Source organism: Pseudoalteromonas sp. BMB, from assembly GCF_001709235.1.
GTDB lineage: Bacteria > Pseudomonadota > Gammaproteobacteria > Enterobacterales > Alteromonadaceae > Pseudoalteromonas > Pseudoalteromonas maricaloris.
Genome location: NZ_MBQA01000183.1, coordinates 1 through 57,671, shown reverse-complemented (window position 1 = coordinate 57,671; position 57,671 = coordinate 1). Strand labels below are relative to the sequence as shown.

41 protein-coding genes (1 of these 41 running past the window's edge) are annotated in these 57,671 nt (G+C 44.2%); 18 read left to right on the top strand and 23 right to left on the bottom strand.

Annotation, left to right across the window (positions count from 1 at the left end; genetic code table 11):
* Together BB427_RS16705 and BB427_RS16700 are read right to left on the bottom strand one after the other, a co-directional pair.
* A protein-coding gene (locus BB427_RS16705; protein ID WP_069022047.1) for a LacI family DNA-binding transcriptional regulator crosses the window boundary here: on the bottom strand, positions 1–629 show its 5' portion. It extends 379 nt beyond the left edge of the window; only the first 629 of its 1,008 coding nucleotides appear in the window; the start codon lies at positions 627–629; its stop codon lies beyond the left edge, outside the window.
* 69 nt (positions 630–698) lie between these two features.
* On the bottom strand, positions 699–2,042 hold the full coding sequence (locus BB427_RS16700; protein ID WP_069022045.1) for a GH1 family beta-glucosidase: 1,344 nt from the start codon (positions 2,040–2,042) through the stop codon (positions 699–701).
* A gap of 185 nt (positions 2,043–2,227) precedes the next feature.
* Between BB427_RS16700 and BB427_RS16695 the strand changes: the two genes are divergently transcribed.
* The 4 genes from BB427_RS16695 to BB427_RS16680 all read left to right on the top strand — a co-directional run bounded on the left by BB427_RS16695 (position 2,228) and on the right by BB427_RS16680 (position 7,477).
* A complete protein-coding gene (locus BB427_RS16695; RefSeq protein ID WP_069022043.1) occupies positions 2,228–3,478 on the top strand; it encodes a sugar MFS transporter in 1,251 nt (416 codons plus the stop codon).
* Between the two features lie 3 nt (positions 3,479–3,481).
* Positions 3,482–6,022, top strand: coding sequence for a glycoside hydrolase family 3 protein (locus BB427_RS16690; protein WP_069022042.1), 2,541 nt, complete (start codon positions 3,482–3,484; stop codon positions 6,020–6,022).
* Between the two features lie 240 nt (positions 6,023–6,262).
* The gene (locus tag BB427_RS16685) at positions 6,263–6,667 is read left to right on the top strand and encodes a DUF1801 domain-containing protein (protein ID WP_069022041.1); all 405 of its coding nucleotides are present in this window, start codon (positions 6,263–6,265) and stop codon (positions 6,665–6,667) included.
* 270 nt (positions 6,668–6,937) lie between these two features.
* Positions 6,938–7,477, top strand: coding sequence for a YqcI/YcgG family protein (locus BB427_RS16680; RefSeq protein ID WP_069022040.1), 540 nt, complete (start codon positions 6,938–6,940; stop codon positions 7,475–7,477).
* A 271-nt stretch (positions 7,478–7,748) separates the two neighbouring features.
* Here BB427_RS16680 and BB427_RS16675 read toward each other — a convergent pair whose 3' ends face one another.
* From BB427_RS16675 to BB427_RS16665, 3 genes are all read right to left on the bottom strand, one after another.
* Positions 7,749–8,327, bottom strand: a complete 579-nt coding sequence (locus BB427_RS16675) for a LysE family translocator (protein ID WP_254663658.1) — start codon at positions 8,325–8,327, stop codon at positions 7,749–7,751.
* A 487-nt stretch (positions 8,328–8,814) separates the two neighbouring features.
* Positions 8,815–11,766 carry a TonB-dependent receptor gene (locus BB427_RS16670; protein WP_069022037.1) on the bottom strand — a complete coding sequence of 984 codons (2,952 nt, stop codon included), beginning with the start codon at positions 11,764–11,766 and terminating at the stop codon, positions 8,815–8,817.
* A 70-nt stretch (positions 11,767–11,836) separates the two neighbouring features.
* On the bottom strand, positions 11,837–14,491 hold the full coding sequence (locus tag BB427_RS16665) for a glycoside hydrolase family 16 protein (RefSeq protein ID WP_069022033.1): 2,655 nt from the start codon (positions 14,489–14,491) through the stop codon (positions 11,837–11,839).
* Between the two features lie 700 nt (positions 14,492–15,191).
* Here BB427_RS16665 and BB427_RS16660 point away from each other — a divergent pair.
* From BB427_RS16660 to BB427_RS16645, 4 genes are all read left to right on the top strand, one after another.
* Positions 15,192–15,665: a nuclear transport factor 2 family protein gene (locus BB427_RS16660; protein WP_069022031.1), complete on the top strand. Its 474-nt coding sequence runs from the start codon at positions 15,192–15,194 to the stop codon at positions 15,663–15,665.
* A 98-nt stretch (positions 15,666–15,763) separates the two neighbouring features.
* Positions 15,764–16,564, top strand: coding sequence for an AraC family transcriptional regulator (locus BB427_RS16655; RefSeq protein ID WP_069022029.1), 801 nt, complete (start codon positions 15,764–15,766; stop codon positions 16,562–16,564).
* Between the two features lies 1 nt (position 16,565).
* Positions 16,566–17,249 carry an AzlC family ABC transporter permease gene (locus BB427_RS16650; protein WP_069022026.1) on the top strand — a complete coding sequence of 228 codons (684 nt, stop codon included), beginning with the start codon at positions 16,566–16,568 and terminating at the stop codon, positions 17,247–17,249.
* Positions 17,246–17,545, top strand: coding sequence for an AzlD domain-containing protein (locus BB427_RS16645; RefSeq protein ID WP_039491726.1), 300 nt, complete (start codon positions 17,246–17,248; stop codon positions 17,543–17,545). Before BB427_RS16650 ends, BB427_RS16645 begins: the two co-directional genes overlap by 4 nt.
* Here the strand turns inward: BB427_RS16645 and BB427_RS16640 are convergent.
* Together BB427_RS16640 and BB427_RS16635 are read right to left on the bottom strand one after the other, a co-directional pair.
* Positions 17,519–17,968: a DUF4920 domain-containing protein gene (locus tag BB427_RS16640; protein ID WP_069022023.1), complete on the bottom strand. Its 450-nt coding sequence runs from the start codon at positions 17,966–17,968 to the stop codon at positions 17,519–17,521. The genes BB427_RS16645 and BB427_RS16640 overlap by 27 nt on opposite strands.
* Positions 17,969–18,104: 136 nt before the next feature.
* On the bottom strand, positions 18,105–18,779 hold the full coding sequence (locus BB427_RS16635) for a TorF family putative porin (RefSeq protein WP_069022021.1): 675 nt from the start codon (positions 18,777–18,779) through the stop codon (positions 18,105–18,107).
* A gap of 283 nt (positions 18,780–19,062) precedes the next feature.
* On the opposite strand from BB427_RS16635, the gene aroQ reads away from it, so the two are divergent.
* The 4 genes from aroQ to BB427_RS16615 all read left to right on the top strand — a co-directional run bounded on the left by aroQ (position 19,063) and on the right by BB427_RS16615 (position 23,411).
* Positions 19,063–20,268, top strand: a complete 1,206-nt coding sequence (aroQ, locus tag BB427_RS16630) for a gamma subclass chorismate mutase AroQ (protein WP_254663657.1) — start codon at positions 19,063–19,065, stop codon at positions 20,266–20,268.
* Positions 20,269–20,573: 305 nt separating this feature from the next.
* Complete coding sequence (azu, locus tag BB427_RS16625; RefSeq protein WP_069022015.1) at positions 20,574–21,029, top strand: azurin; 456 nt, start codon at positions 20,574–20,576, stop codon at positions 21,027–21,029.
* A 528-nt stretch (positions 21,030–21,557) separates the two neighbouring features.
* Positions 21,558–21,812 carry a hypothetical protein gene (locus tag BB427_RS16620; protein ID WP_039491737.1) on the top strand — a complete coding sequence of 85 codons (255 nt, stop codon included), beginning with the start codon at positions 21,558–21,560 and terminating at the stop codon, positions 21,810–21,812.
* A 3-nt stretch (positions 21,813–21,815) separates the two neighbouring features.
* Positions 21,816–23,411, top strand: a complete 1,596-nt coding sequence (locus BB427_RS16615; protein ID WP_069022012.1) for a PepSY-associated TM helix domain-containing protein — start codon at positions 21,816–21,818, stop codon at positions 23,409–23,411.
* Between the two features lie 80 nt (positions 23,412–23,491).
* Here BB427_RS16615 and BB427_RS16610 read toward each other — a convergent pair whose 3' ends face one another.
* On the bottom strand, positions 23,492–26,317 hold the full coding sequence (locus tag BB427_RS16610; protein WP_069022009.1) for a TonB-dependent receptor plug domain-containing protein: 2,826 nt from the start codon (positions 26,315–26,317) through the stop codon (positions 23,492–23,494).
* Positions 26,318–26,805: 488 nt separating this feature from the next.
* Between BB427_RS16610 and katG the strand changes: the two genes are divergently transcribed.
* Entirely contained in the window at positions 26,806–28,992 is a 2,187-nt protein-coding gene (gene katG, locus BB427_RS16605) for a catalase/peroxidase HPI (RefSeq protein ID WP_069022006.1), read from the top strand.
* Positions 28,993–29,162: 170 nt separating this feature from the next.
* The gene (locus tag BB427_RS16600; protein ID WP_069022003.1) at positions 29,163–31,073 is read left to right on the top strand and encodes a S9 family peptidase; all 1,911 of its coding nucleotides are present in this window, start codon (positions 29,163–29,165) and stop codon (positions 31,071–31,073) included.
* A 118-nt stretch (positions 31,074–31,191) separates the two neighbouring features.
* Here the strand turns inward: BB427_RS16600 and BB427_RS16595 are convergent, their stop codons facing one another.
* Positions 31,192–32,073: a LysR substrate-binding domain-containing protein gene (locus tag BB427_RS16595; RefSeq protein ID WP_069022001.1), complete on the bottom strand. Its 882-nt coding sequence runs from the start codon at positions 32,071–32,073 to the stop codon at positions 31,192–31,194.
* A 112-nt stretch (positions 32,074–32,185) separates the two neighbouring features.
* Between BB427_RS16595 and BB427_RS16590 the strand changes: the two genes are divergently transcribed.
* Positions 32,186–32,491 carry a hypothetical protein gene (locus tag BB427_RS16590; protein WP_010375339.1) on the top strand — a complete coding sequence of 102 codons (306 nt, stop codon included), beginning with the start codon at positions 32,186–32,188 and terminating at the stop codon, positions 32,489–32,491.
* A gap of 67 nt (positions 32,492–32,558) precedes the next feature.
* Here BB427_RS16590 and lodB read toward each other — a convergent pair whose 3' ends face one another.
* Complete coding sequence (lodB, locus tag BB427_RS16585; RefSeq protein WP_254663656.1) at positions 32,559–33,689, bottom strand: lysine-epsilon-oxidase maturase LodB; 1,131 nt, start codon at positions 33,687–33,689, stop codon at positions 32,559–32,561.
* Between the two features lie 5 nt (positions 33,690–33,694).
* Positions 33,695–35,779 carry a CTQ-dependent lysine 6-oxidase LodA gene (gene lodA / locus BB427_RS16580; protein ID WP_069021995.1) on the bottom strand — a complete coding sequence of 695 codons (2,085 nt, stop codon included), beginning with the start codon at positions 35,777–35,779 and terminating at the stop codon, positions 33,695–33,697.
* Between the two features lie 388 nt (positions 35,780–36,167).
* On the opposite strand from lodA, the gene BB427_RS16575 reads away from it, so the two are divergent.
* Positions 36,168–37,859, top strand: coding sequence for a hemolysin D (locus tag BB427_RS16575; protein ID WP_069021992.1), 1,692 nt, complete (start codon positions 36,168–36,170; stop codon positions 37,857–37,859).
* 335 nt (positions 37,860–38,194) lie between these two features.
* On the opposite strand, the gene BB427_RS16570 is transcribed toward BB427_RS16575, so the two are convergent.
* The 4 genes from BB427_RS16570 to BB427_RS16555 all read right to left on the bottom strand — a co-directional run bounded on the left by BB427_RS16570 (position 38,195) and on the right by BB427_RS16555 (position 42,075).
* A complete protein-coding gene (locus BB427_RS16570; RefSeq protein ID WP_069021990.1) occupies positions 38,195–39,436 on the bottom strand; it encodes a UPF0149 family protein in 1,242 nt (413 codons plus the stop codon).
* Between the two features lie 225 nt (positions 39,437–39,661).
* On the bottom strand, positions 39,662–40,801 hold the full coding sequence (locus BB427_RS16565; protein WP_069021987.1) for a DUF1570 domain-containing protein: 1,140 nt from the start codon (positions 40,799–40,801) through the stop codon (positions 39,662–39,664).
* Positions 40,802–40,927: 126 nt separating this feature from the next.
* Positions 40,928–41,281 (bottom strand): hypothetical protein, encoded by a 354-nt coding sequence (locus tag BB427_RS16560; protein WP_069021984.1) that lies wholly within the window; start codon positions 41,279–41,281, stop codon positions 40,928–40,930.
* A gap of 479 nt (positions 41,282–41,760) precedes the next feature.
* Positions 41,761–42,075 carry a hypothetical protein gene (locus BB427_RS16555; protein WP_069021981.1) on the bottom strand — a complete coding sequence of 105 codons (315 nt, stop codon included), beginning with the start codon at positions 42,073–42,075 and terminating at the stop codon, positions 41,761–41,763.
* 195 nt (positions 42,076–42,270) lie between these two features.
* On the opposite strand from BB427_RS16555, the gene BB427_RS24520 reads away from it, so the two are divergent.
* Positions 42,271–42,438 (top strand): hypothetical protein, encoded by a 168-nt coding sequence (locus BB427_RS24520; RefSeq protein ID WP_175401297.1) that lies wholly within the window; start codon positions 42,271–42,273, stop codon positions 42,436–42,438.
* 388 nt (positions 42,439–42,826) lie between these two features.
* On the opposite strand, the gene BB427_RS16550 is transcribed toward BB427_RS24520, so the two are convergent.
* Together BB427_RS16550 and BB427_RS16545 are read right to left on the bottom strand one after the other, a co-directional pair.
* Positions 42,827–45,820, bottom strand: coding sequence for a DEAD/DEAH box helicase family protein (locus tag BB427_RS16550; RefSeq protein WP_069021978.1), 2,994 nt, complete (start codon positions 45,818–45,820; stop codon positions 42,827–42,829).
* A gap of 4 nt (positions 45,821–45,824) precedes the next feature.
* Entirely contained in the window at positions 45,825–46,427 is a 603-nt protein-coding gene (locus tag BB427_RS16545; RefSeq protein WP_069021976.1) for a class I SAM-dependent methyltransferase, read from the bottom strand.
* Positions 46,428–47,034: 607 nt separating this feature from the next.
* On the opposite strand from BB427_RS16545, the gene dgt reads away from it, so the two are divergent.
* Positions 47,035–48,558 carry a dGTPase gene (dgt, locus tag BB427_RS16540; RefSeq protein WP_069021973.1) on the top strand — a complete coding sequence of 508 codons (1,524 nt, stop codon included), beginning with the start codon at positions 47,035–47,037 and terminating at the stop codon, positions 48,556–48,558.
* 361 nt (positions 48,559–48,919) lie between these two features.
* Here the strand turns inward: dgt and BB427_RS16535 are convergent, their stop codons facing one another.
* The 6 genes from BB427_RS16535 to BB427_RS16510 all read right to left on the bottom strand — a co-directional run.
* A complete protein-coding gene (locus tag BB427_RS16535) occupies positions 48,920–51,301 on the bottom strand; it encodes a TonB-dependent receptor domain-containing protein (RefSeq protein ID WP_069021971.1) in 2,382 nt (793 codons plus the stop codon).
* Between the two features lie 466 nt (positions 51,302–51,767).
* Positions 51,768–53,513 carry a methyl-accepting chemotaxis protein gene (locus BB427_RS16530; protein WP_069021969.1) on the bottom strand — a complete coding sequence of 582 codons (1,746 nt, stop codon included), beginning with the start codon at positions 53,511–53,513 and terminating at the stop codon, positions 51,768–51,770.
* 394 nt (positions 53,514–53,907) lie between these two features.
* Entirely contained in the window at positions 53,908–55,284 is a 1,377-nt protein-coding gene (locus BB427_RS16525) for a glycerophosphodiester phosphodiesterase family protein (protein WP_069021967.1), read from the bottom strand.
* Positions 55,285–55,410: 126 nt separating this feature from the next.
* Positions 55,411–55,806 (bottom strand): hypothetical protein, encoded by a 396-nt coding sequence (locus BB427_RS16520; RefSeq protein ID WP_069021965.1) that lies wholly within the window; start codon positions 55,804–55,806, stop codon positions 55,411–55,413.
* Between the two features lie 70 nt (positions 55,807–55,876).
* Positions 55,877–56,383, bottom strand: coding sequence for a hypothetical protein (locus BB427_RS16515; RefSeq protein ID WP_069021963.1), 507 nt, complete (start codon positions 56,381–56,383; stop codon positions 55,877–55,879).
* A gap of 1 nt (position 56,384) precedes the next feature.
* On the bottom strand, positions 56,385–57,671 hold a 1,287-nt coding region (locus BB427_RS16510; protein WP_217492914.1), incomplete at its 5' end, for a hypothetical protein.

Genomic DNA, 57,671 nt, shown 5'->3' with positions numbered 1-57,671 from the left:
TCAAATGACACATTGTATTCAGCTAAGGCTTTTTGATGACCAGCCAAACGCGCTTTGGCATCAAGCTTAAATAACGGTCCACTGATATACGCGATATCTCGGTGTCCGCGCTGCAATAGCGCCTCAGTCGCTAGGTATCCACCCAGTTCGTTGTCAGTATAAAAACAGCGCTCTGCCAACTCTGGAATGTGGCGGTTCACTAGCACCAGTTCTACATCTCGTCCCGCAAGCTCAATGAGATATTCATCACTGACTGCTTCTGCATGCACAATTAAGGCATCGCAGCGCCTATCCAATAAAAACTCAATGGCTTGTTGCTCTTTTTCTTCATCACTGTGGCCCGCAGCAATAATGGCATGTTTACCCGCCGTTCTCAGTGTACTCTCTATGGTACTCATCATGTCACCAAAGAAAGAACCGTGTAGCTCAGATACCATAAGCCCTACACTATTACTGCGGTTAGAAGCCAAAGATTGCGCGATGGCGTTAGGTTTATAACCTAACTCTGACATTGCCGCGAGCACCTTCTCTTTGGTTTTGTCACTCACCTTTGCATTGCCATTCATCACCCGTGACACCGTGGCTAATGATACCCCAGCAGCTTTTGAGACTTCGTAAATCGTTGCCATACCTATTACTTTTATTCCATCAGTTGTATCTGCGCACTATACCAATTCTGGCTCAAAATGCGCATAGTTTTAGACACTTGATTTACGCTCTAGCAGCATCGTTTGGTAGGCTTTTGCACTCGCCTTTAAGGTTCTTTGCTGAGTATGATAATCAACGTGCACAATACCAAAGCGTTGCGTATACCCCTCTGCCCATTCGAAATTATCCATTAAACTCCATGCAAAGTAGCCACGAATATCAACGCCCTGCTCCATTGCTTGATTAACCGCGAGCAGGTGAGATTGGAAGTAAGCCAGCCTTTGCACGTCTAATACTTCGCCATTTTCCATTTTATCGTCAAAGGCCGCACCATTTTCTGTGATATAAAGTGGTGGCAACTGGTATTCAGCATGTAACTCCCGAAGCAATGCACAAAAAGAGTCTGGCACGACTTCCCAGCCCATTGTAGTGAGCGTTTCGGCACTAGGCTCAACTTGTTCATACCATCCATTACCATCAGATTGATAAATGTTTCGGGTGTAATAATTCACGCCAAGATAATCAATGGGGGCAGCAATAATCTCTAAATCTCCAGCTAGCATATCTGGTTGTACGTCCTTGGGGAGCTGGGCAAGTAAATCTGGGTACTGCCCTTCAAGAATAGGCTTGATATACCAGTGATTACAGTAATCATCCGCGATTTTTGCCGCTTCCACGTCACAATGCGCTGTAGACACAGGGTCCGCATTGGCAAAATTCAACACGACTCCATGGAGGCTATTTGGGCAATGGGCTCTTAACACTTGCATCGCCAAACCATGAGCAAGAAGCAGGTAATGAGCTGCTTGTCTTCCCGCCGCTTGGGAGCGCAAGCCCGGTGCATGAATACCTAATTCATACCCCAAATGTGCACTACAAAATGGTTCATTTAACGTGGTGTACGCATACACTTTATCGCCAAGCGCTTTACATACCACCTCGGCATACCGTGCAAACGCCACAGCCGTTTCTCGATTCAGCCACCCGCCCTTATCCTCAAGCGCTTGTGGCAAGTCCCAGTGATATAGCGTGACAAACACTTTTAAGCCTTTAGTAACCAACGCATCGACCAATTGTTGGTAAAATGAAAGTCCAGCATCGTTAACCGTGCCATCATCATTCATAACTCGTGGCCAAGAAATAGAAAGGCGATAGGCGTCAACCCCCAAACTGGTTATGAGTTCAACATCTTGCTGCCACCTGGATATATGCTCACAGGCAATATCACCGTTACTACTATCCTTTATCGCGCTATCATGTTCACAAAACCTATCCCAAATTGACTCACAACGCCCATGCCGCTCACCTTCGATTTGAAATGACGAAGTCGCAACGCCGAAAATATAGTCTGCCTTCAACATGGCCGAGTGTGTTGGCAGGATAATTTTATTCATGGTTAATCGTTCCAAGTTATGTGTTCACGCCAAGGTACGAGCGTGTTGTGTTAGTCACAGTGCAAGGCAAAAACATTTTTTATTTGAATTCGTGTTCGCTTTCTGCAATCATCATTAAAAATGTAAGCGCTTTCATTTTTATAAATGTAAGCGCTTTACCAAAAAAAATCAACTAGGAGTTTGTCGTGAGCGTACCGTCTCAACCACAGGTTTCAGCAGCAATCGCCACAGGCCATACTGGTCAGTACCGATTTGCTTTGGGGGCCCTCACCTCACTATTTTTTATGTGGGGTTTCATCACTTGCTTGAATGATATTTTAATTCCATACCTCAAAAGCGCGTTTGAGCTTAATTACACTCAAGCTATGCTGATCCAATTTTGCTTTTTTAGCGCCTATTTCGTTGTTTCGGTGCCAGCTGGTAAATTGGTTGGAAAAATCGGCTATCAAAAAGGCATTGTAACTGGATTACTTACCGCAGGCATCGGCTGTGTGCTTTTTTACCCCGCGGCTGAAAGTGGTATCTACGGCGTGTTTTTATTCGCGCTATTTGTACTAGCGGCAGGGATCACAGTGCTACAAGTTGCTGCTAACCCTTTTGTTAGTGTACTTGGCTCTCCCGAAACCGCCCCAGCACGACTCACCATGACCCAAGCCTTTAACTCTCTAGGTACGACTGTCGCCCCATTTTTTGGCGCCATGCTCATCTTCAGTGAGGGAAGCACAGTTGAGGTGGGCAATGCCAGCGCAACCCAATTGCCTTACTTGATGTTAGCAGCCATGCTCGCGTCATTGGCTTTGATCTTTGCCTTTATCAAACTTCCCCAGCTAAGTAGTACTACTGAGGAAGTCACCACAGGCGAAATCAAGGCATGGCAGCATAAACATTTGGTGCTTGGTGCAATCGGTATTTTCGTTTATGTTGGAGCTGAAGTGGCAATTGGCTCAACGCTCGTTAGCTTCTTACATCAACCGGACATTGGCAACATGACCGAAGCCCAAGCTGCAAAGCTCATCGCATATTATTGGGGTGGTGCCATGGTCGGACGCTTTATTGGCGCGTTAGTCATGCAGAAAATATCGGGTCGAACCGTGCTTGTCTTTAATGCAGCCTGTGCATTTGCATTAGTGCTTATCGCAGTATTTAGCAGCGGTCAGCTCGCCCTTTGGAGCATTTTGGCGGTCGGGCTTTGTAACTCCGTAATGTTCCCGACTATCTTTAGCTTATCGTTGAATGGGCTTGGAAAACAAACGGCACAGGGCTCAGGCATTCTCTGTCTTGCTATTGTCGGCGGTGCAGTTATCCCGCTATTTCAAGGGATGCTAGCAGACGGAATCAATCTGCAGCTATCATTCTTACTGCCTGCTTTATGCTATATCTACATCGCCTACTTTGGATTAAAAGGCGCAACTCCTCAGCGTTTCAAGAGTAATTAAGACATGAAAACGAAAATAACCATGCTAAGTCTTGCAATGGCTATCGCAACCTTAACAGGATGTAGCGAAAGCCCAAATAAAACCAGTGTTGATGCAGCTCGCCAAGTAGAAAACTGGCCAGCGCTGACTCCTGCGATTCAAACCGATAGCAATCTAGAAGAAAGAATTCGGTCGATACTCGCTAAGATGACCCTGGAGCAAAAAGTTGCGCAGATGATCCAACCTGAGATTCGAAATATTACCGTCGCAGAAATGCGAGAGTACGGATTCGGCTCATATCTCAATGGCGGTGGCGCATTTCCTTACAACAACAAACATGCAACGCCTGCAGATTGGGTTAAACTTGCCGAAGCGCTCTATCAGGCATCGATTGACGATAGCCTAGATGGCAGCACTATTCCAACCATGTGGGGAACGGATGCGGTTCATGGCCACAATAACGTCATTGGCGCTACGCTATTTCCACATAACATTGGCCTTGGCGCAGCAAATAACCCAGATCTTATTGAGAAAATCGCCCACATTACCGCAAAAGAAGTGTTAGCCACCGGAATTGATTGGATCTTTGCCCCGACGGTCGCGGTGGTGCGTGATGATCGCTGGGGACGCACCTATGAAGGATACTCGGAACATCCCGACATCGTAAAAGCGTATTCCAGCGCTATTGTTAAAGGCTTACAGGGCGACCCTAAAGCGGACTTTCTTGGTAAGAACCGCGTGATCAGCACGGTAAAGCATTTTGTCGGCGATGGTGGCACGGTTGCTGGCGACGACCAAGGCGACAACATCGCCTCTGAAAAAGCATTAATTGCACTTCACGCTCAAGGCTACGTAGGCGGACTTGAAGCCGGAGCACAATCGGTGATGGCGTCGTTTAACAGTTGGCATGGCGAAAAAGTGCATGGCAGCCATTATTTGCTTACCCAAGTGCTCAAAGAGCGAATGAATTTTGATGGTTTTGTGGTGAGCGATTGGAATGGTCACGGCCAAATAAAAGGCTGTACGAACGACAGCTGCGCAGAGGCCATTAATGCCGGCATTGATATTGTCATGGCCCCGAACGACTGGAAAGCCTTGTACAACAATACGCTAGCGCAAGCAAAAAGCGGCGCTATCGCGCAGTCTCGCATTGATGATGCAGTAAGTCGTATTTTAAGAGTTAAACTCCGTGCGGGACTTTTTGAAAAACCAAGTCCTGCAAATCGTCCATTGGCTGGCAACTCAGAAATCATTGGCGCAGAGTCGCACCGTAAAGTTGCGCGCCAAGCCGTACGTGAGTCACTGGTTTTACTCAAAAACAAAGATCAGCTATTACCACTTAAACCAAACCAACATATTTTGTTAGCAGGCGATGGTGCCGACAATATCGGCAAACAATCCGGCGGTTGGAGTATTACTTGGCAAGGTACCAACAACACCAATGCCGACTTCCCGGGCGGTACTTCTATTTATGATGGTATAAAGCAGCAAGCAGAAGCGGCTGGTGGCACCGTCACATTAAGTACTAGCGGTGATTTCGAAGATAAGCCTGACGTTGCTATTGTGGTATTTGGCGAAGATCCCTATGCAGAGGGCCACGGTGATAGAGCAACACTTGAATACAAGCCGTCTGATAAATCTGATCTCGCATTACTCAAACGTTTTAAACAAGCAGGAATTCCTACAGTGGCAGTGTTTATCAGTGGTCGCCCAATGTGGGTAAACCCTGAACTCAACGCATCAGATGCATTTGTGGCGGCATGGTTACCGGGATCTGAAGGAATTGGGATCAGCGATGTATTACTGGCCGACAAAAACGGCCAAGTTCAGTATGATTTTACTGGCAAGCTTAGCTACTCTTGGCCAAAAACGCCGACACAAATCGTAAATTACCAAGATGAAAATTACGACCCGCTTTTACCTTATGGTTTTGGCTTACGTTATTCAGACCAAAATGTACTAGCAGATAATTTACCAGAGCAAATACAAACTCTGGCAAATCTCGCCAGCGGTGTAGACTTACTGGTAAGGTCAATCAATAAACCTTGGCAAGGCCATTTATACAGCAGTGCCGAAAATCAACTGATAAATGCCAACACCCATACGCTCGGTGGTATTAGCTACCGCACAACGGACAGAGAAGTACAAGAAGATGCCATTCAGCTACTTTTTGACGGTAGTCGACGCAGCGGCTTTAGACTCGCTAGTGAAAGCTACTTTAGGGAAGACATAAGCCCAAGCATTCCGACCGACAGCGCCCTTAGATTTAAAGTTCAAGTTGATGCTGCGCCAGATAAACCGGTTTGGGTAGCGATGAGCTGTGAAGGCGAAGCGGATGCAAACGGCTCATGCACCGCAAAAGTCGATATTGCTAAGCAACTTCAAGCTATGCCTTTAGCCAATTGGCAATCACTAAGCATTGACCTCAATTGCTTTACAACCCAAGGCATGGACTTCACTAAAACCGTTGTCCCTTTCGAGCTTTCAACCGCCGGGATACTAGAGGTAACGCTATCTGAGATACAGATCTCTTCAGAAGCATCACCAACACTAAGCTGCAATTAGTCCCCTTAACACGATGTGGGCACGAGGCTGTGTTCACATCGTTTTTTAGTGTCTAATGAACCAACTTTAATGTGGACTAGAATTCAAGAAATCTAAGATAAGCCAATTGTCTGATGCGCTCGTTTATTCTTTTTACAGGGCACAAGCAAGCGATTTAAAAAGTCACACCAAGAGCACACTTGCCCTCACCTGCTCAATTTAATACTCTACTTTATGACCTAACACCAAGGAAGAGCCAGAGTGTCAAACATAGCCGAACAAGTGATTAGTACCTATCCACCTGCTGCACAAGCAAAAATCAGGGCACTGCGTAGCCTCGTTATACAGGTGGCCTGTGAGCAAAACTTTGGCGCAGTGATTGAGGCAATAAAGTGGGGAGAGTTAAGCTTCTGTGTTAAATCGGGTAGCCCTTTCCGTATGGCTTGGAAAGCCAAAACGCCTACTAACTATCACCTTTATTTTCACTGCCAAACGAAGCTAGTTGATACATTTAGAGTACTATTTTCCGACGAGTTACAATTTGAAGGAAACCGAGCGATTGTCCTTAAACTAGAAGAAGACATGCCAACAGCACAACTTTACCGTTGTATTGCCATTGCAATGGGCTATAAAAACCTCAAAAACTTACCTTTACTCGGGCAGTAACAACCAATCTAGGTAAACCTTGTCCGAAGCGAAAAACACACCGTTACCAATTTTTACAACCGTGTACTTCTTACCTGAATAAAACGTGAAAAAATTACCCCTTTAAAACACACAAAACAAAACCCAATAAAATTCAATGAGTTAAATTTATTAATTTGTGGTTCAAGCCTTGCTTACTTAATGATAGATAATCAATGTAGATGTATTTCGCCATTCAGCATTGGAAACCACCAAAGCCAACTAGCGCAAATAACACAAGGAGCATAAAACATGACACCACAACCCGAGCTGCAAGAAAGTTTTATTGATTTCGTGAACAAGCAGCAATTTCCATGCATTTGTGGTGGTAATAGAGCCGAATTAGCGTTTAACCATGTTGAGGTTTTAGGTTTTGGCGATCTCACCTCAAGACACAACAACTTCAGTTTAATAACGAGTCTCTATTCTTTTGTCGAAAAGGTAGAGTTTGACAGCATGAAAAGTGCCGCGTTTGTGGCGGTTTTTGAGCAGAGCCAACACTTAGATGACAGCGACTTTAATAAGTCTGTTTGGCGTAAACTGCAGGAATTGCAAAACCTAGTCTCGCAGAGCACGCCTAGAGGGCCGCATTCTCAATCGTCAGATTGCAGCAATAATTTTCATTTTAATTTGGATGGCGAGCCACTTTATATCACTTGTTTAAGCCCTACAAGCGCATCGAGAAACAGAAAGTTTAAGTACCCAGCGATTGTTTTTAACTTAATGCCTCAGTTTGAGGTCCCACAGAGTTTCCGTGTCGTCGAATCACACGTAGAAACCCACAGAATTTAATGCACATTGTACCAACGGAGAGGAACTGATATGAGCAACATCATGGTAATCGATTTTATTATTTACGTCGTCATTGGCATATTAACAACTTTGGGTTGTTTTGGCTTAATGAGTGCTTCAAGCGCTTATTCAAATCTAAGTAGCCCAACCAGTCGCACTAAGGCGAGTAAGCCTGCTGCTGTGCGGAGCTAAGCGATGCCGAATTTAAGCTTTGCTCCCTTTAACTACTCGCGGGAAAAGGGAGTATGCTTACATCTTTAAGCCACTCAAACTACTTACCGGCGGCAACTAAACCGGCGCCAAACCCAAAAAACACGCCACCGCTCACTTTGTTCATCATCGTCATGCTCTTCGGTGACGACAATTTAGTCTTAGCAAGGCCAGAAAACACCGCATAAGAAATATGCACTATAAACACCAGCAGGCTAAAGGTAAAAACCAGCAACACAAATTGCGGCAAAAAGGCATTTTCCACATTGATAAATTGCGGAAAGATAGACATAAAGAAAATAACAGCCTTAGGGTTAGTGATCGAAACAAAAAAGCCTTCTAAAAAACACTTTTTCATCGAACTGGCAGCAATAGACTTGCCTATTTTACTTTCACCTTTAGTTCGCCACATTTTGTAGCCTAAATAGAAGAGATATGCAGCGCCAATAAATTTAACGACCGTAAATGCCAACACCGAACTGGCTAAGATCACACCTAAACTTGATGCCGATACCGCGGCGACAATCAAAATCCCGAGCGCGACACCACAAATACCAGCTAAAGACTTGGCAAAGCCTCTTTGAATTGAGTTATTGATAGTCAGCATCACTGCAGGCCCTGGTAATAGAATTGTCGCCAAAGCGACACCTACAAACAGCAAATAATTGTCCACAACATCAACCCCGCAAACATGTCCGATTCACACTCACTGCATCATCACACTAAATCATGAATTTACAAAGTAATATGCGATAGGTGGAAGCGGCGTACTGAGTTTATCAAAAAAACCCTTTTTCGAAGTAAGCCTTATCTTTACCCTATGCAATATGCGCTTGAATGAGCGCGACATAAAGTCGCCCCTACTGAATTAGAGCCAAAAAAATGCAGACTCATCGGTCTGCATTTTTATACCAGTTGTATTAAGTAAATGATCTATCTTGAAGCGGGGAAATAGCTTTAGTAGCAAGGCAAAAATTTTGCTATTTAGTTGTTCTAAATGAGAAATTTTTAACGAAGCTAATATGCTATTTCACCCTTCAAATTGATTAGAGAATTAATTCAATTGGTATTATGCCAATTTGCTTAATTAAGTGAAATTGGTATTTAGTGAACGGATACGCAAAGGATCACTCAAAAGTATACCTCATACCAACCGAGTATCTCGGGCCGTATTGACGAGCAAATAAGAATTGCTCTTCATAACGACCATATCCTTGCTCGGTTTCATTGTTTAAGTTAATACCTTCAAAGAACACCGTAAACTGCTCATCAATATCGTAATTCACACTAACGTCCCATTGACCGTAAGACTTGGCATATTGCGGTGGTGCATCTGCCGAGCCTTGCGCTTGGCCTACCCCGATAAGATAAGCGTCACGCCATGCGTAGGTTAACTTCACCGATAACCCGTCTTTTTCGTAAAATGCTTGGAAGTTAGCCGAGTCACTTAACCCCGTCAGCGGTGCTTGCTGCACTAGGCTTTCACTATCAAACTCAACATCGCCATCAACAAAAGTTGCGTTTACACCAAGGCCAAATCCCGTTTCACCAAATAAGTGCTGTACCGCTACTTCAAAACCATCAACCGATTTGCTATCGGTATTTTGTGGCTGGCTGATGTTCCATACCATCAAAGGATCGTCACTGCTTGGTTCAATTTTTCCATCGGCATTACCGTGACCATTGGCGAGCATTTGCGCAAAAATGGCATCACTGGTTGCCTGCTCTCCACGGGCTTCAATATCTGCAATCGCTTGTTTATACCTTGGACCATTGTAAATATCGTAAAGACCTTCAATGGTGGTTTGCGTGATTGTGGTTTGAATAAAGTTATCGACCTCCTTTTTGAAGTAGCCAAGTGACGCGTAACTTCCTTCGTTGTAATAATATTCAAGTGAAAAATCTAGGTTTGTCGACTCAAACGGTAATAGATTTGTATTGCCTCGAGAGCCAGTTCTTGCTCCCGGTTTTGGACTGCCTGACAAACTTCTGCCACCCGCAAGATTGCTAAGCGGCGCACGCGACATTGTTTTGCCCCAAGACGCTCGCGCAATTAAATCTTCGGTGATATCAAAACGCACATCGATCATCGGCAATAGAATGTCGTAATCCCCTTCCTGCTTTAAGAAATTGTCATCACCGCCCGCAGCGTATTGCATAATCCATTCAGATGGACTGTCCCAATTCACTTGCGTTTCCACACGCTGACGCACCACACTTGTCACATCCGTTTGTTCATAGCGCAGACCTGCGTTGATCTGCACAAAGTAGTCAGAAAATTCAAACTCCCATTTGGATTGCAAGTAGATGCTGTCAGTGGTTTCATCAACTCTACTTTGGCTGTCTATGCCATCAAAATAGGCATCCGCCGAGTAGTAGTCAGCACCGATCACATCTTCTGTAAGATACGCAAGCTGCCTTGCAATAGCTTCATCAAAGTCATAGGTATAGTAATACCCCGGCAGTAAATCACTGCCACCACCAGCGAATTGATCTAGCAAATCGCCAGTTTCATGGCGCGTAAACATGCTATCTGGGAAAACTTCTTTAAACGAAGGATTAAAACCCGGTCCTCCTCGTAGACCACTCCACGCTTCATACCCCCCAGTTGACTGTTCAGTACGAGCAGCACCAAACTGCACACTCACTAGGCCAATATCAAAACTGTCGTTAAACCAAGTGGTATCAAGTTGTAACTGCTCGACTGTCGCCTCTCCGGGAGAATGAATAAATTGGCTAAAGTTAGAATCAATTTCACTTGCCATGAGTTCATTCGTGCCATTTTTCCAAAGCACATTCGCATGTGGCACTTCGCCCTGCCGATAATCATAAATCTTGGTGAGCAACTGATCTGACCCTAAGATGATTTGACCATCACTACCCAAACCTTTATCTGCGCCATTATCGGTTTCGTTTTTCGAGTCGTGATAATCAAGCTCTACATGCCAATTATCGTTAATTTGCCAGTCCAGATTTAATCCAAGTGAACGCGCCTCGACTTCCGTCGTATTTCTATTTGCAGTGAACGACGCATCATTACCGCCAATATCGGCATAAACAGCGGTGCCATTGGCATCTAACTCATAGGCATTTATATTACCGCCAAACTCATTCCAAATACCCCAACCCACCGTATTAGAGCCAGTTACGGCAAGGCTTGCCGTGTAGTCTAAGGTGGCAACAAAACCGTTAGTCGGTGCATATTGAAAGGTAACTTGACCGTTCGTTCTTTCTCGCTCTAGATCTTCAATGCCGTAGTTCATGTCTTTTGGAAAAAAGTAATTTCCGACTTTATTACCCTCGGCATCTTCAGCACGGCCATCAATGATTTTAGACGGGTCTAAATCAGGTAGATCAACATTGGCCTGCCAGCCTTGAATATTGGCTTGCTGCTTTTGAAAATCACGTTGCTGATGGGAGAAGGAAAATCCAAAACCAAAGGTTTCATCGGCAAAGGTATTACTATAAACCGCGGAAACCTCAGGTGTAACATCATCTCCCGCTTCGTTAGAGGTATCAACAATCGCCTTTGCTGTTGCGCTAAAGTGCTGCCCTGGGCGTTGTAGTGGCTTAGCCGTGACAATGTTGACCAAAGCCCCTAAACCGCCACTTGGTACATCAGCACGTCCGGTTTTGTATACCTCAAGCGCACTCACACCTTCTGCGGCTAGGTTTTCCAAGTTATACGAGCGAGTATTACCTGTGCCCGGCATTTGACGACCATTTAATGTCACCAAGTTAAAATCAGGCCCAAAACCACGTACGGTAATTTGGCTGCCTTCACCGTTGGCACGGCTGACCGAAACACCAGTGATCCGTTGTAAAGATTCGGCTAAGTTGGTATCTGGAAATTTCCCCATTTCCTCTGCCGAAATGGCATCCATAACCCCCGATGCGGAGCGCTTTAAATCCATTGAACGGATCAAACTTCCGCGGATCCCTTTCACTTCAATCACTTCGACTTTTTCTGCTGTTTGTTGCTCTTCTGCTTGAGCTATGCTGACCATTCCCGCATTCATCGCTATTGCTAGCGACAACTGAGCGGCAAGCTTACTTTTATTGAATTGTTTGTTATTCATGACTGCCCTGCGATTCTATTCTTGCTGCTGGATCACCGAGTTCAAAGCACTATTGGCGATCCACACTGGCTTATTGACTGACGATTTCAACATTGTCTATGCGGTAAACGGCGCCTTCGCCCATTCCCCAACTGGGGAATACCATCAAGACATCAATGGCACTAATATCGAGTCCTGCATCGTACAAAGCTTGAAGTGGAAACGTATACGTTTGCCATTTGCCAACTTCTGGAGCTTGACCTTCAGCGCTTTGATTCAGAGCAAGCTCTACCGCTGCACTGGCATCATTTGACTCAATTTTAAACAGCCATTGAGCGTCGATATTTGCAGGTGCTGAAGTCACTTTCATATCAAACTTAACTACGCCAGTTTCTAGTAAATGGGAAGCATCATAATAGACATCGTCATCCGCTAAGAACCCCATCACAGTTGGGGTTGCACCAATAACAAATTGCGCAACTTGACCATGAGCTGCATCTTCGTCCACTTCGATTGTGGGTGTAGAGCCACCACAGCAATCCCAAATTGACCACTGCTCAGCAGCTTGATCTTTGAATAAGCTTAGACCACCACTCGCCTTGTCACCGTCAGGATGAAAGATTTTTGCGTTATCAACACGATAAACCGCACCGCTACCTGAGCCCCAAGCTGGGAAAATCATCACCACATCAATTGCACTTGGATCAAGTCCTGCCTGAGCCAAAGCTTCAATTGAGAAAGTATAGGTTTGCCATTCACCGGCCTGTGGCGCTACACCCTCTTGTGATTCAGATAGTGGTAGCTCAACCGCACTCGCGGCATTGTCAGACTCAATTTTAAGTAGCCAAGGGGCATCAGGCGTTGACGGTAGGCTCATGACTTTCATCTCAAACTGTACTACGCCACCTGCTAAAATTGCAGTTGCATCAAACGGCTTTCCAGCTCCGCCCACTTCCGTTCGAGACGAAAACCCCATTACCGTTGGTGTGTCACCAATCGTAAATTCAGCAACAATACCATGCGTCGCATCGTCAGAGACTTCAGTCGGTGTCGAGCCACCACAACAATCCCAAAGCGGCCACTGCGCGTTAATGGCATTTTCAAATAAGGTCAACGAAGGTAAGTTTGTATCCTGTGCAATCTCAACCTTATCAACACGATAGATAGCACCATTTCCGGCACCCCATGCTGGGAAGATCATCACTACATCAATGGCTGACACATCAAGTCCTGCGTCAGCCAACTGCTGTAATGGGAAGGTATAAGTTTGCCACGAGCCTGCGGCTGGTGATTGTCCTTCAACGCTTGCAAAAAGATCGAGTTCAGCAGCGCTAGAAGCACCTTGGCTTTCAACTTTAAATTTCCATGCTGCGCTTGGGTCTGAAGGCATTTGTGTCACTTGCATATCGAACCGAATATAGCCCGCTTCTAGCATACTCGTTGCATCAAATGGCGAGGCTTTACCGCTTGGATCTGTGATAAATTCGGCACGGCTGGTAAAGCCATTTACGGTTGGCGTCTCACCGACCATAAACTCAACAACATTGCCACGGCTTTCGTCTGCAACCAATGCAGGCGTAGAGCCACCACAACAATCCCAAGCTGGCCAGTTAACGTTAAAATTATCATCAAAGATGGTTAGGTTTTTAGCGGTACCCGAAGAAGGTGGCGACGGAATAGGTGCTTCGCCTTCGACTAACGCATCCTCAAGGTCGTCGTAGCCTGGGCGCACCGTTTCACATCCTTTGCCCGTTTCAGGATTAGAGCCGCATTCATACACCCTGACATAGTCAACCACAAACGATTGTCCGTTCACAAAGGCGTCCGAGTCGATACCTTTATTATTAACGTTTTCTGGCCAATCACCGCCAACGGCAAGGTTTAAGATAAGATGAAACTGTTGATCAAAAGGCGCACTATCCCAATGAGTAACCAGCTCGCCAGAGCCTTGCTCGTAGTATTCAGCAAACCATCCACGGTGTTTTAAACCAACCGCTTCTTGCTTTGAGTTGTAACGAACCTCCGATTGACGTTGCGTGGCATAGAGATAACCATCAACGTACCAACGGATCTCACCCTCTTGCCACTCCACAGCATAGGTATGGAAGTCATCGGCTGGATTTACGCCATCAGGTATGGCGTATGCTTTACCGGTGTGAACATTATTAGGCCAATCACGGCCGTAATGCAGCGTGCCATGCACGTTAGATTCAACCGAGCCGTCTTCATTAGCGACCTTGAGGTTTACCGCTTCCATGATGTCTATTTCACCAGACTTGGGCCAGCCACCGTAAACCTCATCCGTAGGCAACATCCAAAACGCGGGCCAACTGCCTTGCCCGCTTGGTAGCTTGGCCCGCATTTCGAATCTGCCATACTTAAAATCAGCTTTATATTTGGTGTTCAATCTTGCCGAGATATACGGCAGTTGTGCGCCTGCTTGCGCTGGGGTAGCGACAATATTCAGCATGCCATCGGCAATAAACGCGTTCTGTTCACTGTCGGTGTAACACTGTTTTTCATTGTTGCCACCGCCGTCGCAATTTACCTCGTGCGTCCACTTAGATGTGTCTATCGCATCGCTATCAAATTCATCGCTCCACACTAGCGTCCAGTCTGAAACCGGCGCTGTGGTATCAACGGATTTATAATTAGTTTCTGTCTCGGCGCTTCCGCCACATCCCGCTATGATAGCCACAGAGATTGCGGTACATAGCCTTGTTAATTTTCTTGCTGCAATTTTCATCAGTTACCCCGATGCAAAACGTCGTTGTCAAATGGTTGAATACTAAGAACTTTATTATTTAACCTGAGGCTTAGATAAGCCGTCGATTAACTCATCGTTTCTCAGAGCAGGTTATTTAGCTATACGCTGGAAGACTACTCAGCGCGTTCCTAGCAACAAATGTAAGCGCTTACAAATGGAGTTAAAAAAACACACGCAAAATGTAAGCGCTTTCACAAAAGTAAACTAAGTTAATTTATTCGTCAATATTAAATTGTCATAAGGTGAAAATCTGCATGCCATAAATACAGACTTAACAGATCAGTAGCATCTAATAAAACCGCAGCAGAAAAAGCTGTAAAGGGGCTTTACATGTTTACGCAATCGCTACGTCCAGATAAATCATACGCTTTCGCTTGGTTGACAATACAGTTAAACTCACTGAGATTATTGAACCTGAGCTTCGGATAATTAATGCCTTTCTAGCAGTCGGTTTTAGCGCTAACTGCGTTGAATTCACTTCCAATAGCCAGCTATTGGTGCGTAAATTCGTCTTGCCTACAAGGATGTAGGCACTAGGGCGGTAGCAGGACGCGAGAGCGGGGTTACCCCCAAAACTCTCTTGCTAGACAAGGGAATAATTTTACGTGAGTTAAAAACAATGAATCAGTTCACTCCTTATCCAAACCTCAGGTTGAGAGCAAAAAATTAGGGACACGTTATGAAATCATATTTCCTTTTAATTGCAGCGGCAGGTGTTATGAGTGGTTGCATGACCACCAACCCAAGCAGTGAGCAGCGCCTCTGTGAGACGACATTACACAATTACATAAAATATCGAGATTCGGATTCGGCACAAGCATACCAAAGTGTTTTTACACAGGATGCAACATTTAGTATCCCAGCACTCAATATCAATATTACTGGTGCTGAAGAAATAACAATAAGGCAGCAACAAGCCATAAAAACAACAAAGAGTATGCACATGATAACCAGTGCCGATATTCAACCTATCGAGGCAAATAAGTTTATTGCTAACAGCTACTTTGTTCTTTATCAGCAGCCAAAATCTCAATCAGATGCCCCAATCACCGTATTTAACGGAGTGTATGAAGACGAGCTTAAAGTAATCGATGGCCGATGCTTAATCAATCACCGCCTTGTTAACGTGATCAAAAAAGAGACTTGGCATTAGGCGTTATTAACCCGGTTATTGTTTATGACATTGTGCAATTTTGTACAAGACTTTTTGAGTGAAGACAGATACGCTTTTCATCAATGGGGGAGAGAATTATGCAGCACTCAAAGTTTAGTTTTCACCGTGAACTCGGTGGCCTAGAAGTACTACACAACATTGATAAGCAGGAAGACTTTGGTAGACATAGCCACAGCGGCTATACGCTTGCCTTAGTGGATAGTGGTGCGCAGCGATTCTACCGCAGTGGCGGTGAACACTTAGCTAGTCAGCATAGTGTCATTTTGATTAATGCAGAGCAGGTGCACGACTGCAGAAAGGCGTCCAAAGATAAGTCTTCATACCGTTCACTCTACCCAACGCCTGAACTATTTAATCAGTTTCTTGGTGATGACAAGGCAATGGCTCCTTTTTTCCATGATGCAGTGGTACACGACCGAGCGCTTGCGGCACTCATGAACACCACTTTTAACGTCTTAGAATGTGATACCAGCGTACTTGAAAAGCAGTCTCAACTTATTACTCTGCTATCTTATTTAAGCAATAAGCAAGGCAAAGTCACATTCGATACAAAAATCCCTTCGGTTAAGCAACGAATTGCCACAGCACGCCATTTTCTTTTGGATAATTTATTTGAAGATGTGTCACTCGACTCCTTAGCGAGCCTTGTCGGCATGAGTCCCTTTTACTTTATTCGCGTGTTTAAGGCCCACACCGGCCTCACTCCCCATGCCTTTCAAATACAACACCGGCTTAATCATGCCAAGGCATTATTGCGCAGTGGCAAAAGTGTTTCCCATGCAGCATTAAGCGTAGGCTTTTATGACCAAAGCCATTTCAACCGTCACTTTAAAAAGAATATGGGGATCACTCCCAGTCAATATAGCAAGGCTTGTTAATATGAAAGTCGCAGTATGCAAAGGCTTTTGGGATATGTTGCCATTAAATCTCGCCGTGCTTCCTTGGGGAATATTGTGTGGCTCCCTTGCCGTGCAAAATGGCTTTACGCCGCTCGAAGCACAGTTAATGTCGTTATTAGTTTTTGCAGGCTCAGCGCAGTTAGTGGCAATAGAGCTTATTGCCAAAGACACCGCGCTTATCACCTTGCTTGCGACTACCTTTATAATTAGCGCGAGACATTTACTCTATGGCCTTGCGATCCGCAACAAAATGATGGATAAGCCCCTTAAATGGCGTGGCCCCATTGCGTTTTTTCTCACTGACGAATTGTTTGCGTTTTCCCATCACCACCGCGCCTATCAAGGCAAACTTCGGCTCGTGTATGCGCTCATCGCAGGTGGTAGCTTTTATGTTGCATGGAATCTGTGGACGCTCATTGGTATCGTCGCAGGTCAGTTTTTACCTGACTTGACCAACCTTGGCTTAGACTTCGCGATTGCGGCAATATTTATTGCTTTAGTGGTCCCGAGTATTAACGCATTACCCGTGTTATGTGCTTGTTTAACGTCGGCAGGAACTATCTTAGTGTTCAAACTGATCCATTTTGAATTTGGTTTAATCGCCTCAGCACTACTCGGGATGTCGGTGGGATATGTGCTACAAAGTAAAAAGGAGCGTGTATGATCACCACTATTTTAGCCATGGCTTGCGTCACGTTTGCAACTCGGTATTTATTTTTGGCAAAACAACTGCCTTTTACTATCGGTCCTAAACTACAACGATTTTTAAGTTTTAGCGCCCCTTGCGTACTGACCGCCATTTGGGTACCCATTGTATTTATTCAAGATAAGCAACTTGCCATCACGCCAAGCAATCCCTATTTGGTCGCCGCAACGGTTGCGGTAATACTGGCGTTTCGCTTTAAAAACCTCTATGTCACCACGTTTGGGAGCCTAGCTGTGTTTTATCTGCTGTACTAAATGCGAAATGGTTACAGCCGTTGGATTAAATCCCAAACACATAAGTGCCGTTTCATCGTCTGCTTTACTCACGCAAGCCAAAGCGCGCTGGTTTAGCGCTTCGAAGCGCCCCGTCACATGGGCTTCACGGCCAATCGCAGCAAGTGGAAATACCATATCGCCTTGCTCAACTTCGATATTTACGTCTAGGCCATTTGCTACTCGTAGCGTCATCCAGCAACCTAATTTTCTGCAAACATGAGTGACCACCCCTTTTACGGTCACAAGGTTTGTTGTGTAGTCATTAAGATTTGGCAATATGTGCTCTGCCTCGACTAACTTAGACATGTCAGCACCACCGGCAAATTCTAGCGGGCTTGAAAAGCTAAACCGAGAAAATACCGCCAAAGAGAGTGCTGTTAGTTTTATCGTATCCTTCATCATTGCGACTCCATAGCTTTTATCACTATTACCTCATCAATTGCTTACTCCTATAAAAAGTTATGGAGCATCAATCATATAGCTATATAAAAGTACAATTCGCAACTAAAATCAACACAAAAGTTAATAAAAGGTAAATTTAGAAATTAAATGTTTTTGAAATTGACGCCACAAATGTAGAATCTGCATAGGAATCAATATCATTGCTTTCATAACCCAATGAAAAAGACCAAGTGCTAATCGAGTAAGTTCCAGTTAGATGCCAGTGGGTATAGTCATCATCACCCAACTCCCATTCGTATTTATCACTATCAAAGCTCATTGAATGATCAACCCCGAGCGTCAGTGACCACCGTTCTGTGATTGGGATACTATGCGTGAGCATCACTATCCCGTGAGCAGCCCCAGTTCCAAAGTAATCCCATGCATACCAAAAGTCTAAGTTTGTCTGGCCATAATTAAACTTTGCATAGGCTTCTGCATAGTTGTAATCAGCACTCACATCATCACCATGATAGGTATATTGAGTAAGGCCAACATCAAGTTTTAACTTTTCAATTAGCGTAAATTTGTAGCCACCATACAGATCTCCTTCTACATCCGTACCATCGCCAAAATCTACTTGAGACACCCAGCCTCCAGCATACCAACCACTTTTTCCAAACCAATCTAAACTGACTTGAAGCGCTTCGTCTTCCTTAGTTTGACTTACGCCATTAAATAAGTAATCGGAAGCCAATGTTACGGTAGAAGATGTCGCCGCATTGACAAATAGTGGAGTAAACAACAATGGCAGCAGCCAGTATTTTTTCATCTTTGAAATCACCCTTTAATTGCAGTCATTTCAAGCATAGACCGCCGTTTCCACCCTGTCACTGATACAGTTTTATCCGCTTGTTAACGTGCTTGGCATGATTATTTTCCGTTTTATAAGCGTTTGGCTGGCGGTAATAAAAAAGTACTCATTGATGCTAGAAGGCGAGTAAGCAGGTACATAAAGTGCGCTGTGAGTTATCAATAAATCACTCCGCTTGCAGGACAGCACCTAATGGTTCTGTTAGGATCCGCTTTTGCCTGTAAAATCTTTGGAAAAGCCCTTGAAATTGTCATTTATGTTTCGCTTACTGGCGTTACCCGCGCTGCTGTTTACGCTGACAACTCAGGCCGCGTCTGTCTATGTACAAGCCGGACCAGGGAGTTTTAATCATGCCGCACTTGACCTACTCGCCAACCGCCTGTCGCAGGACTATGAGCGTTTTTATTCGGGCACTCCGGAGCATACTTATGCCAATGCCGCACAAGCGCAGAGCTGGGCTTTCAGCGCACTGGCCAACTCCACTATTGAAGGACAACTGGTCCCAGCCATTGTCAATGCGATGCGTAACTACAAGGTAACGGAGCTGAGTGCCGCTGTGCATATGCCCATCGAAATGTGTGTTTTTGGATTGAACAAGACAGCTAAAATTACGCATGCAGCATCCCACCCGGCAGCCCTGAACCAAATTGGTCATTGGCTTAATGCTCATCAGATACAAACCAAGCCTGTACCCAAAGGCACCAACGAAGCGGCTCGCTTACTTGCAAATGGACAATTTGACCAAAACACCGTTGCCGTAGGTAGCTGCGCACTTAAAGTGGTTTACCCTGAGCTGACACTGCGCGAAGTAAGCGTTCAGGATAACGCGGACAACCATACGCTGTTTGGTCTGATGAAAATGGAAAAACGATCTCAGCCGATAAGCGAAGATGAAGCTCGCGCCGCGCTGGCACAGATCGTTGAAAAGGCGAATGCATTGGTCAAAATGCGAACAGACTCTGTAGAGGAGTTATTCTCACATATCAACCAACGCCTTGCTCAGATGCAGCCTGTAGCACTGTTTAAAGCACAACAACACAGGCCAATTGAAGACTTATCCCGTGAGGCCACTGTGCTCTCAAAAGCGCTAGAGCAAGCCCGCCAGCAATGTCTGGATAGTGCAAGCGTTGAGGCGTTTTTCCAAGCACAAATGGATGCTGCAAAGGCGATTCAATACAGATACCGGGCACAATGGCTAGCTGAAGGCGTACCAAACGAAGACGCCAATTTGGATCAGCTAAGAAGCACATTAAATCAGCTTGGTGCAGCCATTCTTGAAACACTGACCCAGCATCTTGCCAAGCACGGTAACCTCACGGATGAACAGGCAGGCTTATTTAACCAAATAATAAACACCGAACAGCTCTTTGCAAACGACAAAGCTAGGCTCTTTTCGGCACTGCAAAAGGTGCGCAGGGTGGATAGCTGCACTATTACTGCGTCATAAACAAATTAGCGACTTGTTGCGATAGCAACAAGTCGAATTAGCTGATGTCTTGCCTGATTAGGACTACACCAACGACATCAGCCATAAGGCAATGGTTTTAAAAGAACCACTGCCTTGTTCTAGCAGCTTGACGGCTTTCCATTGCATTGATGGCCTGAACATCTGGGCCTGTTAAACTTTCATTTTGCTTTTCACTCTTTAATTTCAGTCACTTCACGCAAAGACCCGTTTTATTGATCTGCATCCATTTACATTCACCTTGGCAAAGATAATAATGAGAATGATTTTTAATTAAGGAGTAAAATATGAAAACCTCTCTTTCCATCACATTGCTTAGCGTCGGTACCTTTCTTTTTTCCCATGCCGCATCAGCAAATGAATGTGAGCTCAGCATCGAAGCCAACGACATGATGCAGTTTTCTAAAAAATCACTCAGTGCGCCATCTAGCTGTAAAGAAATTTCAGTCACGTTAAAGCATACGGGTAAACTGCCAGTTACCACCATGGGCCACAACTGGGTGTTGAGCAAAGCTGCAGATGTTCAAGCCATTGCAACCGATGGTATGTCGGCAGGTGCAAATAATCGTTATGTAAAGCCAAACGACAGCCGCGTTTTAGCCGTATCAAAGGTGATTGGTGGTGGCGAGCAAACCACAGTGACCTTTTCTACTGAGCAGTTAAAGCAAGGTGACAACTACAAGTTCTTCTGTTCTTTCCCGGGCCATTTCGCCATTATGCAAGGCACCTTTACACTTAGCTAACCATTTTCAGAGCGGAGTTTATAATGAGCCTTTTCAAAAACCCGCTCTTACAGTTTTCCACTCGAGCTTTATCCCGCGATGAAGAAGCGGTTTTTTCAAGCATTAAACCGCCCCACTCCGGTTAGGCTATCTCTCTCACTGCAATTATTACTTTCCTCCTTGAACAACATACCTATAATCATTACAATCAATTGCAAACAATAATGATTATCACCATCATGAGCTTTTTCTCAATTATACCGTTTTGGTTTACCGCCGTGTTACTCTACTTAGCAAGTCCTAAGCAACGATTTTTGGCCTCTTCGATACATAAACCCACAGCATACAGTATAGCTTTAGTCCTTGTTTTATCTGGGGTTATTATATTGACTCTGCAATACCCAATTATTTCTGCAATATTGGCCAGTCTCGTTTTAATTATGTTTTCTTTGGTGTCGGTGACCCTAATAAGTGGATACTCAGTAAAGCGCCTCTATCTATGCTCAACACTGGTTTTTTTGCTATCTCTATTTTTTGGGGGAATAAGTTATGTGGCCTAAAACGTTAGTTGGATTTTTCTTAGGGCTATTACTGTCTATTTCTTTGGTGCTAAACCTCAATTTACTCCTGCCATTTTCAGAGTCCACAAAACTGATGATAGGCCTGGTGCTTGCATTTCCGATATGGGCGGGGATCTTAGTTTGGAGCTATGCATTTTCAAGCGCTAAAGCCGCGTGCAAACCTTTGTTTGCTATCTTTATCCCCTCTTTGCTACTAAACACAGCATTACTGTTAATAAGATAAACAATGAAAAATCAAACACTAAAATCTTTGACCGAAGCACATGCATGGATAGGGATCATTATTTCAACGGTACTATTCATTGTGTTTATTGCGGGATCTCTGAGCCTATTCAGAGACAACATCACAGGTTGGGAGCGTGCCTCTCTAGCCGCCCAGTCTAACGAACCACTTAGCGCCATTTCCTACGACAAGGCGATTACATCAATTGCGCAGCAATACGATGTCGATACACACCATGGCTTTTTTATGCGCGAGCCTACGCCACATAACCCTTTTATTGAAGTTTACTTTGCAACCCATTTAGACGAGCCGCACCCGATCACGGGCGAAGATCATCAAGATCAGCACCTTCTGCTATCACCACAGACGGGAGAAGTCCTCGCTAATGCCGACAGATTTGAATTTGCGAGTTTTCTCTATGAGTTGCACTATGATTTAGGGCTTGGCCGCGCCGGACTCTATTTTGTTGGGATCATCACCCTATTTTTCTTCGTTGCTGTACTAAGCGGGATCATCATTCACTGGCGCAAAATAGCCAAAAACTTTTTCCAATATCGCGCCGAAGGTAAAAAAGACAAATGGTTAGATGCTCATAATCTAATTGGCACGATGGGCCTACCTTTTCACTTAATGTATGCCTTCACGGGATTAGTATTTAATCTCGTTATCATTTATCAGATTTCATACGCCGTATTACTCTACGGTGGCAATCAAACCGCCCTACTCCAAGCCGCTGGATTTAATGAACCAAATATCGAAGCACTGGAGCAATCACGACCAATGCGCGGCGTCGATCAACTAAGAGAAAAGGCACTAGATACGTTAGGGGATGTGTCGCTCACAACGGTGGAAATCACCCACTTTGGCGACAAAAACGCAGTAGTGAGTTTTACCGCGAAAAGTAACGATGCTTTTTCAAATTACAAAGAAGTACAATACACACTAAACGACCAATCACAAATTTATCTCACTGAAAATAACTACGACAACGCTGTTCGCGCTGGGCTCTCTACCATCGCGAGTCTTCACTTTGGAGATTTTGCTGGGTATGGCATGCGACTGGCATTTTTGAGTCTTGGCCTTGCAACCGCCTATTTAATCGTTACCGGTAATTTGATGTGGATTGACAAGCGTGCCAAGCAGAAAAAGCAAAGTGCTAAAAGTCTATTATTTGTAAAACGATTAACGTCAGGTGGCTTTATCGGTGTGCTATTGGCCATCGCCATTGGTTTCGCAATGACAACTTTTCTATCGACAAGTCACATAGACAAACTAGAGACGGTTAAGTTTTCGATGTTTTCAGCCTTTCTCTTTGCACTCATTAGCAGCCAATTCGCAAAGCACGTATTGTCGTTTAGCAAAGTATTATTAGGTTTAAGTGGCATTTGCTATTGCTTAAGCGCGGTCATGAATGCGGCGTCTTTTGTTAGCCAGTACAATACATTACCCACTCAAACGAGAGTTGACTTTGCTATTGTAACTGCACTTATGTGTTTAATGGCCTTGATTTGTTGGAAAGCAGTGTCACGGATCAACGCGGCAGCACAAACTTCAGTGCCTGTTTCGCAAGATCAGCAGCCACAACAAACCATGAGTTAGCCAAACAGCGTGTAAGGTAATGAAAAAAGCGGGCTAACCCAGCCCGCTTTGTCTTACTCTCACAGGGAAACAATGTGAAATTAAAACTCTGTCTTAAATCTTAGATAGTACTCACGACCCAGATATAAAGACGAATGAATGGGATCTGCGTTATTTCCATTACCCGTCGCAAAAGGCGGCGCTTCATCCAATAGATTGTTAACGCCCAGCGTGATTTGAGTATCAACAGAGTCTACATGGTAGGTTACTTGAGCATTATGTGTCAGCGTGCTATCAACGGTATTGGTAAAGTTAACGATTTGGTCGCCTTGTTTAACCGATATTTCTTCTATCATCGAATCGATGTAGTAACTTTGCCAACTTGCGCTAAAGTCGTCATGCTGCCAATTAAGTGCAAAGTTAACTCTGTGCTCAGGCACCGCCATCTGGCCATTAACGCGCTGTCCGGCTCTGTCTTTGGTTGCAAGGCCTGGTTCAATGACTTCATGTTTACTCACAAATGACCAGTTTAGTGCAGTACTCAAATCACCAAATGAAAACTGCCCGATGTCAAAACGAACTTCAGCGTCTACCCCTTGACGATTTAATGCATTGAGGTTTTCATTAAACACATCGACGCCGGTGATCACCCCCTGAAACTCACCAGATTGAACGCGATGAACAGAGTCGCAGTACAAACCATTATTCATACATTCACTCAATTTAGTCACCGCGCTAATGTTACCAATGGCATCTTTTAATTGGATGTCATAAAAATCTAAGGTGATTGAACCGTTAGTAAGCCAGCTCGGCTGATAAATTACCCCAAGTGTTTTGCTCGTCGCGGTTTCTGGTTCAAGTTCGGTGTTACCGCCAGTATTGGTTCTGATCTGTCCGATCGTTTCTCGGTAACTACCATCAGCGGGAACGCCTGTGCTAACACAGTTTTGGTTTGGATTTGCTACGGCACAAGGATCGTCGCCATTTTCAAAGCCAGGTAACCTTCCTTTATAAAGTTCCACCACATTAGGCGCTCTAAATGCTTGTGACCAAGTCCCTCTAAAACTCAACTGCTCATTCAACGCCCAAAATACGCCGACTTTTGAATTAGTGGTCGAACCAAACGTATCAAAGTCTGAATATCGAGTCGCGATATTTAACTCTAGGCTCTGCGCCCAGTCATGGTCTGATAACAGTGGCACGACGGCTTCTAGGTATGCTTCATTGAGCGAATATTCGCCGCCAGTTGGTCGACCTAACCCATCCGTGACTAAAATATTAATAGAAACGGCATCTGTTTGATTGCGTGCCTCAACCTTTTGATTTTCGATACCAAAAGACACACCGAGGTCGCCCGCAGGCAAACTCGCCACTACCCCACTTACATTCGCGCTGGCGATTTTAATCTGGTTATGACCTTGTTGGATCCCTGGCCAATCACCAGAGAGATAATTTAGCATGTCCTCGGAGATCTCAGAGTCGGTACCGGGTTGACCAAAGATATTAAGCGGCACACAGCCCTCAATTAGCGTATCCGGTGTAGCACCACAGCGCAGCACGCCTTGATCATCAAAATGGGTAGGACCAACCGCATTTTTAGCCGCTGGCCAATTGAATATGCCGGTTTTTAGTCGTTTGTTTGAGTTGCGACCAAAATTGTAGGCCAGCTCCCAGCTCCAATCTGCATTAAAATCACCAGAGAGCGCCATCACAATACGGTATTGGCTGTTTTCCACATGGTTCATACGGCCATTGGTTTCCACCATTCTGCGACGCCAGTCATTGATGGCATAAGGATTACCATCTTTGTCTTTCGGACCAAATTGTTGGTTGTAATAGTTATCAGGAGAGTAAGTGAAATCTAAATACCCACCCCAAACTGGAACTAATGGCTGAGGCGCACCATTGGTAGTGGATTTTCGATGTGAATAAAGCGCCTCGAAATTGAATACCACGTCATCCGAAAACTTCAAATTGCCAAGATCATACTCGCCAAACGCACTCATGCTATAGCGTTCAAAAGGCGTTTGTAGCAAGCTCGGCTCTTGGTAGTTGTATAAATCATTTTGTGCAAGTGACGCATCGGAGATAGTTTCACGCCACTTGCCGTATTCTGGGCCTCGGGTAACAAATATTTCGTTGCCGTTTTCATCCGTGACTTTTAGGTTACTCCATGGCATTGCGGAGCTACCGCCTTGGCCGTAACTGCCATCGGGATTAAGTGTTAAATCATAGCGGCTAAAGTCTCTGTCGCCAGCATACACTTCTTGTTTTTCATCGTAGCTGGCACTCACCATAAAACGCCCTTTATCACCAACAATCCCTGTTACGAGTTCCAAAGAAGTCGTATCAGCATCGCCTTCAGCGGATTGGCCAATGGAGCCACTGATCTCAAAAATATCGCCCGTTTGCCGAGTAATAATGTTTACGACACCAGACACCGCATCAGAGCCGTAAATAGAAGAGGCACCGTCCAATAAAATTTCAACACGTTCAATAATCGCAGTAGGAATAGCACTTAGGTCAACCGCAGCATCCGCGCCATTTCCCCCGTTTGGTAAGCGGCGGCCATTTAGCAAGACCAATGTGCGCTGTGCGCCTAAACCGCGTAAGTCAAAGTTTGTCACGCCCGACGTATTTTCATTTTGAGAAGCATTAGGTGCACTGGCGGAAACCGTTAGATTTTGCAGCATATCACCAATATTTTTAAACCCGGTTTGCTCAATATCCGCTCTAGATATTGTGGTTACCGCACCAGGTTTACTTAGGTTTGCCCGCGCGATACGCGACCCCGTCACCATGATCTTCTCAACAGGTTCCGACGCTGCTTCTTCAGCAAACACAGGGGCCGTCCACACCATAGCGCCCGAACCACACAAGCTGGCGATTGCCAACGCCAAAGTCGTTTTTTGTTTTGTTATTGTCATAACGGTTTCCTTTGTAACGTTCCAAGTTATAGTTAGACGCTGACGATAGAAAGTTTCTTATTATCACCACAGGGAATGAAATAGGTTATTTATTGCGCCTTTTTATACTGATAACACAATTAAATCGTTCCAACAAACATTTCCAGACGATTTGCGCAATATTTATTTACTTTTATTGAATATTCAAGCATCTAATAAAAAGTCATGTGATCAGTCAGATTTGGCGTGAACGCTTCCCAGAAAGTCACAAATGTCACCACTCTTTTAGCATTCAATATTGGACTTTAAGGTCACCTAAATCTGGTAAAAAGCACTTATCGGGACTACCTTTATCTGGTCTTTGCGATTTGATTTTTGTTCCTCTAAGCGTGTTTTGTTCGCGGCGTACAACTTGCCCGATGTACATATTGATCAAACTTCTGCAAAAACAAACTAAAAAGGTAATAGACCTTAGCAATCTTCCGTCATCGAACAAACAAGGATCTCCCATGGATAAGAAGCAAAACACACCATCGATTTGTCCTTTTGCACATGGTGCAAATACGTCGTCAGAGCATAGCGAGCACCAGTGGTGGCCAAATAGCCTGAACTTAGACATATTGCATCAGCACGATACGAAAACCGATCCGATGGATGCCAATTTTGATTACAAAAGCGCATTTAACAGCCTCGATTACCCCGCCCTGAAAAAAGATCTCGAGCAACTTATGACAGACTCGCAGCCATGGTGGCCCGCCGACTGGGGACACTATGGTGGGTTAATGATCAGAATGGCATGGCATGCTGCAGGCAGTTACCGTGTTGCGGATGGTCGCGGTGGCGCAAACACGGGGAATCAGCGCTTTGCTCCACTAAACAGCTGGCCGGACAACGGAAACTTAGATAAAGCGCGGCGTTTACTTTGGCCGATTAAAAGAAAGTATGGCAATCGTATTTCTTGGGCCGATTTAATCGTGCTGGCGGGCAATGTTGCTTATGAGTCGATGGGATTCAAAACCTTTGGCTTTGCCGGTGGCCGAGAAGATATCTGGCATCCAGAAAAAGACACCTACTGGGGCAGCGAAAAAGAGTGGCTGGCTCCCTCAAATAACCAAAACAGCCGTTATAGCGGCGAACGCGATTTAGAAAACCCGCTTGCCGCTGTGATGATGGGTCTTATCTACGTTAATCCTGAGGGCGTAGATGGTAATCCCGATCCGTTAAAAACAGCTGAAGATATGCGTGTTACCTTCGCTCGAATGGCAATGAACGATGAAGAAACGGTTGCGCTAACCGCTGGCGGACACACTGTGGGTAAAGCGCACGGAAATGGCAATGCCGATGAATTAGGCCCGGAGCCCGAAGGCGCGGGCTTGCATGAACAAGGTTTTGGTTGGATGAATCACAGCTCGCGTGGCATTGGCTCTGATGCGGTAACCAGTGGTATTGAAGGCGCTTGGACGACGAACCCAACTCAATGGGACAATGGCTACTTCTACTTGCTGTTCACATACGAATGGGAGCAGACCAAAAGCCCGGCGGGTGCATGGCAATGGCAGCCTATTAATATAAAAGAAGAAGATAAACCAGTTGATGCTGAAGACGCATCTAAACGCTGCATGCCGATGATGACAGATGCCGATATGGCACTGAAAATGGACCCTGCTTATCGTAAAATTTCAGAGAAGTTTTATGCCGACCCCGACTATTTTAACGATGTTTTTGCAAGAGCGTGGTTTAAGCTTACCCATCGCGACCTTGGCCCAAAAAGTCGTTATCTAGGCCCTGAAGTCCCTAACGAAGATCTACTTTGGCAAGACCCCGTCCCCAGCGTTAACTACACCCTAAACGACAGTGAAATTAGCGCACTCAAGCAACAAATTCTAGCAACCAATGTGACGCTTTCAGAATTAGTAGCCACCGCGTGGGATAGTGCTAGAACGTTTAGATATTCCGATTTTAGAGGGGGTGCAAATGGTGCAAGGATCCGCCTAGCCCCGCAAAAAGATTGGCTTGGAAATGAGCCGGAGCGTCTAGCGAAAGTACTTGCGGTATTGGAAGCCGTACAAAGTAATTTTACGCCTACCGTAAGCATGGCTGATCTAATCGTATTGGGTGGCTGCGCTGCCGTTGAACAAGCGGCTAAAAATGCCGGAGTATCAATTCAAGTGCCTTTTACCGCTGGACGAGGCGATGCCACAGACGAGCAAACCGACATTGAGTCATTTGATGTATTAGAGCCTGTACATGACGGTTTTCGCAATTGGCAAAAACAGCACTACAGCGTAAAACCAGAAGAAATGCTACTTGATAGAGCCCAACTGATGGGGCTCACTGCCAAGGAAATGACCGTACTGATCGGCGGAATGCGCGTGCTTGGCACCAATCACGGGCAAACATCGCATGGCGTATTTACCGATAACGTTGGCACTTTGAGTAATGACTTTTTCGTCAACTTGACCGATATGGCATATCGTTGGGAGCCAAGTGGAGAGAACCTATATGAGATAAAAACACGCGATACGAATACGGTTAAATGGACTGCGACTCGCGTTGATCTCGTCTTTGGTTCTAATTCTATTTTGCGCGCTTACGCCGAAGTGTACGCACAAGATGATAGCAAAGAGAAGTTTGTCCGTGATTTTGTTGAGGTATGGACCAAAGTAATGAATGCAGACCGGTTTGACCTAAAATAACCACTTAAAAAAACCTGGGATGTGATTATCCTTTACGCTGATTTTCAGCAGCAAAGACAATCACATCCTAACCACTACATTGGTTTACACAAAACCCTAGCCAGATGCTTGCCATTGTTTCCTATCGTTATATGCTAGAAATCAATAATAAAAATGAATGCAGGGAAATTATGTTTAAAAAATCACTCATTGCGTGCACCTTGCTCGCCACGCTCAGTGCATGTAACCAAACAACTCAACAAGTTGATCAGCCGCAAACTAACCAAGTTATCTCGGACTTTAAAACCTATTCAGCAGAAACTTTTTTTGATACCACAAATATTCAAGGCAGCGCGTTTCGCCCTGATGCACAGAAAATCTTGGTCACTTCTGACGAATCGGGAATATATAACCTCTATGAAGTTGACGTCAAAACCGGTGAAAGAGCACAAATAACAGATGCCACCGATTCAACCTACCCTATCGGATATTTTCCAAATGACCCCCGCATCTTATTCACGCGAGACAACGGTGGCAATGAGCGCTTTCATGTTTTTGTCCGTGACGAAAATGGTCACGTCAAAGATCTCACGCCAGGAGAAAAAGTGAGAGCAGGTTTTGTTGGTTTTACTAACGATAACAACGCCTTTTACGTGTTAAGCAATCAGCGTGACGAGCGCTTTATGGATCTATATCGCTTTGATGCTGCCACCTACGAAAGTGAACTTATTTATAAAAATGACAAGAATTTAAATGTCCAACAGGTGAGTGAAACCGACCGCTATCTTGCACTTATCAATGCGCAAGGTAATAAAGATAGCGATCTCTTCTTACTCGACTTACATAACCCCGACGCCCCTCTCGTTGAGATTTCAAACGTGGCGCACGAGGCAAACTTTTCCGCTTCAGCATTTTCTAAAGATGACAAATATTTATACTATGGCACCGATGCCCATGGTGAATTTTATCAAAATTGGCGCTATGAAATCGCGACGGGTAAACACACGCCGTACATAGAAAAAAACTGGGACGTGAGGTTCTTATATTTCTCCGATTCCAACCGCTATCGTGTTGTCGGTGTGAACGAAGACTCTAGCGTAAAAGTCACGATCACCGATCTTAAAACAGGCAAGGACATTAAACTACCTAAGCTCCCTGCAGGTAGTATCAACAGCGTTAACTTCTCCGATGACGAAAAGCTGATGGCTTTTTATTTAAATTCGGACACCTCGCCAAATAACTTGTACGTATGGCGTGTTGGCAGTGATGAAGTTAAGCAGTTGACCTCAACCTTGAGCGACAAAATCAATACCGAACATTTGGTCGAGAGCACCATCGCTCGCTTTAACAGTTTTGATGGTTTGGAGGTGCCAGGCGTACTCTACAAGCCAAAGCTGGCTAGTTCGACAAATAAAGTGCCCGCGCTCGTATTTGTTCACGGAGGTCCCGGAGGCCAAAGTATGACGGGTTATAGTGCACTTACTCAGCATTTGGTTAATCAAGGGTATGCGATTTTCGCCGTAAACAACCGAGGCAGCTCTGGCTATGGTAAAACCTTCTTCCACTTAGACGACAAACGTCATGGTGAGGATGATTTACAAGACATCGTTTGGAGTAAAAAATATCTACAACAGCTAGACTGGGTCGATGCTGACCGTATCGGCATAATGGGCGGAAGCTATGGTGGCTATATGACTGCAGCGGCACTGGCATTTGAGCCTGAAGAGTTCAAATTGGGGATCAATATCTTTGGTGTGACTAACTGGGTAAGAACCCTTGAGTCTATTCCACCATGGTGGGAAGCATATAGGAAGTCTCTATATGATGAGTTAGGCGATCCGGCTACAGATAAGGAGCGTTTGCATCGTATCTCACCACTTTTCCATGCCAAAAATATCATTAAGCCATTGATGGTTGTGCAAGGTGCAAACGATCCTCGTGTACTTCAAGTAGAGAGTGATGAATTGGTCGAAGCCGTTCGTTCAAACAATGTGCCTGTCAAATATGTGTTATTTGACGATGAAGGGCATGGATTTTCGAAAAAGGAAAACCGTATTGAGGCCTCTCAAGCCTATCTCGACTTTCTTAAAAAGCACCTTTAACAAATAGGCTGCTGGATCCGAGTATCTAACTTCTGGTTATTTAGCTCGGATCCGAACTGCTTACTTATAGTCCCCTGTGCGCAAAAATACATCGTGAGATAAGGCTAAATAGTATAGCTCAGCACGCGCTAAGCTCGGCAACTATCCAATCCCGAAACGCCTTTAATTTAGGCCACTCAAAGTGACGCTCAGGTGCGACCAAGAAATAGCGATATTCACACAACCATGCAAAGTCGGGATAGATTTCTAACTGGCCAAGCTCTAAAGATTGATTCACCAAACGTCGACGTAACAAAGAAAACCCCTGCCCAGCCACTGTTGCCTGCTGCACCAATGCCGCATTATCAATTTTGAGATTACTGAATGTATGACCACTTAAACCCAATTGCTTGTTTAGCTCAAGCCACGCATGTTCATTATCTCTACCTTCGTCATAAATAAAATTGAGCTTTGATAGCTGCGCTCGCAGCGGTTTGTTTGGGTCAATTAATCCAGGGCGGTAGGCAAGAACTAACTCATCCTCCGCGATGAGTTCGCTTTTCAGTCCCGGATAGTTACCAAATCCAAAGCGGATCCCAATATCGATATCGTCGTGGTTAAAATCGGCGAGTTGCTCGGTTGGATCAATACGCAGCTGGAAGTCTGGTAATGCTTTGTTGAAGCTCGCCAATCTAGGCAAAAGCCAACAAGTAGCAAATGAAGGCAAAACCGACAAGTTAATGGTGTTTGGGTTAGGATCTGATTTTAACGTCGATAGACCCATTTCTATTTGCCCAAAGGCCTTGTGTAAGTAAGGCAACAAGTCTTGCCCTTGCTGAGTTAGTAATACCTTTCTTGTTTGTCGTTCAAATAACATACAACCAAGCTGTTGCTCAAGGGTTCTTATCTGTTGACTCACGGCAGCTTGAGTCACAAATAAGGCTTCCGCCGCCTGCTTAAAACTGCCTAATTCCGCCGCCGTTTTAAAATACCAAAGTCCTTTGAGTGGAGGTGATTTCATTCGCCATCTTACTTAATTAAAACTTAACTATAGGTCAGAATTTCTAGTTTGTCAGTTTTATGAATGCACACAATACTTAGCAGTGAAATCAGAGACGGAAGGAGTCTTTATCATGAAATACGCAATTATTCTTGCATTTCCTCTAGCAGCACTCGCATCAACATCCGAGCAGGTACAAACTGAAAAGGTATTTACTGATGCGGGATACCCCTACAAAAACTTAATCATGAAGGCCGAAAAAGTGGAGCTTGTTTATTCAGAAGAGCAAAACAAAACGACCTGTCGAGTTAAAGTCTATAGCGGTGATGTACTTCATGAAGGGGAGCCTATGGAGATATCGGCTAAAACGTTTTCAACCGATCCCGTCAAGGGCTGTCTTGCCCGACAAAACGCCAAACACATTTTAAGTTTGCTTTAATATAAGCAACCCGAAATCAGAATAACAACTTGTGCGCTAGCAGTTGTTATTCTTCTGTTAGTTTCAGTTAAGCAACCTGATTGATAAGTTGCTGCCGCTTGAACCAAAAAGGCGCGTCACACCAACGTTTTTCCTTATTATAAAACTGTTGCTTTAGCGCTAAATACTGATCAAACTGATGTGCTAAGTCTTGTTGATATACTTTGCTGCTATGCATGAATGCATGAGATGTTTTGGTATTGCCGATAATGGCTGCCGCTTGGCACCCCGATGTCATGGCAAACCCTAATCCCATAGAAGAAATAGGGTCAAACGCACAAGCCGCATCCCCCACAGGTAAATAATTTTTGAGATGAGCAAAACTGCTAAAATGACTCCCGGCGGGTCGGATCCATAGGTTTTCGTCGACCATCTTTGCATCCACTACCCGCCGTGACATATATTTACTGCTACCTAAGTGCGCTTGCCACTGCGTCAGACGATTTAGGCGCTGCTTTGAGAGCAATTCAAAATCACTGAAATACGTTACAACTAACATATCGTTAGAAAGCGCCGCACTGTACCACCAGCCAAATTCATCGCTTTCAATTAATTGCAGTTGTTCAAGCGCCCCCCGCTTTACTTTAAAGAAGGCACCAACCCCAGTTAGTCTGTCATATTGCTGAACTGCCGCTCCTAGAGATTTGCCAATAGGCGAATTACGCCCTGACGCATCAACTAGATACTTGCAAACAATGGTAAACTGACCATAGTCAGGATGACACACCACCACTGAGTAACAACCGTCTTGTAACTGAGTAATTGCTTTGCTTTTAGTGCGCGGGAATACCGTACCACCGCGCTGGATAGTGCTTTCGAGCAAGGTTAGATCAAATATCTCGCGATTAATTTGATAGGTTGCTCTGTCTGGTGCAAAAATCGCGTGACGATTAGCGGATTGCTCACTTCCCCAAAATGCACTATTACCTTGAGTTGAAGTAAAACAGTGCGGACCGAAATCCGCTCTGCCTATCTGCAAATAGTCCAATACCGAAAACACACTTGCAGATACACTTTCGCCAATTCTTAATTTTTGTAAATCAGACTGCTCGATTAAAATGACTGATAGGTCTGTGTGATTGAGCAAGTTTAATGCGGTGCTAGCCCCTGCAGGGCCAGCACCAATTACTAGCACATCACATTCGTGAGTACCATTCATATCCATTACCGTCTTGTTCGAGTACCACTGCGAGGCACTTTTTTCGCAGCTCGTTTTTGCGTAATTGGCTTCGCCATTTTTTCTTCAAGCCCTTTTAATATTGCTTTGGCCTTAGAGCACCCGCAAGACAAGTGGCTTTTAAGGTCATCAGGAATATAAAACACCGGAATATCGGTTCCGTCGTCTTGGCAATTATTCGTAATATCGGAGACAGGCACATCTTTATACGCAAACAATTGGTGATTACGTTCGATTTCCGTGAAGTAAGGGAAATTCGGTTCATCACTATTTTGATTGCGGATAAAACCAAGTGCCGACCAATGCTCAACCATTTGCACAAAACTATTGATACCACGTGCATAGTTGACTTGCTGGCCTGCAGGCAGATGGGTAAGTGATTGATCATCAAATTGATTCGTCAATACATCCCAAGGGCTTTGTGGTGGCCACCAGTAACTATAGTAAGTTGGGGCTGCTGGCACCATTTGCGGATCGTCTTCCGTGCCGACGTTCACTTTATTCACCGTTGGCTCGGTAAAGTTCACATTTTGAATAGTACAGTTGAAAAAGTCTGCTTGCCACGGGCATGCCATGCGCTTGGTTAAATCTCCAGGCTGACAACCACCACCTTCGCACTCATCACGCTCAGCATCCAAGCCGCTCGGAAAGCCATTACCCATACTTTGATCTTTGATGATATAAGGCGCCGCGTACACAGCTGGATTTTGTAAACTCCAAGTGACTTCTATCCCTGGACACATAGGTAAGCCAACGCAATTACCCACGCTACCTTGATCCGCATAAAATACGCCAAACTCATCGACTGCGCTCTTTGGCGTTGAAGGTTTAACACTTGAAAAGTTACCTGCAGCCCACTGACTCAGTAAGAAATATTGAGTCTGCGTTAACGTTAAAAACTTATCGACAATATTGTCTTCAGCGTTGCTCACCGAGTTACTGCCAGAGTTCATTGGCATCAGTGGTAAATTACCCTCAATACCATACTCGAAGAGTTGCTGATTGGTTTGCTCGTTTGGCGGAGTTTGCTGCACTGTGGCTGGGTCAACTGGCTGCCTAAAGTACTTAAAGTAAGCCTGACGATTGGCTTTGTTATCTTCAGAATTGTCTTTAAAATCAAAAATATTGGAAACAAATGCCGACATAGATTGGACATTTGATACCCACTGATAACGGCTAATACGCTGGATAATCGGCTCAATATCTTGGTAATAATTTGCCTGATAAGAAGACTGATATTCACCATTGCTGTATAGCTCAGGACATAAGTTTTGTTCACGCACCGCAACGTCAAACATAGTATCACTGAGGTTGGAGATATTAACGATTTCCGGTGCAAAATCCGGAGAGCCAACAATTACCCAAGCAGAGAGCTGCAAGGTTTTACCATCGTCAAACGTAACCGTGCAATACACAGTCCCGTCCGCAATATCATCATGCCACGTGTCCGCACCACCGTAAGATTCAAGAGGCAGGTTACCACCCGCATTCCCTTTACCGCCAAGTACCACTAGGCGGCCTTCGTTATCGGTTAAAATATCTCCGAGCGACTTTATTTCAGTGCCTTGGCACGGTTTAGGAGGGAAACTAACCGGATATCCTGCAGGCGCACTGGCGGCGTCAAATTCAGCTTTTGCATTTGCGCCAGATATCGTTCTTGGACCTGGATCAATAATTAGGCTTCGACGATCCGTTGCATCCGCATTACGCCAAGGCGTGTTGCGATTGCTATAACTATTATCTTGACCATAAAGTAAGTTGCCTTGTAGTTCATTAAACTCATACCATGCCGCCTTTTTATTCGCGACGTGTACGGTCCAACTAATTGATTTAACGTTATCGCTCGATAACGTTAGCTCATTGTTATTTTCGTCAATGATTTTAAAGGGTTGGCCCTGCCTGCGGATCCGGCCTTCTGCATCTTTAAACTGACTAACAGGGCTGTCTATCTTATTGCCCCATTCATCGGATTCAAATGGTAAACCGCCTATTTTGTCTGGTGCTAAATAAAACTGACCATCGCTATTACCGAGTCTTGCGACACCGACAGAGGGGTGAAGTGAATAGTTCATATTTATATCCTTTAGATATAGTAACCACGGCACAAAACAACACACTTGTTAACAAAAAACACTTAAGTATGCGCTAACTTTCGCTTAAATTGAGTCCCAGCTAAGTAGAGTAACTGTAGCACCAGCAAGAAAATGTGCATATTTCACTTCATTACAGAACATATAACATGAACAAAATAACCATCAACCACATGATATTAAATGAAAAATATTTTCATCATTTTTAAACCATGTAAGAACCTAACACTCAAAAAAACAAATCAGGTGATTAGAAAACTTATTCGTTACAAACAAAAATTAATTGAAACATTTATTTCACAAACTATAATCCTTGTCCCTCAGTTGAGTAAAAACATTATTTTTTGCTTTTAGTTTTCAAGGAGTAGATATGAAAATAAAGCCTCTCACATTTGCACTAGGACTTGCATTAAGCAGCACAGTTCAAGCGTTCACCCAATTTGGTGGACAAGGGATCATGCCCATGGGACATGAATGGTTAACCCGCACCGCAGCACTCGAAGTGCTGGATGCCGAACATATTATCGAACCAGATCCCAACGACCCCAGACACGCTTGGCGCTATGGTCTGGCAAAGAACACCGCGCTACATACCGCACAAGATGAAATTACTCGACTTCAGTCCCAGTTAAACAACAACCCGCTCTATGAACCAAGATACGACAGTGTGAATTCCGCCATTGTCGGTGAACGTTGGGTTGATATTGCTGGATTTAACGTCACCAACGCCAGTACCGATCCTACCGGCCCAAACTGCTTTAGCGCAGTCTCGCAAGAACCGGCTGACATTCAGCTAGATCACTTTATGCGCCGCTATGATGATATTGCAGGCCAAGGTGGTGTAGATGCAGCTTATCGCGCGCAAAAACGCTTTGTTCAACATTTTATTGATGCAGCCATGGCTGAGGAAAAGCGCCTCAAAGTATGGGATGGTGGTGGCCACGCCGCACTTGCGGAAGTAGATCATAATTACTTTTTATTTGGCCGTGCCGTTCACCTATTTCAAGACTCATTTAGTCCAGAGCATACGGTAAGGCTCCCACAAGATAACTACGAAAAGGTTTGGCAAGTAAAAGCTTACCTTTGCTCTGAGGGTGCCGAGCAGCATTCGCACGACACCAAAGATGTGCTTAACTTCAACAGTGGCGATGTGATTTGGCAGGCGAATACACGCTTAGAGTCTGGTTGGCAGTCTTATCGTATTAGTAGCATGAAACCGGTTGCGATTGTCGCGCTGGAGGCCAGTAAAGATCTCTGGGCTGCGTTTATTCGCACAATGGCAATACCAAAGGCACAAAGACGTAGCGTAGCGGAGCAAGAAGCACAGCGACTAGTACAAAACTGGTTGTCGTTTGACGAGGCCGCTATGCTGGCTTGGTATGAGGACGAAAGTAAACGTGACCATACTTATGTACTTGCCCCTAATGAGTCAGGAAAAGGGAAGTCGCTTGAAGCCTGTATGGTGGAGCTAAATGTAGGCACAACGAACCAAGCCGAGCGTGTTGCACAGCTAGATGCAGAACGAAACCAATGTCTTTTTAATATCGAAGCCGAACCTGGTTTTGAAGATCTTAACGACCCACACTTAGATATTCCCTACAACTGGCGCTGGAAATCTCTAACCTGGCAAACGCCACCAAGCGGCTGGACATATCCGCAGTTAAGTGCAGATACGGGTACACAAATCACGATAAAGTCGCCGGTAAATAACCAGTATTTAGCAGCACAGACCCTGAGCAATCACACCCGAATTACCTTTAGCCCAACTGAGCCTCTCAATTTAATTCAGGTAACCAATGCACAGGGTCAGCACTATTTTAGAGCCACTCAGGCCCCTTCACTTTTTTTAAGTTACAGCAGCAAAAGCGCAGGCTATCTCAAACTCGTAGGCTCCCCTAAACAAGCACTCTACTCGTTGATTTATCAAGGTGGTGTGTGGAATATCAAAAATCAATTTTGGCAGCAATATATTTGGTTTAACCAAGCGCAAAACCAACCTGAGTTAAATCGCCATGGCGAACCGGACCAGTTATCCGCTAAGTGGATGATTGAAGGCATATAACTTAACACAACCCCCAACCAGCAGGCCCTATCTAATTTAGGGCCTTTTCCTAAATAACCTGAGCTGCGGATAATTAATGCCTTTCTAGCAGCCAGTTTTAGCGCTAACTGCGTTGAATTCACTTCCAATAGCCAGCTATTGGTGCGTAAATTCGCCTTGCCTACAGGATGTAGGTACCTTAGCGAGAGCAGGACGCGGAAGCGGTGTTTTCCCTAAAACTTGCTGGCTAAACAAGGAAAAAACTAAGTTGTGCTTTAGCAACAATGAGTTGGAACATTCCTTATCCAAACCTCAGGTTAAATAGACTCACTCAGCAAGCCTGAAACAAAGTACAATTAACTTTTCTTACGCAGCCAAAACAGGCTTCCTTCAACGCTTAACCAGGCTTTTTTTCCACCAAAATCTATATAACTTAAGACTTCTTCTTTTGAACCCAATGTGTAGCCATATATCTCTTTTTGTTTGGTCTTTTCTTGACCTGTAAGCATCTTGATAAAGTGCTTATTGTACCCTTTGATTGTTGCTTTTAGCTCATTCAAGGCTTTGCTCTCGCCATCCTGCGCAAAACGCATCAACGCCTCTGCAGATAGCATAAAAATACTCTCTTCTTCATATTCATCGAGGCAAGCTTGTAGTTTATCCCACTGTTTTAAGATCACTAAACCGTTCACATACAGGTATCGACAGGCCTGATTGTCGTTAGGATTAAGTCGCAGCAGCACGTCTAACTCATCAACCGCCTCTTGTACTCTGTCTGCCCAAAAGTAAATCCACGCTTTATGGTAACGAATAAACATATAAGGTCTGGTTTCGTGGATAAGCCAAAAATTGCCTTGATTTTCCTCAATATAATCAGGCGTAATAAAGTCTTGTTCTTCATTATGAATAAACTGGTCAAGTAAAGGGATTGAATCGATGTGAGTCAATTTGAGTAAGTTCTCTATCAGTGAGTTTCTTATCTCTTCTTGTTCTTCATCAAAATCTTCTTCAAATTCAAACGCTCCGAACTCGTTGTCTAATTCAGGATCCCAAATTAAAGTATCCCCTAACTCCATAATCGCGCCTGCCAAATAACGCTTTACGTCATGAGCCTCTCGCTCAAAAGGCATCATAGGCTCAGCGTGTGAAAACGCCTCCTTTGCTGCATCTAAGCTAGTAAACCCGGTGAGCTGTTGTTGTAATTCACTTACCGCACCTTTCTGCTCTAGTGACAAGTTCTCAAAAGATACTTTATCCAACGCCTTAAGCAGACCAAAACAAAAGCTCGGTAACGGAGCCCCCTTTGCTAATGATGCAGCAAAGTCTTGCTTAGAGAGCGCACACTCTTTTGGCAACTTATAAGTTTTTCCATCCAAGCTTGAAACGCACTGCTCATGCAAATCCATTAAGGCCTCTAACTGAGCACGGTAAATAACCGTGTAATCACCAAAGAGCTCAGGCAACCACTCGTGTACTTCAGCAATATCATTAATGGCAACTTTGCCAATCAAATAGCCTTCAACAAAATAATAATCCGGTTGATGCTGAGTATCTTGAGAAAAGGCATTAACTGCTTTGCGTAACGCACTTGGAGTCATATTGAATATTCCTTTAATAATTGGGTAGGTAGGAGCCGCTTTATGCGGGGTTCTCTACATAAAACATCGCGGAATAAATCCGCTCCAGCCACACTAGCCCCTCTGGTGGGAGCCGCTTTACGCGGCGATCTCTACATAAAACATTGCGGAATAAACCCGCTCCAGCCACACTAGCCCCTCTGGTGGGAGCCGCTTTACGCGGCGATCTTTGCGTCAAGCTCAGGATCACAATCTTTGCGGTTCTACTGGGCTTTGTATAAAACTGGCGAATCTATCAACTATGTTTGGATAATGCGCACGTAACAGAGCTTGTGACTCTCGGTTACTCAAAGCACGACATCGCTCAGTTTGCTCTTGCAGCATCAACTTTTTCAAACTCAGTCTCCCAGTCGTGGTAGACATCAAAAAATGGATGGCCGCCCAACTACTTTTATACATCAGCTCAGAGTTGTAATACTTCCACTTGGATTCTGCATTGATAAGCTCATAAGGCGATAACACTCGCCCTGTAATATAACCGCGATGTAATCTAGCTTGATTTGGTGCAACAGTGCCAACCTGCATCGTCACTTTTACGGTTTGAAAATAGCCTGCAAGTCCCTCATTTAACCAACGCGGCGTATATCCAATCACAGCCTGATTAATAGCGTGCACCGCTTCATGAACAGCGGTTTGCATCGTCGCATGATGATTTCTCTGCTCGACCAAAGCAAGGTTGTATCTACCCAAGTAGAGACCGACACTTCCCTCTGGATTGCCACCATAGGATTTAACCACTCGCTCATATTCGCGCCGATTAGGTAGCACCTTGATCCTGAGCGTCACCTTTTGCATCGCATCCAAACCAACAATACTGGTATACCCTCTAAATACGGCATTCAGTTTAGCGCTCAAGGTGTTTTTAAACTTTTCCGTGATATTTGGACCGGAAATATTGAGGTCGAAAAAATCAAGAGCACGATTACGCTCTGGCTGATAATGCTTAGCCGCAGAACTCGGCTTTTTATCCGAGTAATTCGTAATGCCTCTTTCATCAACCCAAGTGTATATCCCATTCTCAACTCGGTATTTGATTCCCTCAGCTTGCTGAGAAACACAGCGACCAAACTGTCTTAAACTCGTTTGATGGTCATAGGTATCCCCGTTTGGTGACTGAATTGAACTTGGTTGTTTGAACTTTTGCTCTGAAACCACAGGCGCATTATTTAATTCGGTTTTTTGGTTTCTTAGCATATTGGTTATCTGAGGCTGTATCTGAGTAAACCAAAACTCACGGCCATCAAAAAAGAGAAACAACAACACAGAAAACACAACTAAACAGGCCTTAAAAATAGCCTCCTTCCACTCGCTCCAAGCGCCCTTCATTCCTTGACCCTCAATCCTATTTTTTATTGAAATATCGTGATAGTGAGAATAACCAAGCTAAACTTCCGCAGTTAGAAACCGCTTTACGCGACGATCTCTTGCACTCCATTACAGAGAACCAATCCCTCACACAACCTTTCGACGCTGCCAAACCCAGCAAAGCGCCAAAGCAAATACACCGCTTGCATAGGTCACATACAAAGGCACTGAGGTGTCGGCATCCTCAGCATACATAAACACACTCGACATCACCCAAGCTGCAACTGCACCAATCAACAGCCATACCGCCGCAGAATACAACTTATACACCGGCGCACTTATATAACCCGACAGCACCACACAAGCCGCTGCAACACCGCCTATCACCGGCTTCTTCCACCAGCCCGCATACTCCGCCAACATCCCGGCCAAGGTTGCTGACACGACAAAAGTCACGATGACGATCATAATAGACAGTAAAAATTTAAGGGCTTGGTTCATACTCTACCTTTCTAATTTGGTTCGCTAGGTAACTTGGAGACTAGACAATAATAAGGTAACTGACACAATGTATGAAATAAATACGGTGATGGTGGAAAGACACAAAACTTTTATATGTTCGAAACTACTGTCTACAAAAGCTGCGATTAATTCAACCTCTCTATCTGTAAAAGTGTCAGGCTCTCGCCATTTCTTATATTAGGTTAATTCTCCTATTCCCACACTTTTGGCAAAAAACTGGTTTGTTAATCTATTCTCTAAGATAAACTTCGGTCTAGCCAGTTAAATCTGTGCTCCCATAGAATGGAAGTTCTAATCGAAGTGTGGAATGTACGCAAAGTCTAAATCGCATACAGGAACAAGCAAGCGGTGAGAAAGGTAGCTCTACGAGGTACTAATAAAATTGCAATAATAAAGGCCGCAAATGCGACCAAATACTTACTAAAGTGCGATCGGAGGACACTGTCACCGACAGGCTGTTAGTTGTTCACGCAAGTGACGGTTTCAAGCAGTTCATAACACTGATTTTTTGAACCGCTGTCTTTTTGAACCCACTTGGTGCCACCGTCATAACGTGCAAAAGTAGACTCATCTTCACCACATTTAGTGGTAAAACGAACCGCATCATCAAACCCGTTGATATGGCAATAACCATACGCATTGTATGCACTTGCCCATACATCTAGCTTTACCGTGCTATTTGCATACACGCTTACATCGTGTAATACCACTTCAGCAGCCACAGAAGAAAACGCACACGTGCTCAACGCCGCAGCAATAATCAGCTTTTTCATTTCATAATCCTTTTACTTATTTTTAGAATTTGGTTTGTGGGCAATTTGTTACCCACATTGATGATAAAATATTCTGATTTAAATTTTGCTGCATAAATATGAATAAAAAGTTACTTACATTTTCTGCTCACCGCCATTCTCGCTACTATTTTATGCACACTTTGCTATGCTGCTAATATATACAGGAGCATCTCTATGACGCAAAAAGGCCACTGGTTAACCAGCAAACAAACCCAAAAGTTACTAAAGATCAGTGGCTGCGAGCTGATGCATCGCCGTGAGCGCGGGCAGTTAAAATACCAAAAGCGCGGACGCGCCTATTACTATTATTTTGAACATGTCGACCCAGCTAAACTTTCTTGAATATAAAAAGCTTGTTAAAGCAATTAAGGTTGGCAAGCAACTACCTTTAGTAACGTATGTAAGCTTTCATAGTCTCAACAAGATCAGTTACATATGCGCCAATGACGATACTGGTTATAAAAACGGTAAAAGCAATCAATTTATTAAATGAAAATAAAGCCGCTTTTTTTACTGTGTTGTTGTGACGCTGAGCCATCCATTTGTTTGCGTGTCCTAGTTACTAAAGTTTTGAAATACAATCAAAGTTTTTATCGATAAATAAATTTACAATCCATCTACATAGAGCTCAAGCTGTAATCTATCATCCGTTATGTTGATAGAGAAACCTATCTGGTTGCTAATAAATACCAGCTCTTCTTTGACGCTGACAGCTCATACCTACCCTGCGCTAGTTCTCAGAGAGTCTCAACACCTCCCTCAACCGCGCAAACGTCACAAACTCATCGGTGGCTTTCATTACTGCATACTCAGGGTTTCTTGCCACAAGTAAGTAGGTTACTTCACCTTGCGCATCAATCTGTTTTCTTACATCTCGTAGTAAAAATTGTTCGTCGCCAGCTGTGTCAAAGCGCTCGATGGCGATAGTGGTATTGGTAATTGACCCTGCATTGCTTGATGTGATCCGTTCAAGTAATAACAAGTCCCCATCGACGATAGGGTGCTTCCCACCATTCATAGAATTGCCACTAGCATGAGCTAAGAAATGTTTTTCAGGGTCGACTTTTCCACACCCCGGAGGTGCAGGCACGAAGGACATTTCGCTACTGTCACCTGTTTTAAAGTGACCACAAGCAATTTGTAAGTTAGGAAAATATTGCAGCTGTACCACGTTCTCCACAACATCTGTGCTTTGAAGTTGGTTTGGTATCACACCATCTGTCACCGTCTGTGTACTTTCGGGTTCGGCTAGCCTGTCACGTTTGGTATGAAGATATCTAGCAAGGCGATAGCGGCTTAACTCCAATATACAATCGGTCAGTTGTTCAATATCTTGCGTTTTAACTTCAAGGTTTAGTTTGAACTGTGCTTCTTCAATGGATTGATTTGGTGCTTGTTCAATTGAAAACCAGTGGTGTGCTTTTCGCTTATGCACAGGCTTTTTTGCTTCCGTGAAAGCGTTAATCGGATTATCGAACCAATAATTGAACCAAGCTTTACTGCCTTTGCTTTTGCTTCTGTCCTTTTCTGATATGTCTAGCTTGCTTAGCTGAGGATAGTGCAAAAGTACATCATAGCTCTTATCTGCCAGTGCCCTTAACGTGGGAGGATAAGCTATACCATCGAGCTGAACAAAGGCTTCAAGCAAAATGGCTTTAAAGCATTTTGTCATGCTAGTCACTTCGACAGCCTCTTTTAAAAACACCTTGTAGGGCGCAAGCCACTCAGCTGAAATACTACTAACGCTCTTTGCTTTTACAACGAGTTCAAACCAACTTCCGTAGGGTTTTATTTTCTTAAACTCACCATACTCATGGAAAAACTCACAAGCATCAGGCGCATGACCTAACTGCTCTGTTAGATTTTGATAATCATCAAGAGCCGTGGTTCGCTGTTCTTTAGCGAGTTGCTGCCAAAAGTCAGTAATTTCTAGGTCGTAATTTACAAAACACCCTTCAGGTAGCTGAACTACTTGGTTGTCTTTACTGAATTTAGCAACTAAGTCTCTAGGCGAGTGTGTACCAAAAAGTGCATAAGGCTTGTTCAAAAAACTGTGGTGGTTACCAATAAAATCTAATACCACCAAATGCGTTTTCTGTTGATGGATTCTCAGTCCACGACCTAATTGCTGTAAGAATAAAACCTTTGATTCACTGGGCCTCAGCATCATCACAGTGTCGATACTGGGTAAGTCAGTGCCCTCATTAAACAGGTCAACACTAAAAATAATTTGTAGTTTTCCAGATGCTAAATGCGCGAGTGCTTCACTGCGTTTTATGCTTGACTTTCCATGTACTGAAGCCGCTTTAATTCCCGCTTTATTGAAGTAGTTTGCCATGTAGTCGGCGTGTGCGGTCGAAATACAAAATGCCAGCGTGCGTGTTTGCGCAAACTGTTTCCAGTGCTGTAAAGCATGCCTTGCTCTTTGCTCTGTGGCAAATTGGTTGTTTAGACTGGTTGGATCAAACTTGCCGTTACGCCAAGGAATTGCGGTATAGTCAACGCTTTCGTCCCAAATACCATAATAGTGAAACGGCACGAGCGTTTTGGCGTCAATCCCCTGCACCATATTCCGCTCATAGACGAGGTTGTTGTCACACAGACTTAAAATATCGGCTTGGTCAGTTCGCTCTGGTGTAGCTGTTAAACCAAGTAAGAATTGCGGCTCAAAATAAGACAGCAAATTTCGGTATAATTTACTACTCGCGTGGTGAAACTCATCAACAATAATGTAGTCAAAGTAATCTGCTGTAAACTGCCTCAAGCTCTCTGTTTTACCAATGCTCTGCACAGAGGCAAACAAAAAGTCGGCATCACTTTGTTTTTGCTTACCGGTATAAAACCCTGCGGTACAATCAATTAATCGCGTAAACGTCTTAGCCGCTTGCTTGAGAATTTCTTCTCTATGTGCCACAAATAGGACTTTTTTAGCGCCTACTTGTTGAACATCAAAAGCAGCAAGCCACGTTTTTCCCATTCCTGTCGCTAATACCACTAAGCCTCTTTTATAGCTTTGTGCTCTTGCGTTATTCAGTTTTTCTAAGGCTTCTTGCTGCTCAGGTCTAGGGCTAATCGGTTCAATATCTATATCAGCAACAACATTACTAACAGTTTTGAACTGTGGCTTCTTACGGCGTTCTTGATAGTGCTGTATCCATGGGTAGCTTAAACATGCGGTTTGAGGGTGAGTAAATAAACTGGCAAACGCAGCCTTAAACTGCAAAAATGTTGCCTTGTTATTACCACTCTGACTGGCTATAAAATCATGGCGAAAACACCACTCTAACCCTTGAGTTAGTGCCACTGCACTTATATTGTTTGAACCAATAAACGCACTCCCCTCATAAATTTGACCATCTTCACCTTTGGTTTTGGTGAAAATGTATGACTTCATATGGAAACTCTCATTTCCGCGAGTTTCATATACTCGTAGATCAGCCCCTAAAGTCTGTAGTGTCATCAATTCTTTAAGTGCGAACGGACAAGTAAAGTCTAGGTAATCCGACGTAAGTAGCTTTAAGGTAGTGCCGTTTGCTAGAGCGTCGTACAACGCATCAAAAAGTAAATCAAGACCAGATCGCTGAATAAATGAAACGGTAATTTCAACCTCATCAGCTTGTTCTATGGCATGGAGCAGTGCAGGTAACAAGGGGTCATCCCCCCCTACATAAAGTTGCTTATTGGTGCAAAGCGCAAGCTGTCTTCCTTGGTTATTGCTGCTCACCTGATTAATCCTTCCCAAGCAGAGCGTTTAACCAAAGCTCATTATCGCGGTTAGGTCTTCTATCTTCCGTCACCCATTGCTTAATGACGTTGAGATTTAGACATGCTGTGATAACTTTTGATAACCCGTCTTCATTAAGATCTGTAAACTTGCGGCCATTGTGCTCCCGTTCACCCGCACCATATTTGAACGAAACATACAACACACCATGAGGTTTAAGCGCGTCTTGTAACTTCACAAAAACATTAGACAGGTCTTTCTCTGCCACATGTAAAAGACTAGCGCAGGCCCAAATACCATCAAAAGCAGCGATATCTTGTATCTCTTCAAAGAATTGGTGTCTCACTGGTTGACCTAGTTGTGTAGCGGCAATCTTCACTAGCTTTTCGCACGCATCCATTGCGCTAACTTCATAGCCAAGTTGTTTGAACGCGACAGCGTCGCGGCCACTGCCACAACCAGCGTCTAAAATGTGAATATGACGTTTATCACGCTTTGGTAATTCAGGAAGAAACTCCTGATAAAGCGGTTGCATGTCCACATTGAGTGTTGAGTTTGCAAATTCATCTGCATTTTGGTTGTAATAAGCGAGCGTAATTTCGGACATCTTTTACCTAACATAACTTCATTTAGTGGCGCAGTGTAAATGACGAAAAGTATAATTTCCATGTCACCATTGAAACTCTGCTAACTCACATTTGCTGTCCGTTACCAATGTGATGCCACAGTATAGCTGATCTTACTAATCTAAATGGTTAGATAAACGCTCAAACACATAAAGATCCTGTTCGTGAGCGGTTACTTCATCCTTAACCGCTGTACATATTCATTTGAAATTAGATGTAAACGAATGCTAAGAGTATTAAACCCGAAAATCCGTAAGTTTTGTAGTGATTTGCGTCAAATTTCTAAGCCTTTGCCACCAAAGTGTTAGATATTTTTTGCCAGTCCGTTAAAACTAGGGTTAATTCAAACTGTTAAAAGTAACAAATATAGATGGGCTAGCCCATTACAACGTATTACAGCTATTTTTATCACTTTACTGGCTTAGTCGGTGTTTTGCCTGTTGTTAGTTCGGTGTAGAGATACTGCGCTACCTTACCTTATATGAAGGTTTGCTTGTAGGCTGGCTATGCGAGGTGTCGATTCGGTTTACAACTTTTCCACATTCACCTACATTGGAAATGTAGCTTGAGTCTCAACAGGAAAGTGGCATGCACTTCAAAAATAAAATAACAAACGAGCGTTCTTACAATACCGGTGGCAGTGAGGCGAGTAGCCTTGAGAGCGACCGTGGGCGTATTATCAACAGTGCTGCGCTTAGACGACTGCAACAAAAAACCCAAGTGTTTCCGCTTGAGCGTAATGCGGCGGTGCGTTCGCGCTTAACGCACTCGCTTGAGGTGCAACAAAACGGCCGTTACATTGCTAAAAAAATTGTTGATGCGCTGGTGCAGCAAGGTAGACAAGATTTGCTGCAATATGAAGATAAAAACGGCCAGCAAGTGGATTTGTCTGAGTGTTTGGTCACCTTGTCTGAAATGGCCTGTTTGATGCACGATATTGGTAACCCTGCATTTGGTCACTTTGGCGAGGCCGCTATCAATGATTGGTTTAAACGCTATTTGAACCAGCATCAACAGTTTGCAAAAAGTGCTCGGGCGGCGCTTAGGTATGGCTCAAAGGAGAGCAAGGCGTCTGATCTGGCGGTGCTGAATCAAGAAATGGAGTTACTGCTCGATATTTGTAGTTTTGAGGGTAACGCCCAAGCTATTCGCGTTATTCATACGCTTTCTCGCCTTAATCTTACCTATTCACAGTGTGCCACTGTGATGAAATATACCCGCTGCGCAACCACACCTAAATCAACCGTAGCCATTGATAAATCTTATCTGCAAAAGAAAGCAGGATACTATTTTAGTGAAAGTGATTTTGTCAGTGAGCTGTGCGACAAATTGCAGATACAAGTGGGCAATCGCCACCCGGTGACTTATATCATGGAAGCGGCTGACGATATTGCTTATTGCCTTGCTGATATGGAAGACGCTGTAGAAAAAGGCATTATTAGCGTAGATGAGTTAACAGGCTGTTTAATAGAGGAATATCAAAATATCGCCGCTGGATTTGGGATCACCGACGACAAGCTGTTAGAGCTTATGAGTAAAAAGCTGCACTACGCTAATGACAAAGCCAGCAAGCATATGGCGAATTTTGATAATGAATTTTTTATTTGGCTCCGCGTGGGGTTGTTGCACCCGCTTGCAGAACATGCAAAAACGCGTTTTATCGATAATATTGATGCAATCTACGAAGGGAGTTTTAACGCTTCGTTACTGGAAGATAATAGCCACCTTCACGCTATTGTAAAGTCGTTGAAAACAGTGGCGGCCAACAAGGTATTCTCGAATAAAGAAGTCGAGCAGTTGGAGCTTCAAGGTTATAAGATCACCTGCAGCATATTGAATGAATATCAGCGAGTGCTTGATTTACACGCCGACGAGTTTAACGCAGCATTAAATGGCGAACATGACTTTGCGATAGAGTCGCGATTGATTAATCGAATTTCCAAAAAGTATGTTGCGGTATACCGCGAAACGGTCGCGAAGCTTAGTGAGGCTGAGCAAGCCGAGCCGATTTTTGAGTTTTATTACCGTTGCCGTCTTATTCAGGATTTTATTAGCGGTATGACTGATCAGTTTGCTTATGATACCTATCGTGCCTTGACCGCATTGGATTGAGGTTAATGGTTGAGAGAGTGAGCGCGCGATTTTGTTGAAAATCTCGCCGCATAAAGCGGTTCCTACACATGGTAGTAAGCGGATTTATTCTGCTAAAACAGATGTCTGTCGCGGCGTAAAGCCGGCGCTACGAGTGAGGTAAAAAAGGTAGAGAAATGATCGCCGCGTGAAGCGGCTCCTACACATGGTAGTAAGCGGATTTATTCAGTTAAAATAGGTGCCTGTCGCGGCGTAAAGCCGCTGCTACGAGTGAGGTAAAAGGTAGAGAAATGATCGCCGCGTCCTAAGCCGGTGGCAATAAAAAGAGGTGCAAATTGCACCTCCTTTGAGTTTTGCAATCTAGTAGTACTTTACATGGATATTAAAACGTCACGTTTACACCAAACCAAATATTGCGGGCTTTGTCTTTTACGTTGTAGTCGTCGCTAAATACGACTTCACTTACCACACCACGGCCGCTTAGGTATTCGTATTTACCATCGCCGTTTAAGTCGTTGTAATCTGTGCTATAAGACGTAAAGTCTTCATCTAATAAGTTATTGATACGCGCAAACACAGTAACATTGTCGTTAAAGGTGTATTTAGCACCTAAGTGCAGTAGGTTGTAGTTTTTGTAGTACATGGCTTTGTCTAGGTTGTTGTCCCAACCACGGTAACGATCAGAGCGCATTTCAGCATTTAGCGTTAGTGAAAACTCGTCTGTTACTTGCCAGTTTACCGTGGCATTTGCCATGTGCTCAGCGGTATTGGTTAGTGGTTGACCTTCTTGAGGGCCACTCTTTTGCTCGCTGTCAGTCCAGGTGTAGTTTGCGTAAAGTGAAATTGTATCGGTGAACTGGTAACGGCCTGCAAGCTCAATACCTTGGATCTCAACTTTGTCGATATTGATTTTTTGGCTATAAGTATCGTAACCAAGCTCGTCGTATACACCCAAATTCACGCATGGCTTTGCACCATTGGTTGCAGAGCAGCTCTTGATGGTGTCACCACGGGCGATTTTATCGTCAAACTCCGTTGAGAAGTAAGTGATATTAAAATTGTGGTTCTCTGTTGGGTGCGTCCAATACAATGCAACTTCGTTGTTTACACTGGTTTCTGGTTCAAGATCTGGGTTACCTGCAAACGGTGACGTACCTTGACCACCAAAGCCGGTGATACCGTTGTATAAGTCAGTCGTTTGTGGCGTTTTATAACCCGTGCTGATCCCTCCTTTTACTGTCCAATCGTCAGACAGCTCGTATACACCGTATAGACGCGGAGAAAGTTGGCTACCAAATACATCGTGGTTATCGTGACGGACACCTACAGTAACTGTTAGCGGATCGCTCAGGCTCCAGTTATCTTCTACAAATAGCGAGTACATTTGGTGTTCCTGAACGCCTTGATCAACGCCAGACTCCATACCAAATACGCCATCTTGCAATTCACCGTCAACCCACTGGCCGCCCACAACAAACACGTGATCGCCAAGTAAATCGTCAACAGGAATATCCACTCGCGCGTCTAACGTATATTGGTTGCTGTTCAGTGTACGCTTTGGACGTGGTAAGAATGTGCTTTCAGCAAGCGCTTTACGTTCTGCTTCTTCCATATCGGCATATTTACCACTGCCATCATACATGGCTTGTAGTAGTTTACGCTCTGCAACAGAAAGCGGCATAGTACGGCCATTGTTATCGGTATCAACAAACGCCAATGACACAAAGGTTTCAATATCACCAAACGTACCTTGATGCGTTAGTGACCACCAGCTTCGGTCAAATTCTTGATCCGCCGCATAACCTGCGCGTGGATTTACTACACCGCGACGGTCTTGCCAGATTGATTCGATGTTGTCTTTGGTGCCAAGCGGATAGGTAATTTTGCCCGACTCAACGTCGTAGTTTGGTGTATTATCGTACTCTTGATTTGAGATATCGTAGTCAAAAGTAACAGTGTGGTTGTCGTTTGGCGTAAATACAAACGTCGCACCAAGTTGCGTATTAGTGTTATCAACCGTTCTACCACCACTACCAAAACCAAGTTCACGATGATGCTGCTCACCATTTGGATCGATTGCAGGTGAAAACTCAGGGTTTGAAGCTTGACGCTCATAAATGCTACCGCGAGCAGAAAAGTTGAGTAAACCTTTAACCAAAGGTCCATAGATACTGAAGTCAGTGGTAATGTCATCACCAAACTGGTCGTTTGTTTGTAGGCTTCGGCCAAAATCGATGCTGCCAGTCCATTCATCTACTGACTTTTTAGTAATAATGTTGATTACGCCGCCCATCGCATCTGCGCCGTAAAGTGTAGAAGCTGGCCCCCTAATGACTTCAATTCGCTCAATGGCACTTTTAGGTGGAATATGGTTAAACGCGTTACCACCAAAGTTATTTGGGTAGATATCACCGTGGTTGTTTTGACGCTTACCGTCGATAAGAAGCAGCGTATATTCACCTGTTAAACCGCGCATACTCACGCTGCCTTGCCCGGTTTTATCTCGAGTTGTGCCAATGTCCACGCCTTCTTGGTACTTCACGGCATCAAGCAAAGTCGTATAGGACTGAGCTTGAATGTCTTCAGCTGTGATCACTGAAATACTCGCTGGTGCTTCTGGTATTTTTTGCTCAAAGCCGGTCGCAGTTACCACGATGCGCTCCATGTCCGGCTGCGCTTTTACCGAATCAGCAAAAGCAACTGGACTAAGGGCAGAAAGCACCAGAGCAGAAAGTACACCACGTTTAAAAGGCGTGTTTGTCATTGTTAATATCCCAAAATTTATTGCGTTAAAGTAAATTTTGGCGCGTACTCTAAATGGAAACTGAACAAAAGTCAAAAATATTGATAATTAATCTCATTTGCATTTTTGATTTAGATCATATTTAAGGGACGTTGTAGGTTTATTGATTTTTCTTGGTCTTGCTCATGGAGAGATCGCCGCGTAAAGCGGCGGTCATTAGAGATAGAAGTGCGGGTAAACCCACACCTACCAAATCCCCCCCTTGGTAGGAGCTGCTTTATGCAGCGATAATTAGAGATAAAATCGTGGAGTAAATCCGCACCTACAACATACTCTACCCCTTGGTAGGAGCCGCTTTACGCGGCGATAATTAAAGACAAAATCGCGGAGTAAATCCGCTCCTACAACATACTCTACCCCTTGGTAGGAGCCGCTTTACGCGGCGATCAGTAAAGAAGAGACCACCGCGTAAAGCGCTTGCTACAAGCTAAACAGTAAACTCCCTCGCATTGTCGTTGAGGCGATGGCTGGTTTGCTCTAACTGCTCAACAATGGCCATAAACTCATTCATCCGCTTAATCGCTTCTTTAGAAATATCACTCAAACCATTGATATTAGTGTTAATGTCTTCTGTCACCGATAACTGTTCCTGTGAGGCAGTGGCGACACCTTGAGTCAAGTCTTTGATTTTGCTCACCGCTTCAAAGATACTGTCGAGCACTTCGGAAGATACCATCACCTGCTCTTCCGTCGCTTGCACTTGGTGCTGGCTTTGCTGAATGGCGGTATTCGCACTCCCCGCTTTGGTTTGTAGCTGGTTGATAATATCTCGAATTTCTTCGGTGGATTTTTGGGTTCTTTGTGCAAGGGTCCTTACCTCATCTGCAACAACAGCAAAACCACGGCCTTGCTCTCCCGCCCTCGCCGCTTCGATGGCTGCATTTAATGCAAGCAGGTTAGTTTGTTCTGCAATAGCTTGGATAACGCTCACTACATTTGACACTTGGTCACTTTGCTCAGTCAACTCAGAGATAATATTCGCAGTTTCGTCAAAGCGCACTGACAAATCACTAAATTGCTGACTGGTTTGCGACATCACTTCCATCCCCCGCTGTGCTTCAAGTTCAACCTGATTGGCATAATCTGCGGTACTCACTGTACTGGACGTGACCTCATTGAGTGTTGCGGTCATTTCTTCCGCAGCCGTGGCGATGGTTTCGAGACGGGCATTTTGTTCTTCGCTTATCTCTTTATTACTGCGAATAAAATGCGCCACTTCTTTGGAAGATTGTGACATCGCGCCACCTGCTGAGCCGATATTCGTGACTGTATTTTTAAAGCTTTTGAGCATACGGTTTACGATATTGGCCACCGCTTTAATCTCTGTCGCGCCACTTTCGTCTACCGTTTTTCTAAGATCGTTTGAACTGCCAATCTCTTCAAAAGTTCTACCAAGTAACTCTATCGGTTTCACAATACGACGACGAACTAAATACACGCCGAATAAGCTGAAACATACGGTTATCACTAACATCACCATCGCCCACAAAACATAAGACTCTACAGCACTGTGGGCCTGTACAACATTTTGTTTGGTGCGGTTTTCAAGTTCAGTAAAAAACGATTCAACTGGCTTCATGATGTTGGCTTTATAGCGATGATAATCATCACTGTGGGTAAGCTTAACCGCTTTGTTCAAATCGGGCTCACCTTGGATGGTGTAATTACCGGCACTATCTTTAAACTTACCTTTTACTGCGTTCATGGCTTCGACTTCTAATGCAACAAGGCCATCGGAATTGGCTTGTGCCTCACTTAAGTAGTTGAGCTCCTTTCGGCTAAAGCCCGCCGCTTTCATGGCATCGAGTAATACTTCTCGCTGACCGTCTGGTTTTGGTTTCTCACCATAGTTAAGCACCAGATCCCAATAGATTTTATGGTAGCCTTCAGGCCTTGCCTTTTCACCATTACGAATAGCTAATACATCCATATACATCTTTTCGTATTTATCGTTGCCAGTTACCGCATAGGTTCTGCCCAATCGCGTTAAATCGTCTGAGCTTTGTCTTAATTCGTCGGCCAGTTGATAGGCTTTATAGCGGTTGTCAGCCATTTGTTCAAAATCAAGTAAGGCGTTGTACATGTTAACAACCAATAAGGTAACGATGACCACAAAAACAATAATGCCACCGAAGATAGTGGTCATGAGGATACGGATAGAGTTTAACTTCATGATTCTAGCCTTTATTGAAGCGTTCACAATAAAGACTAGTGCAGGGGTTGAGATTCTTCTAGCATAGAATTAGGAACAAACAGAGTTGACAAAGTAACAGTGAGAACCAAATCAAAAGATCGCGGGGTAAACCCGTTCCTACCATATACTCAAACTCTTGGTGGGAGCCGCTTTATGCGGCGATTATTAGAGAAAAGATCGCGGAGTAAATCCGCTCCTAGCATATACTCAAATCCTTGGTAGGCGCCGCTTTAGGCGGCGATCATTAAAGACAAGATCGCGGAGTAAATCCGCTCCTACCATATACTCAAATCCTTGGTAGGCGCCGCTTTATGCGGCGATCATTAGAGACAAGATCGCGGAGTAAATCCGCCCCTACCACAATAAACACCGCTTAAATACTGGCAGGCATACCCATGCAGCTCGCATAGTAAGTGGTCGTTGCTGGCCAATCAGAGAATACGCCGATTACGCCAACCTCTTTGGCCAATACATCTAGCACTTTAAAGGTATCACCATCGTTATCTATCATCGCCTCACCTGACAGACTGCCGTTGATGCTTTGATAGTACCAACCACCGCCGCTGGCTAGGTGACCAGAGCGCTCTAGTGTCCAAGTGATGATCCCAAGCCCTGCGGCTTTTGCAGCTTTGGCATAAGGTGAGGGTACGATTTCCCCTCCTTCTTCGGTTAATAACATCCACAGAGGTGGTGCGATAATTTTAACACCATCCGCAGCAAGCTCTTCCATCGTTGGCGACAATAGCTCTGGGTTATGCACGATTTGCTCTGCTGATACCATAGTTTCATTGTCTACTGCTTGCGCTTCGTATCTGTCGTCCAAATACACAGCCTGTGCGCCAAACTCTGGATTTTCTTTTATCCAATAGACGACATCGTCCCGATTAAATGACTGCGCCCAGACATTTTTTGGATCTACATTTGCAGCTTTATATTCGTCGATCATTTTTTGTGCGTAGGCTTCTTGTGTAAAACCGTCAAAAGGCATAGCGACAGACGGAGTCTTCAGCTCTGGCGTCATTTTCACGCCTAAACTTTTAAATAACTCAATGCTCTGGGCATGGGTCATTAAAGTGCCACGGCTAGCATATAAATCGGTGCGCCAATTTGCCGTGCCATCCATATATTCCTCTACGGTTGTCGCCATTGAGTTCGCGGCATCCATTTTACCTTTTAATGTCTTAAACTCAGCCAAAGTAATGTCGCTGGTACAACACATAGCTTGGGCTGCAATTCCATTTTCAGGATCGCCTGGTATAAATGGTGTTGTACATTTTTGGCCTAAATCCGTTGCTAAAATATTTGTTGTAGTGTGTAAATCACATTGTGAATGGCGACAAACCAGCTCTTTGTCTTTGGTAAAGGCAACGTCACACTCCAAAATCCCAGCACCCATTTTAGCCGCCGCAATATAAGATTCTTTAGTGTGTTCAGGAAACTGCATTGGCGCACCACGGTGTCCAATTGAAAAGTCTGTTTTATAAAAAGGTCCGTTAGCGCACTGCTCAAGCTTGGTTTTGAGTGCACTGTCTTCCATATCTTGAATCAAGAAATCAGGACGCGTGCCCACTTGCATGGCACTTGCGCTACCTGCAGGCACCTCCACAATTACCGGAACTTCAACGACTTTTATTTCAGTCTCCGTTGTGATCACCGGCTTTTCAACCTGTACAACCTCCACAGAATCATCATCACATGCACTCAGTAATAATGCAGCTACGATCGCAGAACAAACGCTTATCTTATTCATTGTAATACCATTATTATTTTAAAGAAGGCTTACGCTAGACGCTTTGCATTACGATTACGGGAACAAATAATGATTTTTTGGTTACATCTTTTTAACTAAATATAACTGTGTATCGTTACTGGTAAATCACTCTGATTGTGCAATTAAATTGTGTGCTGAGTTGAATTGTGCATTATGACGTTGTGTTAAATGTGACCGAGCAGAGTCCATGCTAGTACTCAACCCATGCGCACTATCAAATACCCCTTGCTGCCTTGAAGCCCATCTCGTCCCATCTGCCGAAAATTGAGCATTAGCATCGATCTGCTGATTACGATTATTCGCCGACATCATGCGGTCAACTGAAGCATCAACACACTGCATCGTAGTGTTAAGAGAGGTATTTAAGTCGGTTGCAAGTTGCCCATCAATTTTACGTGTTGTATCCGCAGTGAGTTTTTGCCCCATCGCTTCAATATAACGATTGCGGTTATTTTTCTCCGCTTCAGAGCGTTGGATACCCTGAACAATACTATTACCCAACGCATTGCCAAAGGCATCGGCTAGCCATTAAGGCTAGCCTGGTTAAGAATTGTTATTAAATTGCTACCTATTAAGAGTCCAAACTTGCTACTTCTGAAATTAATAACGTAAGAGCTAAACCTTGATCAATAATAGTTTCATCATACCTTATTCCATTCCAAGGATTATAAGCTAGAAGCTTAAATTTCAATAAACATTTTACTGCCCATGATAGTCTATTTTCAGAACCAATATTTCCGACTAGCCTTTCACCAACAAAAAAATCAGAGCCACTAAAACTCACCTTCAAAGTACCATCCAATAGATTGTTATACTCCTTTCCGACAACTACTTTATTCAATGTTGGTTCCAAACTTCTGAACCTTAAGATCCGTCCATAGAATGTCAAAATAGAAACAACATTATTTCCGTTAAAAATATAGTACCTATTGTCGTGAAAACTCTTAAACACTCTATAATCAGTATCGATATCTGGTATTAAAAATTCCCAAACCTTTCCTTTAAGAGGTTTCAGTTCAGGCAATACATCAGCGTCCAATTTTATATGATTATTCCAATTAAAATTAATAGTACGCAACTTAATACCTCACATCGTACCCAAGGGCAAAGTTGATCCCGAACAGTGTTCCTATCTTTACTTTAGTATTCGCAGAAATTCTAGGAGAAAAATGAGGCTGATTTACTACTGTCCTAGTCCCAAATTTATGCTCCACTCCAAACTTTCCTAATTGATAGCTTTTCTTATAGGATGAATCAAACTCATGAATTACATCTAAACTAGGCTCCCAATCATTATTGAAACCGAATCTCACTGAAGTATTTTCTTTCCCACCAAGCAGATCACTTTCAAAGCCTTTATATTTTGCACCTACAGCGAAAGGAATATCTGTGCCATAAAATGAAGATTTGACCTCGACTCCGTTATATTCACCGCTAAATGTCCACCTTCCATCTACATAATCCCCTTTAGGCATATTTTGATAAAAGTGATAAGCATTTTTTATGGCGTCATTACTACCCGTTAGTGAATTTGAAGCAAAATTTGCTCCGGTAGTGATCATTTGGGCACCTAGGCCAACCCTAGTTAAGCCACCAATAACGCTTTTTGAGGCTGCTAGACCATGTGAACCATGTATCATACTCCCCCTAAAAGCACCTTGCGCTAGTTTTAAAGCACCACCACCCATTAACCGCAATCCTGCATAGCCAAATCCAGTCAATGCTAATGGAGCAGCAACAATATCTATAACATCACTTTGCAACTCACTCGACCATTGACGTGTTTTGTTGTTCACAATTCCTTGCCACTGATTAGCTGTCATATGATTTGCATTGAAGCCTTTAGTATTGGCTATTCGATTGGCTGTAGCTGCTCTAACATTATGTATTCCTTCAGCCACACCATTTTTAAACGCAATGTCTGCACTTTGTTTTATTCCAAACATTTGTGAAGCGTGACGCATACCTAAGTCATAAGCAGGGCTACCAGCTAAGAATTGTGATACATCGTTCATTGAGGCGTCGTAACTAATGAAGCCATGCTCAGAGCCACTTGATAGATAGAAGCCTGTTGATTCATCTAAGGAGTTGATAGAGCCATGGCTAGGCAATGTGCCATCGTCAGATATTTCATTTAATGAAACTGCACCAACACTTGATTTAGCAATCGCTTGCGCTGCCGCAAATTTAGCTTCTTTTTCCGATTTACCTAAAGAAAGTTCTTTATTGTAAACTTCGTTACCGACCTGAGTAGCTTTATCAACATTGGCTTGTGTTTGCTTGCTCTGCATTCCACTCACAATCGAGTTACCAATCGCATTGCCAAAGGCATCAACCGCTACATCACCAAAGTTCCAGCTCGCTTG

What these genes read in the sequence shown, in the direction of transcription:
- BB427_RS16590 (WP_010375339.1), top strand. Translation starts at nt 32,186, where the DNA reads ATGAAATACGCAATTATTCTTGCATTTCCTCTAGCAGCACTCGCATCA.
- BB427_RS16545 (WP_069021976.1), bottom strand. Translation starts at nt 46,427, where the DNA reads ATGTCCGAAATTACGCTCGCTTATTACAACCAAAATGCAGATGAATTT.
- BB427_RS16660 (WP_069022031.1), top strand. Translation starts at nt 15,192, where the DNA reads ATGAAATCATATTTCCTTTTAATTGCAGCGGCAGGTGTTATGAGTGGT.
- BB427_RS16670 (WP_069022037.1), bottom strand. Translation starts at nt 11,766, where the DNA reads ATGAATAACAAACAATTCAATAAAAGTAAGCTTGCCGCTCAGTTGTCG.
- BB427_RS16690 (WP_069022042.1), top strand. Translation starts at nt 3,482, where the DNA reads ATGAAAACGAAAATAACCATGCTAAGTCTTGCAATGGCTATCGCAACC.
- BB427_RS16665 (WP_069022033.1), bottom strand. Translation starts at nt 14,491, where the DNA reads ATGAAAATTGCAGCAAGAAAATTAACAAGGCTATGTACCGCAATCTCT.
- BB427_RS16570 (WP_069021990.1), bottom strand. Translation starts at nt 39,436, where the DNA reads ATGACTCCAAGTGCGTTACGCAAAGCAGTTAATGCCTTTTCTCAAGAT.
- BB427_RS16560 (WP_069021984.1), bottom strand. Translation starts at nt 41,281, where the DNA reads ATGAACCAAGCCCTTAAATTTTTACTGTCTATTATGATCGTCATCGTG.
- BB427_RS16655 (WP_069022029.1), top strand. Translation starts at nt 15,764, where the DNA reads ATGCAGCACTCAAAGTTTAGTTTTCACCGTGAACTCGGTGGCCTAGAA.
- BB427_RS16615 (WP_069022012.1), top strand. Translation starts at nt 21,816, where the DNA reads ATGAAAAATCAAACACTAAAATCTTTGACCGAAGCACATGCATGGATA.
- BB427_RS16565 (WP_069021987.1), bottom strand. Translation starts at nt 40,801, where the DNA reads ATGAAGGGCGCTTGGAGCGAGTGGAAGGAGGCTATTTTTAAGGCCTGT.
- azu (WP_069022015.1), top strand. Translation starts at nt 20,574, where the DNA reads ATGAAAACCTCTCTTTCCATCACATTGCTTAGCGTCGGTACCTTTCTT.
- BB427_RS16680 (WP_069022040.1), top strand. Translation starts at nt 6,938, where the DNA reads ATGACACCACAACCCGAGCTGCAAGAAAGTTTTATTGATTTCGTGAAC.
- BB427_RS16600 (WP_069022003.1), top strand. Translation starts at nt 29,163, where the DNA reads ATGTTTAAAAAATCACTCATTGCGTGCACCTTGCTCGCCACGCTCAGT.
- BB427_RS16575 (WP_069021992.1), top strand. Translation starts at nt 36,168, where the DNA reads ATGAAAATAAAGCCTCTCACATTTGCACTAGGACTTGCATTAAGCAGC.
- katG (WP_069022006.1), top strand. Translation starts at nt 26,806, where the DNA reads ATGGATAAGAAGCAAAACACACCATCGATTTGTCCTTTTGCACATGGT.
- BB427_RS16700 (WP_069022045.1), bottom strand. Translation starts at nt 2,042, where the DNA reads ATGAATAAAATTATCCTGCCAACACACTCGGCCATGTTGAAGGCAGAC.
- BB427_RS16595 (WP_069022001.1), bottom strand. Translation starts at nt 32,073, where the DNA reads ATGAAATCACCTCCACTCAAAGGACTTTGGTATTTTAAAACGGCGGCG.
- BB427_RS16620 (WP_039491737.1), top strand. Translation starts at nt 21,558, where the DNA reads ATGTGGCCTAAAACGTTAGTTGGATTTTTCTTAGGGCTATTACTGTCT.
- BB427_RS16525 (WP_069021967.1), bottom strand. Translation starts at nt 55,284, where the DNA reads ATGAATAAGATAAGCGTTTGTTCTGCGATCGTAGCTGCATTATTACTG.
- BB427_RS24520 (WP_175401297.1), top strand. Translation starts at nt 42,271, where the DNA reads ATGACGCAAAAAGGCCACTGGTTAACCAGCAAACAAACCCAAAAGTTA.
- BB427_RS16555 (WP_069021981.1), bottom strand. Translation starts at nt 42,075, where the DNA reads ATGAAAAAGCTGATTATTGCTGCGGCGTTGAGCACGTGTGCGTTTTCT.
- BB427_RS16645 (WP_039491726.1), top strand. Translation starts at nt 17,246, where the DNA reads ATGATCACCACTATTTTAGCCATGGCTTGCGTCACGTTTGCAACTCGG.
- lodB (WP_254663656.1), bottom strand. Translation starts at nt 33,689, where the DNA reads ATGAATGGTACTCACGAATGTGATGTGCTAGTAATTGGTGCTGGCCCT.
- BB427_RS16535 (WP_069021971.1), bottom strand. Translation starts at nt 51,301, where the DNA reads ATGACAAACACGCCTTTTAAACGTGGTGTACTTTCTGCTCTGGTGCTT.
- BB427_RS16610 (WP_069022009.1), bottom strand. Translation starts at nt 26,317, where the DNA reads ATGACAATAACAAAACAAAAAACGACTTTGGCGTTGGCAATCGCCAGC.
- lodA (WP_069021995.1), bottom strand. Translation starts at nt 35,779, where the DNA reads ATGAACTATTCACTTCACCCCTCTGTCGGTGTCGCAAGACTCGGTAAT.
- BB427_RS16650 (WP_069022026.1), top strand. Translation starts at nt 16,566, where the DNA reads ATGAAAGTCGCAGTATGCAAAGGCTTTTGGGATATGTTGCCATTAAAT.
- dgt (WP_069021973.1), top strand. Translation starts at nt 47,035, where the DNA reads ATGCACTTCAAAAATAAAATAACAAACGAGCGTTCTTACAATACCGGT.
- BB427_RS16640 (WP_069022023.1), bottom strand. Translation starts at nt 17,968, where the DNA reads ATGATGAAGGATACGATAAAACTAACAGCACTCTCTTTGGCGGTATTT.
- BB427_RS16635 (WP_069022021.1), bottom strand. Translation starts at nt 18,779, where the DNA reads ATGAAAAAATACTGGCTGCTGCCATTGTTGTTTACTCCACTATTTGTC.
- BB427_RS16530 (WP_069021969.1), bottom strand. Translation starts at nt 53,513, where the DNA reads ATGAAGTTAAACTCTATCCGTATCCTCATGACCACTATCTTCGGTGGC.